Origin of the sequence: Streptomyces sp. NA04227, assembly GCF_013364195.1 — a bacterium.
Lineage (GTDB): Bacteria > Actinomycetota > Actinomycetes > Streptomycetales > Streptomycetaceae > Streptomyces.
In genome coordinates, this window is sequence record NZ_CP054918.1 from 4,884,709 (window position 1) to 4,942,379 (window position 57,671).

The following is a 57,671-nucleotide window of genomic DNA, read 5'->3' on the forward strand; positions in this document are numbered from 1 at the left end:
TCAGTGTCACGACCCCTGCGCCACCGCCCGGAAAAAAAGGCAGGAGCCCCGCTTCCACCGCAGCTGCGGGGATGGGGCTCCTTGGGTACTACTGTCCGTTCCGAATCAATTCCCGAGTGGCCTCGGGAAGCGACTTACATCGGGGTGACGTTCTCCGCCTGCGGACCCTTCGGGCCCTGGGTGACGTCGAAGGACACCGCCTGGTTCTCCTCGAGGGAACGGAAGCCGCTCGCGTTGATCGCGGAGTAGTGGACGAAGACGTCCGGGCCGCCGCCTTCCTGGGCGATGAATCCAAAGCCCTTTTCGGCGTTGAACCACTTAACGGTTCCGGTAGCCATAAGCCCTCCTTGGGCCAAAGGGTTGCCCTGCTCCAGAACCTGCTGTTGAAACAACTGCAAAAGTCTGAAAACGACGAAAGCCTGCGGGTCACATGCTCCGCAGGCTTTGTACTGCAAGGGAAACCAAACTGCAACTTGCGACGAGCCTAGCACGCAGGCAGCCGAAAGCGATAGAGGGCAAGATCACGTCACCCGGATGTTTGACGAGCGCCCCGAGTGTGGTTGACGTACCGGTGTGTGACTTCTTCGTCGAGCGCCCCCGTCGCGTTCGTTCGCGCCGTACCGGACAAGGGATACCGGTTGCGGGACGGGGGGTGCGAGAAGGGTGACGCGCGGACGAAGTCACCCTGGCGTGGGCACCGTATCGCACGCGGGCTAGCCTCGCGATGTGGACAATTCTCCCGCGGACCCGGTTGCGGGTCCCGCCACCGCAGCTCAACCGGTCCCCGCCGCGCGCGAGGCCCGGGCCGCAGGACGGCGCGCCAGGCCGCGCGTCGGCCACATCCAGTTCCTCAACTGCCTTCCCCTCTACTGGGGCCTCGCCCGCACCGGGACCCTGCTCGACATGGAGCTGACCAAGGACACCCCGGAGAAGCTCAGCGAGCGGCTGATCGCGGGGGACCTGGACATCGGCCCGGTCACCCTGGTCGAGTTCCTCAAGGCGGCGGACGACCTGGTCGCGCTGCCGGACATCGCGGTGGGCTGCGACGGGTCCGTGATGTCCTGCGTGATCGTCTCCCAGGGGCCCCTGGAGCAGCTCGACGGCGCACGCGTCGCCCTCGGCTCCACCTCGCGCACCTCGGTCCGCCTCGCCCAGCTGCTGCTCTCCGAGCGCTACGGCGTACGGCCCGACTACTACCGGTGCCCGCCCGACCTCGGCCTGATGATGCAGGAGGCCGACGCCGCCGTACTGATCGGCGACGCCGCCCTGCGCGCCAACCTCCACTACGGCCCGAAGCTCGGGCTCCAGGTCCACGACCTGGGACAGATGTGGAAGGAGTGGACCGGACTGCCCTTCGTCTTCGCGGTCTGGGCCACCCGCCGCGAGTACCTGGAGCGCGAGCCGGACGTCGTCCGCAAGGTGCACCAGGCCTTCCTGGCCTCCCGCGACGTCTCCCTGGAGGAGGTCACCAAGGTCGCCGAGCAGGCCGCCCGCTGGGAGGCCTTCGACGAGGAGGTCCTGGAGCGCTACTTCACCACCCTCGACTTCCGCTTCGGCCCGCACCAGCTCGCCGCGGTGAGAGAGTTCGCCCGCCGCGTGGGGCCGAGCACCGGCTTCCCCGCCGATGTGCGGGTGGACCTTCTGGAGGTCTGAGCCCGTCCGGGCCCGCCCGGCGCGACCGCGAATACCCCGGCCCTCCGGCGCGCCGACTTGGTGCGTGTGAGAGGCACGGATATACGGCGGCCAGGAATCCCGGCGGCGCCCGCGGAGGAATTCGCGGGCCCGGCATCCGTAAGCCGGGTGGAAGGGGACTTCCCGTCGGGTGAGTGGTCCCGGCGGCTTGTCGCGCACGAGTTCGCCACCGTTCCCGGCGGAGAGATTCCGCTACTTGTCAACCGGATTTCAGTGAGGGTCCGCCCGTCCGACTCGGTTCTCGGCCGATCTCCGCCGATCTCTGCCGACGAGGTTCTCGACGGGCGTTCGGGTTCGCCGATTCGCGGGGTGGTCGATTCGCCGGTTCTTCGGATGTTCGGAGGAGCCGATGACTTTCCCGTGCCGGGACGTGCCCGGCGGTTCTCGACCGGGCCTTGACTTCTTCGACCGTGGATGCTGAATTCCGCGTTGATGTTCTTCGGCGCGGCGGTGAACTCTTCCTCTTCTCGTGCGGAGCCCGCACGGATCTCGTACGGATCCCGTACGTTCCGGTTCCTCTCCGGAGGCGGCCAACGGCGCACTCCGCCCGGGTCCCGGTACGGCACCGCCCTGCCCGGCCGACGTGCGGAGGGCCTACGCTGCTCGTGCCCGTAGGGCAAAGCAGACCAGCGGTAGAGAACAGCGGATCAAAGGGGAGAAGGGGAGGCCGTCGCCGTGGGGGACAGCGTCGTGCAACCGCTGAACGTCGACGAACCGACCGTGATCGGCCCCTACCGGCTGCTCGGGCGGCTCGGCTCCGGCGGGATGGGCCGGGTCTACCTGGGACGCAGCGCGGGCGGGCGCACCGTGGCCGTGAAGGTGGTGCATCCGCACTTCGCGCTCGACGAGGAGTTCCGGATCCGTTTCCGGCGCGAGGTCGCGGCGGCGCGCAAGGTCGGCGGCGCCTGGACCGCGCCCGTACTCGACGCCGACCCCGAGGCCACCGTGCCCTGGGTGGCGACCGGTTACGTGGCGGGCCCCTCGCTGACGCAGGCGGTCACCGGACCCCAGGGCGGCCCGCTGCCCGAGGCCGCACTGCGCGTCCTCGGCGCCGGACTGGCCGAGGCCCTGTCCGAGGTGCACGCCCAGGGACTCGTCCACCGGGACGTGAAGCCGTCCAACGTGCTGCTCGCGCTCGACGGCCCCCGGCTCATCGACTTCGGCATCGCCCGCGCGGTCGACGGCACCACCTCGCTCACCTCCACCGGCGCCTCCATCGGCTCGCCGGGCTACATGGCACCGGAACAGATCCTCGGCGAGCCCGTCACCGGCGCCGCGGACGTCTTCTCCCTGGGCGCCGTCCTCGTCTACGCCGCCTCCGGACGGCCCCCGTTCCCCGGCGACACCTCGGCCGCCCTGCTCTACAAGGTCGTTCACTCCGAGCCCCAACTCGGCGAACTCCAAGGTGAGTTGCGCGAACTGGCGGCTCGCTGCCTGAGCAAGAACCCGGCAGCCCGCCCCACCCCGGCGGACCTCGCGACCGCGCTCGCGCCGGGCGGCGTACGGGAGTTGGTACTTACGGGCTGGCTGCCCGCTCACCTCGTCGAACGCGTGAGCCGTACCGCCGTGGGCTTGCTCGACCTGGACGCGGACACCGAACCGGGGACAGGGCAGGGTGCGGGGCCGGGGACACAGCCCGGAACGCCGCCGGGAACCCACCCTGGAACGCACCCTGGAACGCAGCCGGTTGGGCATGAGGGTGCGGACGCGGCGGCCGACTCCCCGGGTTCCGGGGCCTTGCCCCACGCCGACCTGCCGCAGCAGGCGACGGGACAGGTCACGCCGACGCCGACCCCCACTCCAACGCCGACGCCCAGCCCACCACCGACCCCCACACCCGCCCCTCCCCAACTCGCCACCCCCGCAAGGCGTGTTCGGCCCCCCGGACCCCTCCTACGGAGCCGCCCCCACCTGGCCGCCCGCCGCCACGGGACAGCCTTCGTACGCCCTCGGCAACGTCGGGCACGTCGGGCACGTCGGGCACGTTGGGTATCCGGCGGCGGGGAGCGACGGCAACGACGGGCACGACGGGAACGCGACGACCGGCACGGACGCGCGGCCCGGCACCGGCCCCACCCCCGGCCCCGACCGCACCGACCACCCCGCTCCCGGTACCGGCGCTGGCACCGATCCCCGCCCCGCCCCCACCGGAAAGCTCTCGCTGACGGTGGACACCGCATCGACTCCCGTCGGGCCCAACAACCGTGGCCGCAGGCTCAGTTGCACCGTGGCGCTCGCGGTGGCCGGGGCGTTGGCGGCGGTCACGGTGGGCTCGGTCTTCGTGTTCGACCTGGTGGGCGGGTCCTCGGACAACGCGGCCGACGGTGCGTCGCCGAGCGGGAAGCAGTCCAGTACGCCCGGCGACGGGCACTCCACCTCGGTCCCGGCCGGTTACCTCGGCACCTGGGAGGGTCCGGCCCGTGCCCGTACCAACGACTGGCCGATGGGCACCTTCCGGCTCACCGTGAAGAAGGCGGCGCCCGGCGAGAAGTTCGCCGTGATGCGGCAGACCGACCAGCTCGGCGGCGTCTGCGAGGTGGACCTGCGGCTTCAGTCGGTCACCGCGCGGGAGATCGTGGCGAACGCGCAGGGCCGCGCCGACTCGCGGCCCACCTGTACGAAGAACGTGCACAAGGTCCACCTGGTGCTCACCGGCCAGGACCTCTCGTACATCTCGGAGAACGAGCAGTCCGGGAAGCCCAAGGCCCGTATGGAGAAGGTGGATTGAGGAGTCCCGCGCGGGGACTCCCGGGCGCGGATTCCCGCCCGACTGCCTAACCCCGCCGCGCCCGTCGGCAGGACCCGGTGAACACGCGGCCGAGCTGGTCGTCCAGTGCCCCGAGAACGGCCGGCCCGGGTGTGCCGTCCGGGTCGATGTGGGTGTGCAGGGCGAGTCCTTCCGTGAACGCGACGATGCGCAGGGCCAGTTGGGCGGCGTCGGTGCCCTCGGGGACCTCGCCGCATGCCGTGCCGTTGTCGATGGCGCGGGCGACCCGTGAGCGGATGCCCTCCAGGGTCTGCCGCTGAACGGCGGCCAGACGCGCGCTGTGCGCGGCCCGGTCGGCGAAGGCGAGGCGGACCGGGAACTCGGCGCGGCGGACGTCGTCGAGCGGGATCAGCTCGGCAAGCGCCTGCCGCAGCATCTCGGCGATGGTGCGGCCGTCGGCCTCGCCCTGGTTCGCCAACTCCGCGACACGGGCGGTGAATTGGCCGTTCACGCGGGTGAACGTGGCCAACAGCATCTCGTCCTTGGTCTTGAAGTAGTGCTGCACCAGGCCCACGGACACCCCCGCTTCGGCGGCGGTCCGCGCGACGGTCACGGCGGCGAGCCCGTCCCGCACGATCAGACGTTGGACGGCGGCACTGATCTGCCCCTGGCGGGCGTCATGGTCGGCAACTCTCGGCACCCGAGGACCGTATCGCGTGCTATAACCGTATGGCCATACGGTTATTCGGAGGGAATCCTTGATGATGCGGCGACGCGCAACTCACCTGTTAGGCACGGCATTTGGCCCCGCTGTGGCTCTCGCCCTGGTGCTCGGTCTGCTGACGCCGTCTGCCGGTACGGCCGCCGCCGAGCGGCCCCGTGACGGACGCACGGCGGACGGCGGTCCCCGCACGGCGGACGGCGGCCGCGAGGAGGCGAGGCTGCGCGCGCTGGCCGAGCGGGTGGTGGCCGCGCCGAACCCCAACCCGGGTGCCCTGCTGCTCGCCCGCGACGGATCGCACCACAGCCACGGCACGGCGGGTGTCGCCGACCGGGCGGCCGGTACGCCGATGCGGCGGGACCTGAAGTTCCGTGCCGGAAGCGTCACCAAGACCTTCACCGCCACGGTCGTCCTGCAACTCGTCGCCGAGCACCGGCTGCGGCTCGACGACACCGTGCAGCGGCTGCTGCCCGACCAGGTCCTCCCCGGCAACGCCCTGTCCGGTCCGCCCGTCACCGTCCGCCAGCTCCTCAACCACACGAGCGGCCTGTACGACTACATCGACGGGCTGCTGCCCCACTTCCGCACGCTCGACCAGTACTGGCCCCGCGAGCAGCTGATCGGCATCGGCCTCGCCGAGCCCCGGTACTTCCCGGAGCCCGGCACCCGCTTCCGCTACTCCAACACCAACTACCTGCTGCTCGACCTGATCGTGGAACGGCTCACCGACCGCGACCTGCGCACCAACCTCGAACGCCGGATCTTCGCGCCGCTCGGGCTGCGCGACACCTCGTACCCGCTGGCGAAGACCACCATCGACGGCGCTCATGTCCACGGCTACGCGGACGTCACCCCCCTGTTGCCGGACGCGCCGGGTGCCACCCGGTACGACGTCACCGGCTTCAGCCCGTCCGAGGCCGGGGCGTCGGGCGCGCTGGTGACCACCGCGGACGACCTCGCACGCTTCTACCGGGCCCTGCTGCGCGGCCGCCTGCTGCCCGCGCACCTCCTGCACCGCATGCTCACCGACACCGTTCCCACCACCGGCGCCGCCGCCCCGCCCGCCGTCGGGTACGGCCTGGGCATGTACGTCTACGCCACCGACTGCGGTCTCGCGTACGGCCACGGCGGCAGCGCCCCCGGATATCTGACCTATGTCCTCAACAGCCGCGACGGGCGCGAGCAGCTCGTCGCCCACACCAACTGGAACTCGTTCACCGACACGGGGATCGACAAGGACTTCTGGGCCGCCTTCCAGCAGGGCTACTGCGACCCCGGGACCGTCAAGCCGTGACCGTGTGCGCCAGCGGATACACGTAGGCCGGTGGATGGTCGATGGGCAGGTCCGGGCGCCAGGTGGTGAGGACCTGGCCGCTGGGGACGAAGAGCGGGTCGGGCAGGGAGTCGGGGGAGTGCCAGGACCAGTGCGCGACCAGGTGCGGTTCGGCAGCGAAGGGGCGGCCCGTGTGGTGGTGGACGCGGGCCGCCATCGTCACCCGGGTCACCCCGCCGACTCCGTCGAGCAGCATCGCCAGGATCTCGACGTCCTCCGGTACCGCCAACAGGCCGGTCTCCTCGGCGAGTTCACGTACCACGGCCGCCGCCACGGACTCGTTCTCGACCTTGCCGCCGGGCAGTTCGTGTACGCCGGAGCGGTGCCGGCCGAGCAGTATCCGGCCGTCCTCGTCGGTCACGATGATGCCGACACCGAGCGCGGCGTGCGGCACGGGCGGTTCGGGAGGGCGCGGCGCGGTACCGACGCGGACGCCGGACGCGGGGGTCTCGCCGGGGGCCTCAAGGGTCACGGTTCTTCTCCTGGTGGGGAGTTGAGAGAGTTACGTGACCGAGGGTGCCGGGGAATCCTCTGCTTGGGGAGAGGAACTCCGGCCGAGCCGCTGCCGCAGCAACTCGGCCCCGACGAGCAGGGCCGCCCCCAGCACGAAGCCGAGCAGGATCACCGCCCAGGCGTACGGCGCGTGCGCGTGGACCCAGCAGTAGGCACTGAACGAGGAGTCCCCGTCGGAGCACGACCTGCCACGGCGGCTCTTCGGTCGCAGCGTCTGCATGCTGAGGGCGAAGAGCATCACACAGGCTGCCCAGCCGGGCACCGAGGTGGCTGCCAGAACGACCGAACGGGCCCGGCGCAGCTTGAAGTTGGTGCGCGTCAGTGGCCAGATAGCGAGCGTCAGGGCGAGCGGCCAGGCGCCCCCGACGGTGAGCGCGAAGCCGTAGCCCGCACCGGGCCAGTGCGGCGCCACCTCGTGCCACCAGTCGGCCGCGAGCCGGCCGGGACCGAGCACCAACCCCACGAACACGGCCATGCCGCCCGTGATGCACAGCGCCACGAAGCCGCCGTCCTTGAGCTTCTGCCCCCAGGGCTTCCTCGCCTTGTCCGGCTTGTGCCCCGGCCCCGGCGTACGGACCGACCGGCCGGGCCGGTATGCGGCCGCGGCAGCTCTGCGCCGCCCCGGCTTCGCCGATCCGGCCATCCCAACTCCTCTGATTCCTGGCTCTGTTGTTCCGCTGTTCCGTGTGCGGACCTACTGCGGCGTCGTCACCGTGAAGTGCTCGCCGTCGCCGAGGTGCAGCAGGCCCCTGCCCGGGGTGATCTGGCCGCCGACCATGCCGCGGTTGGTGCGGATGCCGATGAGGTCGCCCGCGGAGGTGTCCTGCGGGGAGAGCAGGATGCCGCGGCGGGCCTTCTTCGCGTCCACCTGCCAGCCGGAGAAGCCGCTGCAGACGTCCTCCTCGTCACCGGCGATGATCAGCGCGAGCCCGGTGTCCGCGCCGCGCTGCACGATCCGCTTGAAGTGGCTCTCGGCGTCGCAGTCCTCCAGGATCTCGCCGTCGTCGACGAGCACCACGATCGGCTCCTCCAGTGAGGCCGAGCCGATGACCTCCTCGAAGTCGTCCTCGTCGATGTCGTCCTCGACGAAGACCTTCAACACCTGCTCGTGGCCCTCCAGTTCACGCAGCGGCGACTTGCGCGGCGCCGCGATCACCAGCCGTACGCCCTGGTTCAGGTAGGACCGCGCGAAGTTCATCATCACCGTGGAACGGCCCGACTTGGCCGGTCCCGCCACCACGAACGACGGCACACCCGAGGCGAGGTCCGGGCCGTAGCCCATGAGTTCGTCGCCGCCGATGCCGACCAGACCCCACAGCTTCGAACGCGAGAGCTCCGGGTCGCGCAGCTCCCAGGCCTCGTCGAAGGAGACCCGGCTGGGCAGCGTGTCCACCCTGAACGGCCGCTGCGCACGCGGGACTTCGGCGTCGCGCTCGGTCGCCGCCTCCCCGATCGCGCTCAGCGCCGCCGCCTGACCCTGACCCGTGGAGTCCTCGCTGAGCAGCGCGAACTGTGTCTCCGTACCCGACTCGTTGCGGTAGGCACGGCCGGGCGGGATCTCCTCGGGGACCTTCTTGGCGGGGATGCCGAGCATCGAGAAGTCGGAGCGGTCGGCAAGGCGCAGACCGTACTTGTCCTCGGTGAGCGAGGAGATACGGCCCACCAGGAGCTGACGGTCACCGGTAAGGACCAGGTGGATGCCGACGCTCGCGCCCTCGCGCATCATCGCGGTCAGCTCGTCGGTCAGCGCACCGTGGTCCACCTCGCCGAGGGTGGGCAGCCAGCCCTCCCAGCGGTCGAGCAGCACGACCAGGTGCGGCAGCCGCTGCGCCGCCTCCGAGGCGGCCCGCTGCTCCCCGATGTCCGCGAAGCCGCTTTCGGCCAACAGGTCCTGGCGGCGCGAGAGTTCGTTCTTCAGCCGGTTCACCAGACGAACCACACGCTCGGTCTGGTTACGGCTGACCACCGCACCGCAGTGCGGCAGCCGGGTCAGCGCGTTGAGCGCGCCGTTGCCGCAGTCGATGCCGTACAGATGCACGTCCGCGCACGAGTGGGTACGCGCCAGCGAACCCGCGATCGTCCGCAGCACCTGCGAACGGCCACTGCGCGGCGCACCACCGATCATCAGATGCCCGAAGTGCGCGAAGTCCACCACGACCGGGCGGCGCGCCTGGTCGGCGGGCAGGTCCTCGACACCGTACGGAGCGGGCGCCAGCTTGCCCGCGGCCGCGTTCGCGAGTACCGGCACCTCGATCTCGTCGAGCAACAGGGTCTCGCCGAGCGCGGGCAGCCACGGGCTGTGCTGCGCCGGGATGCCCATCGAGGCGTTGCCCGCCCGGATCGCGTCCACCAGCACCTTGAGGTCGGTGACCTCCTCTTCCTCGCGCTGCTCCGCCTTCGGCTTGGTGAGCGCCTGGCGGCCAAGCTCGTTCCAGTCCAGGGCGCCCACCCACGGCGCGAGCGCCTGCGGATCGGCGGCACCCGGACGGCGGCCACCGACCCGGCCGGACTGGAACGGCACCAGCGAGGCGTGCCCGAGGCGTACGTACGCGCGGCCCGGCGTGGACTTGGAGATGTGACCGGCCTCCGGCGCGTCGATGACGTCCGAGGACTCACCGGCGTCCGTCACGCGCAGCGCGATACGCAGGTTGGTGTTGGCGCGGATCTCGGGCGAGACCACACCACTGGGGCGCTGCGTCGCGAGCAGCAGGTGGATGCCGAGCGAACGGCCTCGCTGCGCGATGTTGACCAGACCCGTCACGAAGTCCGGCAGGTCACGCACCATCGAGGCGAACTCGTCGATCACGATGAGCAGTCGGGGCAGCGGGGCGTGCGAGGGGTCGCGGCGTACCAGGTCCTGGTAGTCCTCGATGTCCTTGGCGTCCGCCGCCGCCAGAATGTGCTCGCGGCGCTTGAGCTCGGCGCCCAGCGACTCCAGGGCACGCTCCACCAGGTGCGCGTCGAGGTCGGTGACCATACCGACGGTGTGCGGCAGCTTCACACAGTCCTTGAACGCCGAGCCGCCCTTGTAGTCGACGAGGACGAACGTCATGTTCTCGGGGGTGTTGGCCACCGCGAGGGCCGCCACGATCGTCTGCAGCAGCTCCGACTTACCCGAACCCGTGGTACCGGCGATCAGACCGTGCGGCCCGTCCTTGCGCATGTCGATACCGAACGCGCCGTCGTAGGACTCACCGATCATCGCCAGCGTCGACTGGCCGCCCATCCGCCAGCGCGCCGTGATCGCCTCCGGCGTCGGCGGCTCCAGCTGGAGCACGTCGAGCAGCCGGCTGGAACCGGGCAGCGCCGAGTCCTCGGTCTCGCCGCTGATGTCGCGCAGCGCGGACAGCGACCGCGCGAGCCGGCCGCACCAGGCGGGCGAGACGAACTCGGGCCGCACACTCAGGATCCGGTCCGAGCCCGACTGCTCCACCCGCAGCCGCAGTTCCTCCGCCTGCTCGCGGTCCGGCTGCTCCTGGGTGGGGTGCCAGGCCTGGAAGGAGGGGAAACCGCCTTGGCCCTGGGGGGAGTTGGCGGCAGCGGCGGGCGGCGCGTACTGGTCGACGCCCGCCCTCGGCGCCCGCTCGTCCGGCTTCGGCTCGGCCACCACGACCGCCTGGCACTCGCCCGGCAGGAACCGCTCCTCGGTGTCCAGGCACACCGAGTACATCGACACACTCGGTCCCTCGCGCAGCAGCTTCACCACACCCGGCAGCGAACGCAGCCTGCGCGAGCCGTCCCAGAACACCACGATGTCCGGCTCGGAGAACGACTTGATCTGCGTGTTCGCCTGCTTGGCCTTCTGCCGCGCGTCCAGGACCTGGGTCAGCTCACCGATCCGCGCACCGACCGTCTCGGCGTCCATGCCCAGCAGGATGTTGATGTCCTGCCCACCCCCGGGCCGGGAGTGCGGAAGCCAGCGCACCCACTCCCAACTCTGTTGCGCGGTGGCCTCGGTGAGCACATAGAACTGCACGTCCATCGGACTGTGCAGCACCGCCGTCTGCGCCAGCGCCCAGCGGCCCATCCCGCGCGAGGACTCCCCGGGGCCCGCCATACCGATGACCCCGAGCTGCTGAAGGCCCAGCGACACCGGCGCGTCCTCGATCTGCCAGGTCACCTGCCGCCGGTGCTCGTCCTTCTCCGGGTCGTCGAGCACGACCTCGGACGGCATCTTCGCGGTACCGACCCGCAGTACGAGATGGTCGTGGTCGCTGCGCCGCCGCTCCCACAGCCGGGTACGCGGACCCGTACTGAGGGAGAGGACCAAGGCCGGGTCGGGGACGGCGAGGCGGCGGTCGAGCCGTTCGGCGACCAGCGCGTCCTGTGCGTCCTTCTCGATCCGCTCCTTGGTCTCGTTGTACTCCTTGACCTGCTTCGCATGGGACTTGCGCCCGTGCTTCTTGTCCATGAAGTAGTTGCCGAAGAGCATGATCGGGCTCAGACCCGCCATGATCAGGTAGTACCAGCGGCCGAAGATGACCACCGCCACGATCGCGCCCACCAGCGGGAACAGCGCCATCAGCCAGGGCAGCGGCCGGGCCTCGTAGTCGCCGGGCGGCGACGGCAGGCGGAACTTGGTCGGGCGGTTCGGCGGCCGCAGCCGGGGCGGCCGGTTGTAGTCGAGGCCGATGCCGTCCTCGGACCACTTCAGGGCCGCGTTCGGCGGTGTGTAGCGGATCAGCTCGAAGAGGGTGTTCCCGACGGCGATCTGACGGCCGAGCGGCCACTCGCCCTTGACGAAGTCCCGTGCGGGCGGCACCGGTTCGGGCCCGTCGCCCTCCCCTTCGTCCCGCCGCCTGCCCCGCCTGCGCCTGGTCCGGGCGTTGCCGTCGCCGTTGTTGGCGCCGCCGTCCCGGTCCTTCTTCCTGCCCTTCCCCTTACCCGTGCCGTCGTCGATCTCGGAGTACTTCTCGCCGTCGAGGGTGACCTTCTTCTCGTCGGTGTGCACCGCGACGCGGCAGGTTCCGTCGGTGGTCACGCTGAGGGTCAGCGCCCGTGCGTCCAGTTCGGGATCGTCGACCCGGATGTGCGCCGCCGGACCGCTGCCGATGTCGTACCGCCCGACCCCGAGCCGGTGCACGGCACCGGCCAACGGCCCGCCCACCACCCGGAGTTCGACCAGGCCGGAGGGTTCGCCGGGTATGCACGCCGACGGGTCGTTCAGGCTGACCACCACACCGTCGCGCAACGGGGAGCCCACCACGGTGGCCGACGGGTCGACGGCGTAACCGTCCACGTACACCACCGGCCCGCCGCCCTCGGCGGCCAGTTGGTGCTGCCCGAGCGGAATGATCTGCGCACCGCCCTGGCCGACCTGCTGGGCGAGCTGCCGCCCGATGTCTCCCACGGTCGACTCGGGATCCGCGTCGACGACGACATCGGCAGCACTGCCGCTGAACGGATCGACGACGGTCAGATTCAGGCGCACTTCGGCCCCCCTCATGGACGCTGCGGTCGCTTCCGGAACGCGACGACAGTGAACGTGACGATATCTTCCCGCGCCCCGACCCGGACGTGGCCCCCGAACCGTCCCCGAATCCTCCCCGGACCTTCCTTCCGGCCACCTCCGCGCAGGCCGGTCCCGGGCCTTGCCGAACCCACCCCGATGTCCGTTTTCTTCCCGGTTGCAACCCCCTCTGCAACAGCTCATCAACGCTTTCGAACCGGGAATGCGAGTGCGCTGACCGCCGCCGTAGTGTGACCTTCACATGTGCGGTCGTCACGCCGTCGAGGCGCAGTACGAACGCGTTAAGGGGAGCCACGGGGGTTGGCCCTGCGGCGAGTTGACTAGGAGCGGCTTCATGGCCAAAGACCTTGACATCACATATCAGGACATGCGCGATGCGGCCAAGCATGTCGTGAAGGAGAAGGAAAAGCTCAACGAAAAGCTCGACGGCCTGCGCAAGTACATCGCCAACCTGGTCGAGTCCGGCTATGTGACCAAGAGCTCCTCGAAGACCTTCGACAACAACTTCGAGGAATTCACCAAGGGTGCCAAGGACACCGTCGACGGCCTCGACGGCATGGGCGACTACCTCACCATGGCCGCCGACAAGTTCGAGCAGATCGACGAGGAACTGGCGAAGCAGGCCAAGGGCTGATCAAGGGCCAAGGACCGATCCGCGGTCCTTTGACGGTTGGTGCCCGGCCCGGGGGCCGGGCACCGGACGTCACCGTGTACGCGGTGGTGGGCGTGCACGGATCACGTCGTCGGGAGAGCGGCGTTACTTCTCACACCCACCGCAACGAGTAGGCGATCGCCTCGCACAACTCCCCCATGGGGCTTTCCACGCCGCTCACCGGAACATTGAAGCCGAGCGCCAAGTAGCCGACCCGGCCCGGCATTTCGACGTAGTAGTCGAGGCTCGACTTCGTCGTGATGCGGACCGCCTTTCCCGCGGGAAGTTCGTCCGTGGTGCCGATTTCGCCCCGACGTGTCTTCCGTAGTTCCTCGGCCCAGTCCTCGGCGCCGACCCACAGGTCGCCGGGGAGCGGGAGCAGCGAGATCAGCAGAGTCGCGGGAGTGGTGCTGTGGCCGATTCCGTCCGCTTTGAGGAAGAACTCCAGGGCGCCGTGCGAGACGCCCGCTTCGGCGGTGTTCCGCAGGGATACCCACAAGCTGCGCTGTGCCTCGGCGGACAGCCGTTTCCGCGTTGCCTGCCGGTTCACGAATTTCTTGAGACCGCCCCGCCAGCGCTCCTCGGTGAGGTCGACCCGGAACCAGTCCCGGGGCACCAGAAGCCGGTAGTCCTCGGGTGGCTCGGTGCGCGACCGAGCCGCCGCCGGGGCCGCCTCTTCGGCCGCCCCGGCGGGACTCGACGCTTCCACCTCGTTCATCCGGTCATCCCGTTCATCCCGGCATCGCCACCCGTCGCTCCGACACGTCGTAGAGCTGGACGCTCTTCACGATCCCGGCGAACATCTGGGAGAAGACGTCCCAGCCCTCCGGTGTCGGGGTGCTCATCTCCATGACGAGGGCCGTGCCGTTCGCCAGGGGGATCTGTACCTGGATGAAGGAGGTCCAGAAGGGCTCGTCCTGCCCCGACGGGGTGATCGCCTTGTCGACGACCGCCTGCCGGGTACCCACGCAGGAGACCGCCGGTCCGCAGGGGAGGCGGAATTCGGTGACCTCGCCGATGTCCAGGGTGCGCAGCGCCAACGCGATGGACCCCACCGGGTTGCCCAGCACTCCCTCGTCGAGGTCGATCAGGGAGACGTTGACATGGGCGGTGCAGCGCGTCTCGTCGACCTCGGTCATCACGAAGCCCGAGTACTGCACGCCGGTTTCGTAGAGCAGGTCGTAGCTGGCCATGCACATGATGGCCCACTCGAACTGCATCTCCTCGCTGGCCTTGGGCAGCACGCGCTGGGACAGCGCGATCATCTGCTCGACCAGGTCGTCGATGCCGTCCGCTTCCATGGGCAGGTCGAAGAACCCGTCCGGCATCACCCAGCGCACGTGGATGAGTTCGTCCTCGGACTCTCCGGCCTTCAGGACGGTCACGGCGCCCGCGTCGATGTCGGTCTGCCCGGGTGCGTCTGCGGCCACGGCGCCGGGCGCCGTGCCGCCTTCGGGGATGGTCGCGCTCACCGGCGCTCCTTGCTCGTGTGGGGGGTCACGGGGCCGCCAGCGCCGTGTGGAAGGCCCGCGGGGTGGGCGAGGGACGGGAGGGAGCAGTGGGTGTGGGGGAAGGGCGCGGAGTGGGCGTCGGCGTGGGGCCCGTGTAGCTGTCGCCCGGGTCGCCGGTCCGTTGCCCGTTCTGCCCGTTGAAGATCTTGTGCATGGCGCTGCCGAAACCGGCGCCCTTGATCGCCGCCGTGATCTTCTCGCCCGCGATCGCGGGCCTGCCCATCTTGCCGAGGAGGCCGTTGATCCCGCTCACGGCGATACCGTTGAAGAACTTGTGGCTCACGCCCTTGAGCGCGCCCGAGCCGAACGCGCGGAACTTGGCGAGCCCCTTGACGCCCTTCAAGGCACCGAATCCCTTGATCACGCCGAGTCCCGGGAAAACGCCAAGGACATCCAGGCCCAGTTTGAGCAGATTCAGCTTGCCGCCGCGCGCGATCATGTCGTAGGCGTGGCCCGCCAGCGCCGCGGCGCTCGAAATGACGGACAGTGCGGCGAAGACCGGTGCCAGTACCTGCAAGGGTGGTACGAACGCGCAGATGACCGCGAGCGTGGCGAAGATGGCGGACATATTGGCGAAGGTGTCCGCCCAGTCCGCCAGCCAGTTCATAAAGCCGCCCGGGTCCCGGACGCCGTCGTGATGAATGATGTTCTTGATCTTCTTGGCCGCCGCCTTGGCTGCGTCATCACGAATGTCCTTGGCGCGCTCGATCTTGTTGGTACATTCCCGCATCTGGGAGAGCGCCTGGTTCTTCTGGCCCTCGATCTTCGTGCGGTCGACCGCGTCCCCGGTCTCCTTCTTGCCGCTCTCGTACGGGGCGAGCTCCTTGACGGCCTTCTTGTAGTCCGGCTCCAGTTCGCGGTACTCGCGCAGAGCCGCGTCGGCCATCCGCTGGGCGCGGTTCAGCTCACTGGCGTACTCGCTCGACTCACTGTCGCTCTCGCTCACCTTGGTGCCGATGGCCAGCGCGGCTTCGTCGTACCTGTCGTAGGCGCGCTTGAGGCGGGAGGAGGTGTTCCCGGCTATCTCGTGGAAGGCGCGGCCCGCGTCGCTGTCCCAACCCTCCACCGAGGCAAGGGCCTTGATGTTGCGGGACTGCTTGTCGATCTCGTCGGCCATGGCGCGCAGCTTCTTGCCGAGCCGCGCCACCTCGTACGGGTCCCCGGGTATCGGGTCACCTTCGTGCAGCGGTTCCCAGTCCCTTGGCCGACTCACTTCTTCTTCTCCTTGCCCTGCTTCTTCACGTCCCGCAGCGCGTCCGCCAGCTTCTTGTCGACCTCGTCGTACGTGTCGGCGGCGCCCTTGGTGAACTTGGCGAGCTTGTCGATGTCCTTCATCAGCTTTTTGCGCGTCTTCTTCCAGGTTCCGGAGAAGTCGTCGAAGATGTCGCGGAGTTTGTCGCTCCCCAACTCCTCGCTGTATCCGTCCGCCGGATTCCCGTGCTCCTTGAACTCGTCGTGGAGACGGCGCAGAGCATCGGAACAATCCCTGATCATGTCCAGATCTGCTCGTGTTCTGTCACTCACGTATTCCCCCGTGATGATGCAGTGATGGTGCCGTGATTGGTGATTCTTTGTGCGGCGATGATGATTCTTTTGTGCGGCAAGAATCTCGCGGAAACTGCGCGACACAGCCGACTGATGGTGCTGTTCTGGTGCTCGCTCGCCCCGGCCTTGATCGTCGGCGGCTCGGGGAGGGCGGGGCGTGGGTACCGATACGGCCCCACGGTCCATGGGAAGCGGGCCGCGCCCGCGGCCCCGACTGTCGCGGGTGCGACAGGCCGCCTCAGCGTCTCTTCTCTGCCTCGTCCTCGTCCAGCAACTTCTGCAGTTCCGGGGACAGTTGGGGAACCCGGACGCCCGCCTGCTGCGCGGCCGACACGGCGCGCGCGTACGACAGCGCGGCCTCGCGGAGTTCCTGCTTCGCGCTGTTGGCCCGGTCGGCGACGACCGCGATCACGGCCGCGATGACCAGGAGTGCGGCGGATCCGGCGTAGCCGACCGGCTCCCCTTCGCTGCTCGCCCAGACCGCGGGAAGGATCGCCGAGAGCAGGACCAGGCACCCGAGTTGCCCCTGCCAGCCACCGCTGTCAGCGGTCTGTTCGTACTCACGCACCGCCGACGACTTCTCCGGTACGGAAACCGGCGGTGCGGCGGCGGCACTTCCGGACTGCGGGGCGGACGCGGCGGCGTCTGCCGACAGGGGCCGCACATCCGGCAGCGTGGGTACGGGTGCGATCTCGGTCCTGTCCTGACTCGTCCGGCCCACCAGCCAGTCGGGCACCGTCGACACCGGCAGACCGTGGGCCCGCGCGACGGCCAGGACCTCGCGGTAGCCCACCAGCACCGGGTCCCGGAGTTCGCGCCGCCACAAGCCGCGTGCCGTGACGATGAGAGCGATTCCCAGGACCGTGAGCGCGGCACCGGGTGCGACGAGCGGAACGAAGTCGGATTTCGGGGCGCCCTCTTCAAGGGGCTTGGCCATCGGCAGCCCGGCCAGAAGCAGCACTCCGGCGATGGTCGTCAGACCGGCGGTCCACATGAACCAGCCGCGTTCCTTCGACCGCACTGCCGCTCTGCGCCGCGCGAGATGCGCCCGCGTGGCCTCGTCGTCGGTGAAGTCGACCCCGCAGCGCTCCCCGATGCGTGCCACTTCCGCGGCGACCCGGGAATCGGAGATCAGGACCGCACGACTGACGGGCAACTCGCCGACTGCGTCAGTGTTTCCACTCATTTCGCTCGGTTCCTCTTCCGTCACCGTCGATGTCGCCCCGAGGGACGCCTGCGTGGTCCGGCGAGGGTACCGAAGGAATATGAGCGGTCGAAGATGGGGTTCGAGGGCCCGCGAATCCGCCCTCCGGCACGACGGCCAACGGCCCCACCACCTCCTCGTACGGAACCGCCTCCCCACCCCCGTCCGCCGGAAGCAACAGATGCTGCTCGGGCAGGAGTTGAGGCGCCGCCAGGGCGAAGTTCTCGCAGAACTCGCAGACGGGAACCCAACGGCGTTGTCCCGTACGGGCGTTGAAGCGGACGTCACGGCGGACACGGGAAGGGCCGTGCAGGGGGTTGATGGCGCAGGCGTCGGTGACGGGGACGCCGGTGAGCGCGGCGCGGCCCAGTCGGGCGAGGGAGATCGCGGCCGCGGACTGGGAGGGGGTCACGGTGCGGGCGACGGTGAGGCGATGCGCGTGGGCCGGCGGGGTGTCCGGGTGGCCTAGGTGGCGCAGGGCCGCCCGCAGGTGCAATCCGGCGGCCTCCGTCGCTGCCCGTAGGGCCTGCTCCCGAGTCTCCGCCTCCGTCTCCGGGGCCACTTCCGGGTACGGGTCCAGGTCCGGGGCGAAGTCCGGTCCCCGATACGTCAACATGCCTGCCAGCAGCCTGACTTCGCGCTCGGCCATCCCGCGCAGCCACGCTGCGGACGGGTGCCGCGGCGCGTCGAAGTAGCGCAGACCCGCCGACAACCGCGGTGGCCCGCTGCGGCGTTGGCGGATCCGCACCACACCCAGCACAGCCGCGAGCAGACCGAGCAGAAACGCGGAGCCGAAGGCGCCGATGAAGAGGCCGGGCACGAAATCCCCGGAGAACAGGGGCCGTAGCTTCTTGCCCTCGGCGGGGTCCGAGGCTTCGGAGTCGTACGGCCCCGTATCGCCGTACTCGCTCTTCGGGAGGTCGTCCAGGTAGGTCAGCGCCTTGTCGAGGCGCTCGGCGAGGTCGCCTCCGGGGCGGTCGTCGGCGTCGTCGGCCGGGTAGACCAGGGACTCCGGAATGCCGTACACCTCGTCGCCCTGCTCCAGGTCCAGTTCCAAGCCCTGGTTCTCCGCGCCGATATCGCCGGTGAGGGGGTCGGCGACGAGGAACAACGCCTTCTCGACTCCGAGGCGTTGGCGCAACGCGGCGGAGAACGTGCCGCCGAATCCCTCCGACTCGTCCTCAAGCACCTGAGGCACCAGCGTGATGTAGACCTCGCCGTGCTTCCGCTTGAACTCACCGAGATGCCGCACCAGTTGGGCTCGCTGCTCGGTGCTGAGTACCTGCGGGCTCTCCGGGTCCGTGTACACCGGACTCTGCTTCAGCCCTGCGGTGACGCGGTCCAGGCGCGCCGTCATGTCGGCGGGGCGCGGGTTCGGGGCCGCGGACGTCAGCTTCTCGTCGAAGAGAAGGAGCGCGCCGCCCGCGAGAGCACCCGTGACCACGATCGCGGCGAACGCTTCGAGCGGCTTGGGGAACAGCCGGCACCGCTGGAAACGGCGCGGGTTGGCCGGACGGTTGTGCCACCACCTGCGTACGTACGGGCTGCCGAACAGGATCGCCACGGCGACGGCCGACAGCGCGATGCCGGTGGCGAAGGACTGGTTGTCGCGGTCCGAGGGGCCGATGTACATGCCGTCGGGCGGGTCCGTCTCGTACGTCCGCTCCGCCGCTTCCTCGGCGCGCTCCTCTCCTGAGGCCAAGACCTCGACGAACCGGGCGAACCCGTGCACCGGGCCCGCGTCCACCGGCATGTCGTACAGCGCCACCGTCGCCGCGTCCTCGGCGGGCACCTTCACCCCGTAGGCCTTGGCGGCCACCACCCCCGACTCGTCGACGAGTACGTACACGCCGTCGCGGCGCAGGTGCTCGTGCACCGCCTTGAGGAGCTCGTCCGGGTCCCGCTGTCCGGGAAGGACGAGGACGTAGGTGGGGACGCCGGTGGTGCGGGCCAGGCGCGTGAACTCCTCGGCGGTGAAGCGCGGTACCGAGCGGGGGAGTTGGTCGGTTACGTGGACCGGGTTTTTGCGGAGGAGGGTGGCGAGGTGGGCGGCTTGGGTGTTGAGGGGTGGGGCGGGGGAGGTGGCGGCCGGGGCCGTTGGAGCCGCCACTGCCGTCGCGGATGAGCCCAGACACAGCAGAGCGAGTACGACGAAGACCAACACCTGCCAGTGCGCCCGTTCTCTGGGGCTGATCAGCACTGGTATATGGGTTCCTCGGGGCTGCTTGGCGGCCAAGGGGCCTTTCCTCTCGCTCCGCTCAGTCAGCGGTTGATGGACTGGATTTCCTTGACGGCGACGTTCTGCTCGAACGTGGACACACCTTGCGGAAGCTCAGGTGCCTGAGGGGCGCCGTCGGGGTCAGCGGAGTCCGTCCACGTCACCTTCCACTTGACCTGAGCCTGCAAGGGGAACTCGCCGTCCCTTGAGGATCGCCGGTAGGTCACGTTGCACCCTGAGTCGCGGGTGTTCACCTGGAAGCCTGTCTTGGACTTCGCCAGATCGTAGGTACAGGAACGCGGGTCGGCGGCGTCCGTCCCCGCATCGATCTGCAATGAGACCGGCGTGGCGACCGTAGTCGCTGCGATGTTGACGTCGAAGTGGTTGAAGGTCGCCGTCACCCAGACGCGTGGGAGTGGAGCGTCGAACTTCACCTTCGTAGGGAGGTTCACGACCTGTTTGTCCGGCGTGGGGCTCAGTTCCACGCCTGGAGCCGGAAGCTTCGTCTCCGCGAAGGCGAGTCCGGCAAGGGCGAGCGGGGAGATCATGTCCGGCGGAGGGTCACCGGCTTTTCGCCACTGGACATTGGGGATCGTGGTGCACTTCTTGAGATCCTGAAACTCGATCTTCCCTGACTTCAACTGATCGACCGCGTAGGTGTTGAACCACCAAGCGCCGTCGTCGCCCTCATGGAATTCGGTTCCTTTGTCCCAGCCGGGGAGGACCTTTCCGGTCGAGGGGTCGATCGGGGCTGTCTTCTTCTTGTACTCCTTGTACTCGTCGGGGGTGAACTTCGGCTGGGCCCAGCACAGCGGTGGCTTCCAGGGACCCGAGCTCGTGTCCATTTGACTGGCGCCGGGCCCGCCGGTGAAGTTCGTCTGGTACTCAACCTGTGCCCCGATGGAGCCGTTTCCTGACGAGCCGCCGCCGCCCGTTCCCGGTGGCGGCGGTGGGGGGAAGCCGTCCTTTGCCCCGGCCGCGGTGGCCGGATACAAGAGGACCAGTGACACGAGGCCGAGGGATACGACAGTGCGGGTACCGCGCAGGAGGGTCGTCACTGGCACTCCTGGGCAGGGGTCTTTCCGGTAAGGGACTGAACGACCCACGTGCTGTTGGGAGTCTTTGTCAGGACGGCGGTATTCAGGGTGAAGTCTTCCGGGCTCGGCTCGGTCTTCTGTGCCTTGCCGGTCTTGACGTCCTTGGAGTACGCCTTCGTTTGATCCTCGCAGTACGTGACGACAGCCCGGTCCTTCGTGTTCTGGGTGATCTTCCTGTCGTAATAGCGATATGTGCCAGTGATGGTCATGCCCTCGGCTTTCGCCTTCTTGATCAAGGTGATGTAGAAGTCGCGTGCTTCACCTTCGTAGTACCGGTTCAGATAGCCGGAGTTGACGTCACGATCGACCAGGATGCGTTGCCTGGCCATCAGGCTCTCGGCCTGCTCCCGCAGGATCTGGTCCTTCAATTCGTTGCCGGTCTCCACCGGCTCGATCTCAACCTTGATGTCCTTCGGGAGCTTGAAGTCGGGAAGGTTCTGCGAGCCGCTTTCCTTGGAGGGGCTCGGGCTGCTTCCCGCAGCCGGGCTTTGCTTGTCAGCGCCGACGATCTCGTCACTGTCCTTGGAGTCGTCGCCGCCTCCGCACGCTGTCAGCGTCAGCGCTGCGCTGATGGTGAGGACAATGGCAGCTGGCAGGTTTCGGCGAATCACGGTGGTCTCCCGGTGGTGGCGAAGGTCTGGGCGGGGTCGAGTGTCGAAGGTGCTCGGTGCTGGCCTCACAGCGCAAAGACGCTAGCCCGACCCCGTCACGTTCCGCCACTGACTGTGTCGTTCCGCGCACTTGTCGCACACGTCGGGGTGGTTCTCCGTGGCCTCTGACCGTGGACGTTGCCCCCAACCTGAGGGGTTGTCCGGAGTTCCGATGTCATTTCCGCAACGCTTCGCAGCCGGTTCGCAGCCGCGTATCCGTGGCCTCGGTGCTCGCGTTCCGGAGCCGTTCCGTCGCCGTGGAACCAACTGCCCCGTAAACAGCGTGCACATGGATGGGCGCAAGGCGTTCAGGTGTGGGTTCGGGGAGGATTCGAGGGGGCTCGGATGCCTCCGTGGCCGCGCCTTGAGGGGCCTATGGGCTGCTGATACGGTGCGGAGGCTTGACGCTCGACGGGGGTTGCCCCCAAGGACCGGACGGGTCACGAGAGTTCGGAACGTCGCCGGTGTGCCGAGTGTCGCGGAGAGTGTGTTTCTCGTACGAGGTGTGCGAGTTGCACGAGTTGACCGAATTCGTCTTGGGTGTGCGGGGAGCTTTGCGTGAAGATCCAGGAGCGCGCGGGGGCGGGTAACCACCGCTCCAACGCACCGGCTCAGCCGACCATGGGGGAGCGGCTTCCCACCGCGCCTCGCGAGCGCAAACCGGCGCTTGCCGCACTCGCCGTGCTGCTCATCCTCGTCGGCGCGCTCGGCGCGACGGTGCTCGTGCTGCAGGCCGGTGACCGGGTCGAGGTCGTCAAGATCACCCAGCCTGTCGAGGCGGGGGAGTCGGTCACCGACGACAAGGTGACCTCGGTGATGGTCGCCAAGGACGACAGCATCCACTACGTGAAGTGGTCGCAGCTCAGCAGCCTGAAGAAGCTGAAGGCCCGGCACTCCATTCCGGAGGGAGTGCTGGCCGTGGGTGAGCTGTTCGGTGAGGAGAGCGGGCTGCCCGCCGGGAAGTCCTCCGTCGGTCTCGCCTTGGACGAGGGCCAGTATCCGGCCGGGCTGAAGTCGGGGGATGTCGTGGCCGCCTACCAGGTCACCAAGAACCCGAGCAGCGGCAACACCGACGACAAGGACGACGCCGCGCCCGGCGCGGGGGGCTCCCCGATCGTGCCCGACGCCCGGGTGGAGTCGCTGGCCCAGAAGGACAGCGGCCAGATCTCCAGCGGCAAGCTCACCCTGAACCTCATCGTCAACTCCGACGACGCGGCAGCCCTGGCCTCCGCCGCGTCCGCGGGCGAGGTCGCGCTGGTGCGCGTCCCGAACAGCTGAGGCGCGGGTCACACACATGGCGCTCATCGCTCTTGCCGCCGACAAGGGTTCGCCCGGCGTCACCACCGCGGCCGTCGCCCTCGCCGCCGTCTGGCCGCGGCGGGTGCTGCTCGCCGAGACGGACCCGGCGGGCGGCGACCTGGTCTACCGCAGCGCGGCCGCGCACGGCGGGCCGCTGAACCCCAACACCGGGATGCTGTCCATAGCGGCGACCGCGCGCAGGGGCCTCGTACCGGATCAACTCTGGGACCACACACAGCCGTTGAGCGGTGGACTGGAAGTGCTCGTCGGGCTCGGGATCGCCGAGCAGGCGGCCGGGCTCGCCGGTCTGTGGCCGACGCTCGGGCGGGCCTTCGCCTCGCTCGCCGACTCGCCGCACGCGCCCGCGGACGTCATCGCGGACTGCGGACGTATCAGCGGGGACACCCCGGTGATGGAGATGTTCCCGCAGGCGGCGCTGCTGCTCCTGGTGGCGCGGGCCGAGCCGGAGTCGCTGGCGCGGGTGCGGGACCGGGCGGCCGCGCTGTCCGCGAAGCTGCACGGCGGGCCGCGGGGCGCCGCCTCGCTCGCGACGCCGCTGATCGGGGTCGTCCTGATCTGCGACACCGGTGACGCGCCCAAGATGGTGCACCAGGTCAACGAGATGCTCATGGCCGCGCAGACCGGCGCCCGCGTCTTCGGCACGCTGGCCCACGACCCGTCCGGCGCCGAGCAGTTGGCCGGGCGCAAGCGCGGACGGCTCGACAAGTCGCTGCTGATCCGCTCGGCGCGCAAGGTGACCGTGGACCTCTACCAGCAGTACGGCACCGCCTGGCAGACGCCGGCCGCGGGAGCCGGGCGATGAGTTCCGTCGACCATCAACTGGTGAAGCGGTTCCGGCAGGACGCCGGTGACCGTATCGCCGAGCAGCGCCGCCTGGACCAGGTGTCCGGTGTCACGCCGATGTCCGGCGAGGACGAACGGCAGTACGCGCGGGCGGTGATCGCGCAGATCCTGGAGGAGTACGCGCGCGCCGAGATCAGCGCGGGCCGTACGCCGCTGGACGCGGAGACCGAGGAGCAGTACGCGGCCGCCGTGCACGCGGCGCTGTTCGGGGTGGGCCGCCTTCAGCCGCTGCTCGACGACGCCGAGGTCGAGAACATCGACATCAACGGGTGCGACCAGGTCTTCGTCGGCTACGCGGACGGCCGTGAGGTCACGGGCGAGCCGGTCGCCGAGTCCGACGAGGAGCTCATCGAGCTGATCCAGATCCTCGGTGCGTACTCGGGTCTGTCCTCGCGTCCCTTCGACTCCGCGAACCCGCAGCTCGACCTGCGGCTGCCGGACGGTTCGCGACTGTCCGCCGTGATGGACGTGACGCGCAGGCCCGCGCTGTCGATCCGGCGTGCCCGGATGGGCAAGGTCTTCATGTCCGACCTGGTGGGCAACGGCACGCTCACCCCGGAGGTCGCGCACTTCCTGGCCTGCGCGGTACGGGCCCGTAAGAACATCATGATCGCCGGGGCCACCAACGCCGGAAAGACCACCCTGCTGCGGGCGCTCGCCAACGAGATCCCGCCGCACGAGCGTCTGATCACCGTCGAACGCGCCCTGGAGCTCGGCCTCGACACCTTCACCGATCTGCACCCGAACGTCGTCGCGTTCGAGGAACGGCTGCCCAACTCCGAGGGGCAGGGCACCATTTCGATGGCGGAGCTGGTGCGGCGGTCACTGCGTATGAACCCCTCGCGGGTCATCGTCGGTGAGGTGCTCGGCGACGAGATCGTCACCATGCTGAACGCCATGTCGCAGGGCAACGACGGCTCGCTGTCGACGATCCACGCGAACAGCTCCAGCGAGGTGTTCAACCGTATTTCCACCTACGCGCTCCAGGCCACCGAGCGGCTGCCCATCGAGGCGAGCCAGATGCTGGTGGCGGGCGCGGTGAACTTCGTCGTGTTCATCCAGCGGCGCAACAACTACCAGAGCGGCGGGCGTCTTCAGCGCATGGTGACCTCGGTCCGCGAGGTCAACGGCGTCGACGGCCGGGTGCTGTCCAGCGAGGTCTTCGCCGAGGCGCCGGGCGGGCAGATCGTCCCGCACGCGCCCATATCCTGCCTGGAGGAACTCGCTGCCTTCGGCTACCGGCCCACCGGGAACTGGGGGTGAGCACGATGACGGACACGAGTGGCGTCCCGGGTACCGCGGCCGGGAGCCTCGACTCGCTGGGCTCCATGGGGGGACTGTTCTCCACCACGGTCCTGTACTCGCTGGGCTGCGGTGTCGCGGTCGGCGGCGGGCTCGCGCTGCTGCTGATCGCGGTGCGCGGACTGCCCGCGAAGCCCGCGCACGAGAAGGCGAAGTCCGGTGAACGGGCCGGTGAGCTCCTGCGGTTCGCCGGTCAGCGCGGCTCGATGGCCGGTGGTGCGGGCCTGGTGGTACTGCTGCTCACCCGCTGGGCGGTCGCCGGTATCGCGGCCGGAGTGCTGGTCTTCTTCTGGGACAAGCTGTTCGGCGGCGCCGCCGAGGAGCGCGCCGCGATGCGCCGGGTCGAGGCGCTGGCCGCCTGGACCGAGTCGCTGCGCGACACCATCGCCGGAGCCGTCGGCCTGGAACAGGCCATCCCCGCCTCCGCCCGCGCCGCCGCGCCGGTGCTGCGCCCGCACCTGGACGCCCTGGTGGACCGGCTGCGTGCCCGTACGCCGCTGCCCGACGCGCTCCAGACCCTCGCCGACGAGATCGACGACGCCTCCGCCGACATCATCGTCGCCGCCCTGATCCTCAACGCCAAGCTGCGCGGCCCCGGTCTGCGACAGGTCCTCGGCGCGCTCGCCAAGTCGGCGCGCGAGGAGGTCGACATGCGCCAGCGCGTGATGGCCCAGCGTGCCTCCACCCGGCGCTCGGTGCAGATCGTCGTCGCCGTCTCGATCGCCTTCGTGCTCGGCCTGTCCATCTTCAACCGGGAGTTCGTCTCGCCGTACGGCACGGCGGTCGGGCAGCTCGTACTCGCCTGCGTCTGCGGCCTGTTCGCGCTCGGCTTCTGGTGGCTGCGCAAGCTGTCGACCATCGACACCCCGGAGCGCTTCCTGGTGCACGACGAGCCCGGCGTGCAGTTCGTACGGCCGCGAGCGGGCGCGCCGGCCGGTCCGCCGCCGCAGCAGGGCCAGGCCCAGACTCTGCCCAGCCATGACGAGGGGGCCCGCCGATGAACCTGACCATGCCGGTGATCGTCGGTGCCGTGCTCGGCCTCGGCATCTTCGCCCTCGTACGGGCGTTGATGCCGTCCAAGCGCAGTGCGGTGGCGACCGTCGCACGGATCGACGCGATGCGGGCGCGCGGCGCCTCGCTGGAGTCCTCGCGCGGCCGGGAGCAGGAGTCCGGGCGGCTTGCCGGGGTGCGTTCCAGTGTCGGGCAGCGGGTCGCGGAGTTCTACCTCCAGCAGGGCTGGGAGCAGCGCTCGCTCCGCGCCGACCTGGCCGTACTCGACCGTGGCTGGGAGAAGTTCCTGGCCACGAAGGTGCTGCTGGCGGCGGCCGGTGTGTTCTTCGGGCCGTTCATGTTCGCCGTCGTGTGGACCCTCGGCTTCGGCAGCAGCCCGATCATCCCGGTCTGGCTGGCGCTGATGTTCGCCGCGCTCTTCTTCTTCCTGCCGGACCTGGAGGTACGCCGCGACGCCGCCGACAAGCGCCGCGACCTGCGCCGGGTCATCGGCGCCTATCTCGACCTGGTCTCGATGAGCCTGGCCGGCGGGCGCGGTCTGCCCGAGGCGCTGATGGCGGCGGCGGAGATCTCCGACGGCTGGGCCACCCAGCGCATCCGCAACGCGCTCGCCGACGCCCGGATCACCGGCATCAGCCAGTGGCAGGCGCTCGGCCAGCTCGGTGAGGAACTGGGCGTGGAGGAGCTGAAGGACCTCTCCGCCTCGCTCGCCCTGGTCGCCGACGACGGCGCCAAGGTCCGCGAGTCGCTCGCCTCCCGCGCGGAGACGATGCGGCACCGCGAACTCGCCGAGATCGAGGGCAGCGCGGGCGAGAAGTCGCAGTCCATGCTCGTCGCGCAGCTGCTGCTGTGCGCGGGCTTCCTTGTCTTCCTGATCTTCCCGGCGGCGATGCGTGTGTTCCAGGTCTGATACGGCAGCCGGCGGCCGCAACCGCGTGGCGCACCATGGGTGTGGTACCCGAGGAGCGACAAACAGCGGCAACAGCGCGGCAGAACAGCACAAGTAGCGGCATGCACCGACAAGTACCGGCGGAAACCGCCAAGTTCGGGCAACTGAACCACAGAGCACTGAGAGGAACGAGTAAGCCATGAACGGACCGCGATTCAGCCACCCCGCTGTGGACTTCCTGATCACCTTCCTGAAGACCCGTGTCGAGCGGGCGCGTTCGGGCGAGCTCGACCGTGGTGCCTCCGCCGTCGAGTGGGTGATCATCTCGGCCGTCGTCGTCGCCATCGTCGGCGTCGTCGCCGCGATCATCAACGAAGCCCTCAAGGGCGGCGCGGACAAGGTCGGCGACTGCATCGAGGGCGCGGACGCCAGCAAGACCTGCTGACCGGCCGCGAGAACGGTACGGGGCCGAAGCGGTACCGGGCCGGGACGCTACGAAGCCGAGGCGGTACCGAGGCGGTACGAAGCCGAGGCGGTACCGAGGCGGTACGAAGCCGAAGCGGTACGGAGCGGAAGCAGGAGGACCGGGCCGGTGAACGCCGGGCCGAAGGACGAGAGCGAGTAACGGGTGTCGCGCGTGCGCAGATGGGTTCGTCGGAGGGTGGAGGCTGCCTCCACCCACGGCGACTCCGGTATGAGCGCGATCGAGTTCGTGCTGCTCACGCCGATCCTGTTCTTCATGATCTTCGCGACGGTCCAGTTCGCGCTGTATCTGTTCGCCGACCACATCGCCCAGGCCGCCGCCCAGGCGGGCGCCCGCAAGGCACGCGCCACGGCCGACGCGGAGCCCGGCGCCTGGCGCGGCAAGGCCCGCGAGGTGGTCGACGACTACATCGAGCAGCTCGGCCCGAAGCTCGTCCTCGGCCCGGACGTCGACATGCTCCAGCCGGAGCAGAACACCGTCGGCGTCGAGATCACCGCCAAGATCCCCTCCGTGTTCCCCGGTCTCGACCTCACCGTGCACGCCCAGTCGAGCGGCCCGGTGGAGCGGTTCGTGGAGGACAACTGATGGCGGGGGTACGGGAGTTCGGCAGTGCCCGGGCGGGTGGTGCGGCGCTGCGCGTGTCCTTCGGGGCGCGACGGCGCGCGCTGGCGCGGCGGGCGCGCGGCGGCGACGCGGGCCTGTCCACCGTCGAGGTCGTCATCCTCGCCCCGGTGATGATCCTGTTCATCCTCGTACTCGTCGCCTTCGGCCAACTCGTCGACGGCCGGGGCGCCTTGGACGGTGCCGCCCGTGACGCGGCACGCGCGGGCTCCATCCAGAAGGACCACGCCACCGCGCTCGCCGAGGCACGCAAAGCGGCCAAGGCCGATCTGGAGGACGTCTGTTCGGGCCCGGTGACGGTACGGCAGACCAGCGTCGGCTTCGAGAACGACACCCTGTTCACCGTCGAAGTGAGCTGTGAAGTAAGAGGACTTGGGATGCTCGGCCTGAATGTCCCCACCACCCTGAAGGCCAGCTTCAGCTCGCCGCTCGACCCCTTCAAGAGGGTCGAGTGAACGGCGGCGGGCCGGGGCGCCCGGCGGCAGAGGGAGCGGCACATACGGCCGGACGTACGTCCCGCCGCTCGGCTCCGCGTACGGTCCGGTCCGTCGTACGCGGCTGGCTGGCCGCGCGTACGGACCGGCTGGACGACCGGGGCAGCGGCGCCGGAGCCGTCATCATCTTCGCCCTCGTCTTCCTGACCCTGGCCGCGTTCGTCATCGACGGCGGCCTGTCCATCTCCAAGCGCGAACGCGCCGCCGACATCGCCGAACAGGCCGCCCGTTACGCCGCCCAGGACATCGACCGCGAGTGCCTCTACCAGAACTGCGGGGGCAACGAGGCACCCATCAACTACCAGAACTGCGGCGCCCGGGTGAAGGCCTTCGGCCGCGAGATGGGCATGACCGCCGCCGACATCGCCGCGAGCCACTGCGTCACGGCCAATGCCGACCAGGTCGAGGTCGAGGTCCAGCTCACCTACGACCCGGTGTTCACCGGTCTGTTCTACGGCGGCGCGATCACCGTGAAGGGCCGGGCCGTGGCGGAGAACCAGGTCGGTTAGGGCCTCCAGCGAGAGGCCCCAGGCACTAGGCATGCCCGGCGGATCGGGTGACCGTGCGTATCAGCCGGACAGGGTCTGGGCAGGCCCGGCGGAACTTACGGTTTGTGGGTTACCCAGAGCAGTTCCGCCGGCCAGCGGTGTGCCCAGTCGGGTGGGTCGGTTTCGTTGTAGCCGTTGGGTGTTCCGAGTTCGGGCCGCGGTTCGATGAGGTCGTCGATGAGGAGACCCGCGCCGCGCAGGACCTTGACCCAGTCGCCGTAGGTGAGCTGATAGCTGGTCGCGCCGTTGCCTTCGGCGATGGTGTTCAGGCCGAAGTAGTCCTGCTGCAGCGTCGTGGTCACGCGGTCGGCGGCTTCGTCGTAGCACGCTTCGAACCATGGGCTGGCGACGTTGAACACCAGGCGCCCGCCTCGGGCCAGGACGCGTGCGGCCTGCGGGACGGCCAGGTGCGGGGGCGCCCAGCTGAGCCCACCGAAGTCGCAGAACACCAGGTCGAAGCTGTCGGCGGCGAAGGGGAGTTGTTCGGCGGCACCTTGCACCAGCGGGTAGCGGGCCGCTCCCATCGCGCGGGCCGCTGCGGCGAGTTGGGCTTCGGACAGGTCGAGCCCGACCACGGTGGCGCCCTCGGCGGCGAGCGCCCTGGACCACTGGCCGGCGCCGCAGCCGAGTTCGAGGACGCGCTTGCCGGTGACATCGCCCAGGGCGTGCAGGTGCGCGTCGGGGAGGGAGTACATGCCCCACAGCCGGGGTGCGGCGCCGATCTGCGGGTCGTGCTCGTGCTGGTAGGCGCTGCTGATCCGGTTCCAGAGCCGCCGGTTGGCGGGGATGCTCTCCATGTGCCGACTCCAGCACTGCCTGCCGGGGCGGTCAACACGATTAGGGGTACTGGCCGGCCCTCGCCTCGGTCCGGCCCCGACTCGGCCGTGATCGGCCGGACGAGCCCCGGTCCCGACGAGGGCACCGGCGGCGGCCTCCACCGTCAACACGGCTGCGGGTAGCGCCGATTGGCCGGAACCCGAGCCGCTCCGGGCGCCGGGGACCGGGTTTCCGGTACCCAGGAGTCCCGTGCGGATTCCGGCGCCCCGGTCGACGACCGTCAGCGCCGCACGGACCCACTCTGGGAAGGAGCGCGCAATGCTCGGCAGTCAGGGCGAGGAGCCGCCCGTCGCCCCGGTCCACTGGCAGTCCCTGACCTACTTCACGGTCACGGACCTCGAACGGGGCGCGGGCCCCGGCAGCAAACCGGTCAAGGGCCGCCTCGCGGTACGCCGGCCCAAGGAGCAGGGCGCGCGCAGTACCTTCGCCCCCGGCGTCTTCGTCGTACCCGCCGAGGACGGCAGCCGCGCCTACCGCCTCCACGAGGCCGACGGCGAGGGCGAGTTGCTGTGCCGGGTCACCCCGGTACCGGGCACGGGCGGCGAACGCTTCCGGGTCAACGACGAACTCGGCACCGAACTGGGCACCGTCCACCGCACCCCCGCCGCCCGGCGCACGGTCCAGCACGGCTGGTGGCTGACCCAGCCCGGGTACGGGGAGGTCGTGGCGCGCTACCACTGGGTGAAGGGCAGCGTGGAGGAGACGACCGGCGAGCCGGCGGGCGCGTTCCTCGGCGGCATGTTCGGCGCGCTGTCCGGCCTCGGCGCGGAGGACGGCGACCAGCCCACCGCCTCGCGCAAACCCGTCACCTGGGTCGCCGACGGCAAGGTGGCCATGACCTCGCAGGCCCGCGGGGGTTACCGCGCCTACCTGGTGCGCGCACCGTGGCTGGACCAGCGGCTCGCGTTCGCGCTGGCGGTGTTGCGGGAGGTCTGAGGAGCAACGGGGCGGCCGGGACCGGGCGTTGGCGGCCGACCCTTGCCGTAGGAACGAGACTCGCGACGACGGCGAGGGTGCCGAATGAGCCGCTACGGGGAGACGCCCACGGTGGAGCGTGGCGGGTTCCGGATCAGAGGGTGGTGCGCGGCGGGTTCCGGATCAGAGCCGCGACCCTCCACTCGCGTCCACGACCTGGCCCGTTACCCACCGCGACGCGTCGGACGCCAGGAACGCGATGACGTCGGCCACGTCGCCGGGCTGTCCGACGCGGCCGAGGGCCGACATATCCGCCGCCATCCGCGCGCCCGCGGGGTCGCCGTGCAGCATGCCCGCGGTCATGTCGGTGTCGGTGATCCCCGGGGACACGGCGTTCACGGTGATGCCGCGGCTGCCGACGGCCTGCGCGAGAGTGCGGGTGAGGATCTCCACGGCGCCCTTGGTCATGCTGTACGCGAGGGCGTCGGGCACCGCGATACGTGCCGTACCGGACGAGACGTTGATGATCCGGCCGCCGTCGCGCAGTCGCTTCAGGCCCTGCTGGGTGAGGAAGAACGGGGCACGGACGTTGACCGCGAAGACCTCGTCGAACACCTCCCGCGTGGTCTCCTCGATGCTTGCGCGCGGGGCCACACCGGCGTTGTTGACCAGAATGTCGAGCCCGGCGGCGGCGCCGTGGTCGAGTGCCTGCCGGTCGAACTCCGACCAGAGGGTCTCCGCGTCCCCGTGCACTCCAAGCTCGGCCTTCACCGCGAAGGCCGCCCCGCCTTCGGCACGTATGGCCTTCACCACCTCCTCGGCGGCGGCCTCGTTCCGCCCGTAGTGCACGGCGACCAACGCGCCCTCCTTCGCCAGCCGTTCGGCCGCCGCCCGTCCGATGCCCCTGCTGCCGCCGGTCACCAGCGCGGTCTTTCCCGTCAACGAGCCCATGCCCATCCCTTCTTCTCTTCGGGTCTTCCTCGTGTACTTCGGCCTGCTTGGTCCGCCGTGCTCGGTCCGCGCTGCTCGGTCCCTCTTGTGCAGCGGCTTGCTCGACGCGGCAACGGCCTGCTCCGACAGGTCGGTTGATCTTCAGGATCCGGTACGGGCGTGCCGCGCCGAAGGCCGATACGAACACGGGGCCGAATGAGGACCATGGAGAGGGTCATGGAGGGGAGGAATGGCCGGTGTGGGTGGGTGAGGGCGGCCTGGGGCTCCAACTGGTCGTGACGGTGCGGGAGTTGGTCGCTGGCCCCGATGTGGAGCGCCCTGGGTGGGTGAGGGGCGCTTGGGCGCGGGCCCGACGGGCGAGGTCAAAGTGCCTGTCGTCCGAAGCTCCGGCCGGTCTAAGCTCTCCGGATGACCTTGGAATGGGAACAAGTAATCGTTCACTCGGCGGACCCGGTGGCCTTGGGAACTTGGTGGGCGGAGGCTCTCGGCTGGGTTGTCGTCCACGCCGATGACGAGGAGTTCGAGATCCGCCCGGCGCCGGATCGTACGCCGGGGCTGGACTTCGTCAAGATCGACGAGGTCAAGAAGGCCAAGAGCCGTCTGCATCTCGACTTCAGGCCCGACGACCAGGACGCCGAGGTGGCTCGTCTGGTGGCCCACGGCGCGAAGCGTGTCGACATCGGCCAGGGTGATCAGTCGTGGGTCGTTCTGGCAGACCCCGAGGGGAACGAGTTCTGCATTCTTGGTCAGCGGAGTCAGTAGGGCTCACGGCTGAGTCCGTCGACGGTGAAGCCGAGTCCGTTGAGGGAAAGCCGAGTCCGGCGACTCTGAATCCGAAGTAGTCGCTGGTGGAACGTTCGGGGCGGGCGGCGTGGAGGATGCGCCGCCCGCTCGCGCCGCAGGGTCCTGGAGGGTGACCGCAGGCGTTACCTCCTTTGTCCCCGCCGCCCCTTCTCGCGGGTGTCCTCAATTCGTCGTCGCCTCTCCTGGCCCCTCCCGGCCCCGCCCGGCCCCTGGCAAATCGTCGCCAAGTCGGTTCACCTGGTGAAAAAGGCGGTATTCGCGGCAGCTCGCGGCAAGCCGAACCAAGTTATCCACAGGCCGTGACCGGGCTTCGACACCGTCCGTACGATCTCAGTAGTCTCAAACGAGTTCGACGGATCAGTACCGCCACCATCCACGACCATCACCGTGGTCCTCGCCCCTGGCAGGGCCGCGCACACCGGATTCAGCACACACCACACACGGGGACTTCCGCCATGGCGCGCTCCACCTCACGATCGGCAGGCTCGAGCAGTCGGTCGAACCAGCCGCGTACGCAGTCGCTGCCGCGCAGCCGTACGTTCTTGGACTTCGTGCGGGCGTTCTTCGCGTTCGTCGCACTCGTGGTGCTGCTGGTCGCCGTGCCGGGCGCGCTGGTGATCGCGGTGGGCTGGCCGCTGCCGAGCGGGACGCCGTCGATGGACTGGCTCCAGCAGGAGATCACGGTCAACACCTTCATCGGGGTGCTCACCGTGGCCGTCTGGCTGGCCTGGGCCCAGTTCACCGCCTGTGTACTGGTGGAGATCAAGGCGGCCGTCTCCGGTGTCGGCGTACCGGGGCGGGTGCCGGGTGCCGGGCCGAGCCAGCTGCTGGCGCGGCAGTTGGTGGCCGCGATCCTGCTGCTCGGGGCGACGGCGGCGAGCTTCGCGCCCGGGCTGTCGCAATTCGGGCAGCAGTTGACGGAACCGGACAAGGCGCCGGTCGCCTCGGCGCAGCAGACCCCGGGTCTGTTCGGGCAGGAGCGGCAGACCGCGGCACAGACCGCGAGCGCGGTGGCCGAGCAGGCGCAGAACGCCGCGGGCCAGGCGAACGAGGGCGGCAGCACGGCCAAGGACGACACGAAGTTCTACCGGATCCAGCCGCCCGAGGGCCGTCACCACGACTCGCTGTGGGAGATAGCGGAGCGCCACCTCGGCGACGGCCGCAGGTACCACGAGATCTACGAACTCAACAAGGACCGTACGCAGCCCGACGGTTCGAAGCTCAGCCAGGCGAGCCTGATCCGGCCGGGCTGGATCATGGAGATGCCGGGTGACGCCCGCGGCGGCGAACTCGTGGAGATGCCGCAGCAGGCGCCCGAGATCTCGCCCGAGCTCGAGCAGCAGATCAGCGACTACTCCAAGACCGGCGACCACGGTCAGGGCGGCGGACAGCAGGGCGGCGGCAGCGGTGCCGTCGACCAGGACACCACCGACATCACGCTGCCCACCCAGCGCCCTTCCGGCGACGCGGGCTTCGAGCACGCGGACCTGCCGAGCGCCCCGCAGACCAGCGCCTCCTCGTCCGAGGACAGCGGCTTCTCCTTCGGGCTGCCGGAGGCACTGATCGGCGCCCCGCTGCTCGCGGCCGGACTCCTCGGCGCGCTCGGTGTCCGGCGCAGGCACGCGCTGTGGCAGTCGGCGATGGGCGCGGTGCGCGGCCGCGGCATGGAGCCGCCGACGCCCACCGGGGACGCGGCCGACGCCCAGGACGCGCTCCTCGTCGGCGCCGACCCGCGGTCGGTGCGACTGCTCGACCACTCGCTGCGCGGCCTCGCCGCCGCGCTCGCCACCGAGTCCCGCCCGCTGCCCACGGTCTACGCGGCCTGGCTGAGCAACGGCGACCTGCACCTCCAGCTCGCCCAGCCCGCGGGTGAACCGCCCGCGCCCTGGCAGCTCGGCCAGGACCAGACCTTCTGGATGCTGGCGAGGTCCGACGCCGAACAGTACGAAGAGGCCGAGACCGCCGCCCCGTACCCCGGTCTGGTCAGCCTCGGCACCATGGACGACTCGCGGCTGCTGCTCAACCTGGAGGCCGTGCCCGGCATCGTCTCGCTGAGCGGCAGCGCCGAGGACCGGGCCGCCGTCTTCGCCTCCGTGGCGGCCGAACTCGCCACCAACGGCTGGTCGGACCGGATGACCATCACCCTCGTCGGCTTCGGCCAGGACCTCACGCCGCTCGCGCCGAACCGGCTGCGGCACCTGGAGGACATCGAGGCCCTCATCGAGACGATGGAGGCCGAGACCCGGCAGCGGCGCGGCGCGCTCGGCGCCGCCGGTCACGACTCGGTGCTCACCGGCCGCACCGGCCCGGCCCAGCACACGCGTTGGGCTCCGCACCTGGTGCTGCTCGCCGCCGAGCCGGACGCCGAGGACGCGGTCAAGCTCGCCGAACTCGCCGCCGACGCGAGCAGGCTCGGCATCGGCTACCTCGTGGGCACCGAGTCCGGTGATCTGCCGGGCGCCGCCTGGGAGATGGAGATCACCGCCGAGGGACGGCTGCTCGCGCCGCTGCTCGGTCTCGAACTCGACGCGCAACTGCTGCCCCAGGCACAGCAGCGCGCCGTGGTGGACCTCTTCCTCGGCGCGGACCCCGAGGCGGCGGAGGCCGGCTCCGGCAACACCGCCGAACGCCCGCCGTTCCTGGTCGACGTCACCGAGCAGGGCAGGCCCGCGGTCTACGCCCGCCTGGTCGGACCGTACGAGATCATGGGCCTGGACAGCCCCGACGACGAGCGCAGCGCGCAGTTGCACGAGGCGCTCGCACTGCTTCTGCTGCACCGCGAGGGTGTGCACCCGCGGGTGCTGGCCTCCGCGCTCTGGCCGCGCGGCGTCACCGAGGACGTGCGCGACGCGCTGATCGGGCGGCTGCGCGACTGGCTCGGCGCCGACCCGGACGGCAGGCCGCGGCTGGGCACCGACGGCACCGGGCGGCTCACACTCGCCAAGTCGGTGGTCTCCGACCTGGACGTACTGCGCTCGCTGTACCACGAGGCGACGCAGGGCAGGGGTGTCGGCAACCGTGCCGTCAGGGGCCGTCTGCTCACCGACGCGCTGGTACTGGTCCGCGGGCCGTTGCTGCCGGACCGTCCGCGTGGCCGGTACGGCTGGCTCACGCACGAGATCATCGACGCGCAACTGCCGCTCCTGGTCGCCGACACCGGGCTGGCGCTCGCCGAGTTCCACCTGGAGAAGGACCGGGCCGAGCGCGCCATCGAGGCACTGAACGCCGCCCTCAACTCGGCCCCCTCCGACGAGCGCCTGTGGCACGAACTGCTCCGCGCCACACACTCCCTCGGCGACACCGAACGCCTGCGTGCGCTCGCCACCGACCTGATCACCAGGAGCGGCGCCCGCGGTCTGCCGCCACGCACCGAGGCCCTCCTCGACGAGTTGTTCCCGGCCTGGCGGGGCGACGCCTCGGCGTCCGCGGGATGAGCGGGCGCACGGGGCGGCGGGCGGCGGTGGGTCGGACTGGGGCAGGACGGGCTGTGGCGGGTCGGACTGCGGCAGCCCCGGCCACGGCGGGCCGACCATGACCACCGCCCTCTGGCTGGTCCCCGCCGCCGCGCTGTGGGGCGCCGCCGCCGGAGTTCTGCTGCCGAGGCCCGCGTACCGGCTCGCGGTGCCCTCCGGCGAGGACTGGCACGAACGGACCCCGCGGGGGCGGCGGTTCACCGGTCCGGGGCGCGGCTGGCTGGGACCTGCCCGGGACGGCGGTGCGTACGGGCCCTCCACCCCGCTGACCTCGTTGGCGACCGCGCTGGTGTGCGGGGCGCTGGCTCACGCCACCGGTGCCCGGCCCGAGCTCGGCGCCTGGCTGCTCCTCGCGCCCGTCTTCGTCCTGCTCGCGATGGTCGACTTCCGCGTACAGCGGCTGCCGGACGCGCTGACGCTGCCGCTCGCGGGCGGATCGCTGCTCCTCCTGGGCGGGGCGGCGTTGCTACCGGACCACGGTGGCCGCTTCCTCGGCTCGGTGTACGGAGTGCTCGGGCTGGGCCTCCTCTTCTTCGTCCTGTTCCTGATCAGCCCGCGCGGTATGGGCTTCGGCGATGTGAAGCTCGCGCTCGGGCTCGGCGCGGTCCTCGGCTGGTACGGCTGGGGCGCCCTGGTGACGGGCGTCTTCGTCGGCTTCCTGCTCGGAGCGCTGTACGGGGTGGGCCTGGTCGCACTGCGCAAGGCGGGCCGCAAGTCCTCGATCCCGTTCGGCCCCTTCCTCATCGCGGGCGCGTTCCTCGGCGTACTGCTCGGGGGGTACGCGGCCTGACCCCGGACGACGGACGCGGCTTGAGCCGGCGGCGGCGTACGGGGACGAGCGGGCGGTCATCGGTCCCGGGGCTGCAGGTCCTGGGGCTGCAGGTCCTGGGACTGCCGATTCTGGGACCGGCGAACCCGGGACTGCCGATCCAAGGACTGCCGACCCAAGGACTGCCGACCCAAGGACTGCCGACCCAAGGACTGCCTAGCCGCGGACCACCGCCCCAGGACCACCGGGCGCCGAACCCCACGAACCCCTGGCGTACGCTGGAGCGGTCCGTCACGCCATGAACGTTTCCGACCACCCCGGCAGTGCGCGGCATCGGCACCGTCGGCAGCTCCGGCGCCACCGACCGTGCGACGGGGGCAGGGGACACACATGGTGAACCTGTCGAAAGGGACCCCGGTGACCGAGCAGGCCGACCTCGCTTCTGTGGACGTCCAAGCCGTACTCGACCGTGCCGCCGAGGGTGGGCGGATCAGCGCCGAGGAGGCGCTCGCGGTGTACCGCGACGCCCCGCTGCACGCACTCGGCTCGGCCGCCGACGCCGTACGCCGCCGCCGGTACGCGGGCACCGAGCACATCGCCACGTACATCATCGAGCGGAACATCAACTACACCAACGTGTGTGTCACGGCGTGCAAGTTCTGCGCCTTCTTCGCGGCGCCGAAGGACACCGCGAAGGGCTGGACCCGTGATCTCGACGACATCCTGCGCCGCTGCGCGGAGACCGTCGAACTCGGCGGCACCCAGATCATGTTCCAGGGCGGGCACCACCCGGACTACGGCGTCGAGTACTACGAGAAGCACTTCGCGGCGATCAAGAAGGACTTCCCCCAGCTGGTGATCCACTCCCTCGGCGCCTCCGAGGTCGAGCACATGGCGCGGATCTCCAAGGTGAGCGTGGAGGAGGCCATCACCCGTATCCACGCGGCGGGCCTCGACTCCTTCGCGGGCGCGGGCGCCGAACTGCTGCCCGCGCGCCCGCGCAAGGCGATCGCCCCGCTCAAGGAGTCCGGCGAACGCTGGCTGGAGATCATGGAGATCGCCCACAAGCTCGGCGTCGAGTCGACGTCCACGATGCTGATGGGCACCGGCGAGACCAACGCCGAACGCATCGAGCACCTGCGGATGATCCGTGACGTGCAGGACCGCACCGGCGGCTTCCGCGCCTTCATCCCGTACACGTACCAGCCGGAGAACAACCACTTGAAGGGCCGCACCCAGGCCACCATCTTCGAGTACCTGCGGCTGCTCTCGGTGGCGCGACTCTTCCTGGACAACGTCGCGCACATCCAGGGTTCCTGGCTGACCACCGGCAAGGAGATCGGCCAGCTCTCGCTGCACTACGGCGCCGACGACCTCGGTTCGATCATGCTGGAGGAGAACGTCGTCTCCTCGGCCGGTGCCAAGCACCGCTCCAACCGCCTGGAGATCATCGACCTGATCCGCCGCGCGGGCCGCGTACCGGCCCAGCGGACCACGACGTACGAGCACATCGTGGTGCACGACGACCCGGCGAACGACCCGGTCGACGACCGCGTGGCCTCGCACATCTCCTCCACCGCCATCGAGGGCGGCACCGCCCACCCCGAGCTGAAGCTGCTCGCCTCCAACTGAGGGACGGCAGAAACGGCGGGCGGGGTGCGGAACCGAGGGGCGGGCATGCGGTGTTGACCCTTCACCTCGCCGAGGCCTCGCAGCTCGCGGTGCTGGTCGAGGGGCAGTACGTGGCGGCTGTCGGCTCCGGCGAGGAGACGGCCGCCGCCCGCCCCGGAGTACGGGTACGCCGCTGGCCCGGCATCCTGCTCCCCGGCCTGGTCAACCCGCACGGCCCCGAACTGCTGGAGCGGACCTACCACCCCGACCCCCGCGAGGCTGACACCCTCGGCACCGCCCCGCTCACCGGCGACCGCGCGGCCGCCCTCCTCACCGACCCGTCCCACCGCGCCGCCACCGCCCGCCGAGGCGTCCAGCGCATGCTCGCCCACGGCACGGTCGCCGTCGCGGGCACCTTGCGGGGCCCGGCACTCGACGCGGTACGCCGGGCCGGGCTCGCACAATTGCCCCGAACCGGCACCCCTGGGGGTACGCCCGCGCTCGACCCGTACGCGAGCGGGGTGCCGTTGCCGGTGCTGCCACCGCTCGCGGTGGGGGACGTCGCGCGGTTCGCGGTCTTCGACGTGGCGGACGAGGCGGAGCTTGCGGTACGGGGCGCGGGGACGTGTGTGGCCACGGTGGTGGCGGGGCGCTTGGTCTACCGAAGGCGGTGACCCGTGAGGACCGGGGGTGGTGACCCGTCAGGACCGGAGGCGGTGACCCGTGAGGGCCCCCGCGCGACCACGGACGACGAACCCTCCCGCCCGGCGCCCGGGCCCCGGGGCCGTGCTGCCACAATGAGAGCGTGACCCGCGCATCCCTGGACAAGCAGCCGCACGAAGTCGCCTCGATGTTCGACGACGTGGCGGACCGGTACGACCTCACGAACGACGTGCTGTCGCTGGGCCAGGCCCGGCTGTGGCGGCGCGAAGTCGCTCGCGCCGTGGACGCGCGACCGGCACAGAAGGTGCTCGACCTGGCGGCGGGTACGGCGACGTCCTCGCTGCCCTTCGCGCGGACCGGCGCCTACGTCGTGCCCTGTGACTTCTCCCAGGGCATGCTCCAGGTCGGCAAGCGCCGCCACCCCTGGCTGCCGCTGACCGCCGGTGACGCCACGAAGCTGCCGTTCAAGGACGACACCTTCGACACCGTGACGATCTCCTTCGGTCTGCGCAACGTCCAGGCCACCGAGTCCGCGCTGCGCGAGCTGTACCGGGTGACGCGCCCCGGCGGCAAGGTCGTCATCTGCGAGTTCTCGCAGCCGACCTGGGCGCCCTTCCGCACCGTGTACACGGAGTACTTGATGCGCGCCCTCCCGCCGGTCGCCCGCGCGGTCTCCTCCAACCCCGAGGCCTACGTCTACCTCGCCGAGTCCATCCGCGCCTGGCCCGACCAGCCCGCGCTGGCCGCCCTGCTCCAGAAGGCCGGATGGTCCAAGGTCGCCTGGCGGAACCTGAGCGGCGGCATCGTCGCGCTGCACCGGGGCTTCAAGCCGAGCTGACGGAGTGGAGGAGAGGGCAGGTGTAGGCCGGGGGCGGGGGCAGGGGCGACTCTCAGCCACTCGCCGTACGGGGAGTTTCGGGGGTTTTGACGCGCCGCGCCCCGTATCGCACCCCCGCCCGCACCGGCTGGTTCGGACGCGTCTTCGACCTTTCTCCGATTGCCCCCTGCACAAAGGGAGTTGACGGGAACCGGGCGTCGTGAAAGATGTGTCCCCTCATTCACGAACCAGTGGACCGAGACCCGCGCCGACCGCTGGGTGCGGGGATCGGGCTCGCCCAACTCCCCGTTCTCGGAGCGTCCCCATGCCGTCCTGCCCGCATTGCGGTGCCCAGGCTCCCGACGAGGCCCGCTACTGCATGCAGTGCGGGCGCGAGTGCAGACCCGCACCGGCCCCCACCGACGCCGAGCCGTCCGCCGTAACTCCCGCCGATATCAACCTCGTTGCCGCATCTCCGGTCACTCCGGACGACGCCGAGCCCGTTGCCGAAGCTCCGGCTGATGACGCGCCGCCCGCAGACGCCGAGTCGCCGGCCGACGCCGAGTCGCCCGCAGACGCCGAGTCGTCAGCCGACGCCGAGTCGTCAGCCGACGCCGAGCCATCCACTGCACCTCCCGCAGCGTCCGCAGCTTCCGCAACTCCCACTGATGGCAAGCCTGTTGAGCTAACTCCTGCCGACGCCAAGCCTGCCGGCGAAGCGCCCCCCGCCGAACCCCCGACCCCCACCCAGCCTCCGACCCCGGCGGCACCCCCACTCCCGCCCCCACCGCAGCCCGCAGCCGCACCCCACCCGGCGACCGTGATCAACCCGGCGCCTCCCACGTCCCAACCAGCCCCGCCCGCAGCCCAGTTCCCCGCCTCGCCTCCGCCCTCGCCGACGACGCCGCCCCCACCTCCAACTCCCGCTCAACCCACCGCCGTTGGCCAGTTCTTCGGCCGTGTCTTCCGGGGTGACTGGGCGGGATCGCTGGTGGCCGCGTTGTTGCCGCTCGGGCTGATTCTCGCCGGGGCGCTCGCGTTGGCGGTGCCTTCGTACGGGCAGGGGGACGACCCGGTCGTCGACTACTCGGACCGGACGCGGATCGCTCTCGGGCTGCTGCTGAAATCGGTCGGCGGCGGGTTCTCGGCCGAGGTCGAGGTGGACCGGCCCTCCGACTTCGACTCAGACTCCGACGACGACGGCTACGGTTCGGACGACGACGGCTACGGGTCCGACGACGGCTACGGATCGGACGACGGCGGCTACGGATCGGACGACGACAGCGGCTACGGCTCCGACGAGGACTACGGTTCCGACGGCTCCGGAGGCCTGTTCGGCGGCTCCGACAACTTGGGATGGTCCGAGAACGGCTCCGGCTCCGACTCCAACGTCGACTATGGATCCGGGTCCGAGTCCGAGCCCGCCGGCTTCTCCAGCTCCGACGGCGTGGCCGACTCCCTGTTCGGCAGCATCTCCCTGTCGCTCGTACCGCTCGCCGTAACGCTGCTGTGGATCGGTGCCCTGCTCATCGGGACGCGACTGGTCCGTACGCGACTGGACCGCGCGGCCCAACTGCACGCCTCACAGGCAAGCGCACCGCAAGCGAACGCACCGTACCCGGCCGCCTCGCGAGCGAACCCGTGGCAGCACTCAGCCACCGGGCAACCCGGCGGCTTCGGTGGCGGCGGACTCGTACCGGGCCCAACTTCCGGTCTGGAAGCGGCAGTTCGGATCGCGCTGCTGCTCGGTCTCGGCACCCTCGTACTCGCTTTGGTGGCACAGCCCTCGGTGGAGGAAGTGGACTTCCGGTCCTCGCCCGCGTTGTCCGTGCTCGGGGCGATGGTGCTGGCGCTGGTGGTCTCGGGCGGGCTGTTGAACCGGGCCGCGATCGCCCGGTGGCTCGTGACACGTCCGGGGCTGGCCTTCGCGGGGCGGGCCGGCGCCACCGCCCTCCGGGCGCTCGGCTGGGCGCTGGCGATCAGCGCCGTGGCCACCCTCGTCGCGCTCACCCAGGTCGAAGACCTCGACGAGATCGTCGGGCTCGCGGAGACCGGGATCTCACCGTTCCTGGTGGCCTTCCTGGTACTGCCCAACCTCGCGGCCGCGGGGCTCGGTCTCGCCTGGGGCGCGCCCGCCGAGGCCTCGGCCTCGCGCGACAGCGGGCTCGGCGAGGACTACGGCGACGGCTCGGATTCGGCGGCGTTCGGGCTCTCCCAGCTCGGTGACGTCGGGAGCACCGGGTGGGTGGTGGGCGCGCTCGTCGTCGGCGCCGTCTGCGCGCTGACCCTCGGGATCGTCTCGGCCCGCAGGTCGGCCACCCGCGGTGAGCACTTCACCGCCATGGCGCTCACCTACGTCGTGTTCGTCCTGCTCATCGCCTTCGGCGGTATCGGGGTCGAGGGCGATGGCGGCTCGACGGGCTCCGGTTCACTTCATGCCGGTACCGAACTGCCCGAAGCCCTGCTGTTCGGCCTGCTCTGGATCGGGGGCAGCGCCTTGCTCTCGCCGTATCTGCTGTACATGGTCGGTCTGCGCACCGGGTCCGCGGCACCGGGTGCCGCTGGGGGCGGTGCGCACATGGTGGGGGCGCCCGCGCCGGGTGCTCCGTCTCCGGCTCCCGCCCTGGGCGAACCGTACGCGGTTCCCGCTCCCGTGCCCGGGGTCGAGGCCCAGCCGACGGCCACCGCCACCCCGCACGCGTACGGACCGGACGCGTACCACCCGGGCGCTCCGGAGAGCGGACAGCCGGGGCACCCCGTCCCGGCGGCCGAGCCCGCTCGCGAAGGACGCCGCCGAAGCACCCTCATCTGGAGCCTCACCCTCGTCGGCGCCCTCCTCATCGGCGGCGGCGTGGCGGCCGGAGTGGTGCTGTGGGACAAGCACCGCGACGAGAAGAACACCCACGACAACCGGCAGGGCGAGGACGGGAAGCAGGGCGCGGACGGCAATCAGGGCGGCGCGGACGGGCACGGTGGCGGTGATCCGGTCACCGACGCCCCGGAGGCCGAGCCCAGCGACCCGGTGACCGAGGAGCCCGGCGACGCGGTGACCGAGGAGCCCACCGACCCCGTGGTCGAGGAGCCGACCGGCGCCGCCTCGGTGCCGGCCGGCTATCACGAGGTGTCGAGTCCGATGGGCTACTCCTTCGCGGCGCCCGAGAACTGGGAGGAGCGGAAGGTCGAACGGGGCACCCAGACCACGTTCTCCGGTCCGACCGGGGTGGAGTGCTTCGTCGTCGGAGTGATCGCCGACGCCGGGTACACCTCGTACGACAACTTCCTGAACATGGAGCGGATCGCCAAGGAGAAGCGGGACGGCTACCAGCGGATCAAGCTGGAGGCGAACATCTTCCAGGGGCGTTCGGGCGCGCTGTGGGAGTACACGTACACCGACGAGGCGGGGCGCACCATCCACGCCAAGGACCAGGGGTACGTGGACACCGACGGCACCGAGTACGCGATCCAGCTCAGCGGACGCGAGGAGGCCTGGCCGGACACCCTCGCCGACGACTTCGACACGGCGCTGGCCACGTGGCGCCTGATCGACATGGAGTGAGGCGCCGCCCGGCGGCCCGGGCACAGCCGTAATCGCCACCGGGCCGGAGGGAATCCCCTCCGGCCCGGTGGCGTGTGTGGCGCCGGTTCGCGGGCTTTGCCCCGCTCCTACAACACCAGCCGGAAGCACAGCCCTTGGCGGCTGCTGGCCGGAGACGTGAACGTCTCGACGTGTTCCATCCCGAGGCGGCGGGTGACCGCGACGGAGCGTTCGTTGCGGGAGTCGACCATCGCGACGACGGTGCGTATGCCCGCCGCGCGGACGCGGTCCAGGGTGGCGTGCGCGGCGGCCGTGGCGTAGCCGAGGCCCCAGTGGGCGCGGCCCAGGCGCCAGCCGATCTCGATCTCCCCGGCCGGGCCCCACGCGTGCGGCCAGGGCTGGGCGCCGGTGAAGCCGATGACCTCGCCGTGGGAGTCGAGCATGGTCCACAGACAGAATCCGAGTTCGGCGTCGTGCCGCCGCTGGCGGGCGGTGAGTTCCTGGTAGACGGAGACCTCGGCGGACCGGCCGCCGTGGAACTCCATGACGTCGGGGTGGTCGAAGGCTCGGTGCCAGGCGTAGGCGTCCTCGTCGGTGGGAACCCGCAGTTCGACGGCAGGCAGCGGCCGGTCCTGCGCCACGGCTGTGTGCGGCGTGACCGGAGTCGTCGGATCTGTCACAAGCGGCCCTTCGGCTGGGTGATCAGTGACGCTGAATAGACTGCACGTGTCATGTGCCCCTCGGCACGCGGAATTGCGAAACCCGGATCGGTCCACATGCACCCGAACCCGTCCAGGACCAGCGCAACTCCTGATCCGCCAAGACACCACGACAGTGGGGAGAACCCGCCGTGACCGAGCTCGTTGCCGACAACACCGCCGATGTCATCGTGGTGGGCGCCGGACCCGCCGGTTCGACCACCGCGTACCACCTCGCCAAGGCCGGACTCGATGTACTGCTCCTCGAGAAGACCGCCTTCCCGCGCGAGAAGGTCTGCGGTGACGGTCTGACGCCGCGCGCCGTGAAGCAGTTGGTCGCCATGGGGATCGACATCTCCGAAGAGGCGGGCTGGCTGCGCAACAAGGGTCTGCGCATCATCAGCGGCGGCGTCCGCCTGGAGCTCGACTGGCCCGAGCTGGCCTCCTTCCCGGACTACGGCCTGGTCCGCAAGCGCGACGACTTCGACGAGCAACTGGCCCACCAGGCGCAGAAGGCCGGGGCCAAGCTCTACGAGCGCTGCAACGTCGGCGAGCCGATCGTCGACGCGCGCACCGGGCACATCACCGGTGTGCACGCCAAGCTCGGCGAGGACAAGCGCGAGGTCACCTTCCACGCGCCGCTCGTGGTCGCCGCCGACGGCAACTCCTCGCGGCTCTCCCTGCACATGGGTCTGCACCGGCGCGAGGACCGGCCGATGGGTGTCGCGGTGCGTACGTACTTCGACTCGCCCCGGCACGACGACGACTACCTGGAGGCCTGGCTGGAGCTCTGGGACCGCCGCGACGGCCAGGAGCGGCTGCTGCCCGGCTACGGCTGGATCTTCGGCATGGGCGACGGCACCTGCAACGTCGGCCTCGGCGTGCTGAACACCACCGGCGCGTTCAAGGAGCTGGACTGGCGCGAGGTCCTCAAGGCCTGGTGCGCGTCGATGCCCGAGGAGTGGGGCTACACCGACGAGCACCAGAAGGGCCCGATCCGCGGCGCCGCGCTGCCGATGGCCTTCAACCGCCAGCCGCACTACACCAAGGGCCTGCTGCTCGTCGGCGACTCGGGCGGCATGGTCAACCCGTTCAACGGCGAGGGCATCGCGTACGCGATGGAGTCCGGCCAGATCGCGGCGGAGGTCATCGCGCAAGCGCAGGCGCGCGCCACTCCCGCACAGCGCGAACTGGCCCTGCAGAACTACCCGAAGGTCCTCAAGCAGACCTACGGCGGCTACTACACGCTCGGCCGCGTCTTCGTGAAGCTGATCGGCAACCCGAAGATCATGCGGATCGCCGCCGAGAAGGGCCTGACCCACCCGCTCCTGATGAAGTTCACCGTGAAGATGCTCGCCAACCTCACCGACCCGACCGGCGGCGACGCCATGGACCGGATCGTCAACGGCCTCAGCAAGGTGGCACCGCGGGCCTGACGCCCACGCCCGAGCGCGTACGGAACGCGGGCCGCCCCCGGCAGAAGGGGCGGCCCGCGTTTCTGTGTCCGCAGGGCCGAAAGCCGCGTGCGGGGGAGGGCCTGAGTCGCGTCCGGGGGAGGCGGGGAGCCGTCGTAACTGCCGTCGCGTGCGCCATGAAGGCCGTCGCGTACGTCATGTGGGCAGCTGCGGACGCCAGAAGGCCGTCACGGACGCCAAGAAGGCCGCCGACCCCGGGACATGGGGGACGGCGGCCTTCTCGCGTGTATCGCGCGTGTATGCGGTGCGCGGGGCGTGTACGACGCCCGCTGCCGCTGTGGAGACCGGGGCTCCGGGATCAGAGGACGCGCACGGCTCCGTCGGCCGGGTAGCCGGAGAGGTCCTGGATCACGACGCCCTTGGAGGGGTTCGCGGCGTCCAGGTACTGGCCGTTGCCGAGGTAGACACCCACGTGGTGGGCGCTGCCCGCGCCGCCCCAGTAGAGGATGTCGCCGACCTGGGCGCTGGAGACGGGGATCTGGGTGCCCACCGTCGACTGGTCCTGCGAGACGCGCGGGAGGTCGACGCCGACCTGCCGGAACGCGGCCTGGACCAGGCTGGAGCAGTCCCAGGCGCTGGGGCCTGTGGCGCCCATGACGTAGGGCTTGCCCAGCTGGGACTTGAGGAAGGAGATGACGGTGGCGACGCTGCCGGTGCCGGGTGAGGTCACGGGGGCGAGCGGGGTGCGGGCGGAGGAGCGGCTGGCGCGCTCCGCGGCCGCCTCACGGGCCGCCTTCTCCTCGGCGGCCTTCTTCTTGGCCGCCTCGGCCTTGCGCTCGGCTTCGGCCTGGTCCTTCTTGGCCTGCTTCACGGCGCGTTCGGTCGCGGTCTCCCGCGTGGCCTGGAGTTCGTAGCCGTCGGCCGCCTGCTGGGTGAGGGCCGCGGACTGTGCGGTCTGGGTGCCCAGACCGTCGGTGATCGTGGGCAGTTCGATGGTCTCGGTCACCGGCTCCGACGCATCCGCGGGACCCGATGCCCCGGCCACTGCCAGGGTGCTGAGGAAGCCACCGGCAACTCCGGCGCGCAGTGCCATTTTCGACTGACTGCGGCGGGGTTTCCGGTGGCTGCGTATGTGAGAGCTGTGGGACATGGCTTAACCGCTATCAGGGCTCCACCGTTACCTTCAAGAAACGTGGGCTGCGCCACAGTTACCGATTTGTCCGGTCCAACAGCCGCCTCGCGGGCCTTTATTGACGCCGTAACGGGCAATGCGGACACCATCTGAGACCCCGCTGTGCATGGCCTATTCGCGATACGCCCGAATTGCCCGCTGCCTACCACCTGTTGAGCGGAATGGCCAAGCCTCGCTTTTTTGGGCGGTACGCGAATGTGGCGCAGGTCACGGAACGATCACACGGTGGGGCGCGTCCGCTCGTGAATCCGTGCACGCGTGCGGAAGGCGTCCACGACCGTCACCGGATCTCCTTCTGTCGAGTGAATCGCCGCGCATTATCAAGAAGGTGCGTCCAGCACCAATTTTGCTTCCAGGGTTGACTCTTGATAAAGGAGACAGTCTCCGGATCGCCTCTGACGGGCGCAGATGTCACTTCTCGTGATCACTCGGGTGTCCCCGGTGTGAACGCCCCGCGACACCCGGTGCCAAGATCCACTCGCTCGTGGTGCAGATCACAAAGATCGTTCCGTACCCCGTGTCGCAGATCACAGACGGGCGGGCATAGGATGCACGGCAGTTGGGCTTGTGACCTGCTTCACATGCGCGCGATCTTCGTGGAATCCGCGGACAGGCGGACCTTCGCGAGGGGCGGGCGCACCGCAAGGGACGCGGATCGGAGCGGGCCCCGGCCCGGCGTCGCCGAAGCAGTCAGTGCCGACTGAGAGGAGCGAGGAGCGGTGAACGCGTATGCGCCCATCCTCGTACTGGGAGCCCTAGCGGCCGCCTTTGCGATCTTCTCCGTGGTCGCGGCCACGCTGATCGGGCCAAAGCGGTACAACAGGGCCAAAGTTGAAGCCTACGAGTGCGGTATCGAGCCGACCCCGACTCCGGCCGGCGGCGGGCGATTCCCCATCAAGTACTACCTGACGGCGATGCTCTTCATCGTCTTCGACATCGAGATCGTCTTCCTCTATCCGTGGGCCGTCACCTTCGACGCTCTGGGCCTGTTCGGCCTCGTCGAAATGCTCCTGTTCGTGCTCACCGTCTTCGTTGCCTATGCCTATGTCTGGCGCCGGGGCGGCCTGGAGTGGGACTGAACACCGCGAAAGACGTACAACTGTCTTGAAGGGGTCATAAGGGGCAAGTAATGGGAATCGAAGAGAAACTCCCGAGCGGTTTTCTGCTGACCACCGTCGAACAGGCCGCGGGCTGGGTGCGCAAGTCATCCGTCTTTCCCGCCACCTTCGGCCTGGCCTGCTGTGCCATCGAGATGATGACGACCGGGGCGGGCCGGTACGACCTGGCGCGCTTCGGCATGGAGGTCTTCCGCGGCTCACCGCGCCAGGCCGACCTGATGATCGTGGCCGGGCGGGTGAGCCAGAAGATGGCGCCTGTCCTGAGGCAGGTCTACGACCAGATGCCCAACCCGAAGTGGGTGATCTCCATGGGCGTCTGCGCTTCCTCCGGCGGCATGTTCAACAACTACGCGATCGTCCAGGGCGTCGACCACGTCGTCCCCGTCGACATCTATCTGCCGGGCTGTCCGCCGCGGCCCGAGATGCTGCTGGACGCGATCCTCAAGCTGCACACCAAGATTCAGGGCTCCAAGCTCGGTGTGAACCGCGAGGAGGCCGCCCGCGAGGCCGAGCAGGCCGCACTCAACGCACTGCCCACCATCGAGATGAAGGGGCTGCTGCGATGAACGCGAACAACAGTGACAACAACGGCAACAAGAGCAACAAGAGCAACGACAGCAACAAGAGCAACAGCAGTAACAACGGCACCAACGGCACCAACGGCACCACTGGCAACAGTGGTCCCGACACAGGCGTGAACCCCGAGGCCGACCTCAACGCGCAGAACCTGCCGGGCCAGCGCGGCGAGGGCGGCGAGGAGATCCGCGTCCAGCGCGGCATGTTCGGCGCCAACAACGGCGGCGACACCTCCGGCTACGGCGGCCTGGTCCGCTCCGTACGGCTGCCGGGCCCCACGGCCCGCCCGTACGGCGGGTGGTTCGACGAGGTCGCCGACGAGCTGGAGGGCGCGCTCGAAGAACAGGGTCTGGTGCCCGAGAACGCCATCGACAAGACGGTCGTGGACCGCGGCGAACTGACCTTCCACATCGAGCGGGAACACCTCGTACGCGTGGCGCGCACGCTGCGTGACGACCCGGCGCTGCGCTTCGAACTGTGCACCGGCGTGAGCGGCGTGCACTACCCGCACGACAAGGGCCGTGAGCTGCACGCCGTCTACCACCTGCGCTCGATCACCCACAACAGGCTGATCCGCCTGGAGGTCAGCGCGCCGGACGCGGCACCGCACATCCCCTCGCTGGTCGAGGTGTACCCGACCAACGACTGGCACGAGCGCGAGGCCTACGACTTCTTCGGCCTCGTCTTCGACGGCCACCCCGCGCTGACGCGGATCATGATGCCGGACGACTGGCAGGGCTTCCCGCAGCGCAAGGACTATCCCCTCGGCGGCATCCCCGTCGAGTACAAGGGCGCCCAGATCCCGGCTCCGGACCAGCGGAGGTCGTACTCGTGAACACGGACTTCTCCTCCCCGGCCGCCTCGTCCTCCTCGGACCCCTTCGGCGAGTCCGGCGCGCGCGAGACCACCGAGGGGACCGTCTACACGGTCACCGGCGGCGACTGGGACGAGGTCGCCCGGTCCGCCGCCCAGGCCGACGACGAGCGCATCGTCGTCAACATGGGCCCGCAGCACCCGTCCACGCACGGCGTGCTCCGGCTCATCCTGGAGATCGACGGCGAGACCGTCACCGAGGCCCGCTGCGGAATCGGCTACCTGCACACCGGAATCGAGAAGAACCTCGAATTCCGCACCTGGACGCAGGGCACCACCTTCGTGACGCGCATGGACTACCTCACGCCCTTCTACAACGAGGCCGCCTACTGCCTCGCGGTGGAAAAGCTCCTCGGTATCGAGGGCGAGATCCCCGACCGCGCGACCGTCATCCGCGTCCTGCTGATGGAGCTGAACCGGCTCTCCTCGCACCTGGTGGCCATCGCCACCGGCGGCATGGAACTCGGCGCGACCACGATCATGATCTACGGCTTCCGCGATCGTGAACTGATTCTCGACATCTACGAGACCATCACCGGCCTGCGCATGAACCACGCGTTCATCCGCCCCGGCGGCCTCGCCCAGGACCTGCCGCCCGGCGCGATCGAGCAGATCCGCGCCTTCCTGAAGACCATGAAGACCAACCTTCCCGAGTACGACAAGCTCGCCACCGGGAACCCGATCTTCAAGGCCCGTATGCAGGACATCGGCTACCTGGACCTGGCCGGCTGCATGGCCACCGGCGCCACCGGGCCCATCCTGCGCTCCGCGGGACTCCCGCACGACCTGCGCAAGTCCAGCCCGTACTGCGGATACGAGACCTACGACTTCGAGGTGCCGACCACCGACACCTGCGACTCCTACGGACGCTTCCTCATCCGTATCGAGGAGATGCGCCAGTCCCTGCGCATCGTCGAGCAGTGCCTGGAGCGGCTCGAACCGGGTCCGGTCATGGTCGGCGACAAGAAGATCGCCTGGCCCGCGCAGCTCGCGCTGGGGCCGGACGGCCTCGGCAACTCCCTGGACCACATCAGGAAGATCATGGGCACCTCGATGGAGTCCCTGATTCACCACTTCAAGCTGGTGACCGAGGGCTTCAGGGTCCCGCCCGGCCAGGTCTACACGGCGGTCGAGTCGCCCAAGGGCGAGCTCGGCGTCCACGCGGTGTCCGACGGCGGCACCCGCCCGTTCCGGGTCCACTACCGCGACCCGTCGTTCACCAATCTGCAGGCCATGGCGGCGATGTGCGAGGGCGGCCAGGTCGCCGACGTCATCGTCGCCGTCGCGTCCATCGACCCCGTGATGGGAGGCGTCGACCGGTGACATCCACACCAGCCGGACACGAGGTGGCGCTGGGCATGCCCCAGCCCCCCGCCCCGCCGTACCCGGCCGAGGTGCACGCCCGACTCGAGGCGGACGCACGGGAGGTCATCTCCCGCTATCCCGACTCGCGTTCGGCGCTGCTTCCGCTGCTGCACCTGGTGCAGGCCGAGGAGGGTCACGTCACGCGGACCGGCATGCGGTTCTGCGCGGAGATCCTCGACCTGACCACCGCCGAGGTCACCGCGGTCGCCACCTTCTACTCGATGTACCGGCGCCGCCCCAGCGGTGACTACCAGGTCGGCGTGTGCACCAACACGCTGTGCGCGGTGATGGGCGGCGACGCCATCTTCGACGGGCTCAAGGAGCACCTCGGCGTCGGCAACGGCGAGACCACCGAGGACGGCAAGGTCACCCTCGAACACATCGAGTGCAACGCGGCCTGCGACTTCGCGCCGGTGGTGATGGTCAACTGGGAGTTCTTTGACAACCAGAACGTCGAGTCCGCCAAGCGCCTGGTCGACGAACTGCGCGCGGGCGCCACCGTGGAGCCCACCCGCGGCGCCCCCCTGTGCACCTTCAAGGAGACCGCCCGCATCCTCGCCGGGTTCCCCGACGAGCGCGCGGGCGCGGTCGAGGCGACCGGCGGCGCGGGCCCCGCCTCGCTCGTCGGCCTCAGGCTCGCCAAGGGCCAGTCCCCGTACGCACAGGTCGTGGCCCCGCGCGCGGAACGCATCCGTGAGCAACCGCCGCACGAGCCGTCCCCCACCGAGCACTTGAGCTCCCACGACGCGCCGCAGGAGACCTCCGCGTCGGACCCCGACCACCCTGCGGGCCCCACCCCCGGCTCCCGCCCCGCCGACGAGGAGGGGAAGTGATGAGCGTGGCCACCGAGAACGGCGATCCGGCCCGCCCCGAGCCGGAGTTCAGCCCCGAGAAGCTGCTCGCGCCCGTCCTGTCCGCGTTCTGGGACGAGGAGAACTCCTGGACGCTGGACGTCTACCGGCGCCACGAGGGATACGAGGGACTGCGCAAGGCCCTCGCCATGTCGCCGGACGATCTGATCGCCTATGTGAAGGACTCCGGTCTGCGCGGACGCGGCGGCGCCGGCTTCCCCACCGGAATGAAGTGGCAGTTCATTCCGCAGGGCGACGGCAAACCGCACTACCTCGTCGTCAACGCCGACGAGTCGGAGCCGGGAACCTGCAAGGACATCCCCCTTCTCTTCGCCAATCCGCACTCCCTCATCGAGGGCATCGCGATCGCCTGCTACGCGATCCGCTCCTCGCACGCCTTCATCTATCTGCGCGGCGAGGTCGTCCCCGTACTGCGTCGCCTGCACGAGGCCGTACGCGAGGCCTACGCCGCGGGCTACCTCGGCAAGGACGCCCTCGGCCCCGGGCTCGACCTCGAACTGACCGTGCACGCGGGCGCCGGTGCGTACATCTGCGGTGAGGAGACCGCCCTCCTCGACTCGCTCGAAGGCCGCCGCGGCCAGCCCCGGCTGCGGCCGCCCTTCCCGGCCGTCGCCGGTCTGTACGCCTGCCCCACTGTGGTGAACAACGTCGAGTCCATCGCCTCGGTTCCCGCGATCCTGAACAAGGGCAAGGAGTGGTTCCGTTCGATGGGCAGCGAGAAGTCCGCGGGCTTCACGCTGTACTCGCTGAGCGGACACGTCGCCAACCCCGGCCAGTTCGAGGCGCCGCTCGGTATCACGCTGCGCCAGCTGCTCGACATGAGCGGCGGCATGCGGCCCGGCCACCGCCTCAAGTTCTGGACGCCCGGCGGCTCTTCGACGCCGCTGCTCACCGACGAGCACCTGGACGTCCCCCTCGACTACGAGGGTGTCGGCGCCGCCGGTTCCATGCTCGGCACCAAGGCGCTCCAGTGCTTCGACGAGACCACCTGTGTGGTCCGCGCGGTCACCCGCTGGACCGAGTTCTACGCCCATGAGTCCTGCGGAAAGTGCACGCCCTGCCGTGAAGGCACGTACTGGCTCGTGCAGTTGCTGCGAGACCTGGAGGACGGAAAGGGCGTCCACAGCGATCTCGACAAGCTGAACGACATCGCCGACAACATCAACGGCAAGTCCTTCTGCGCCCTCGGCGACGGCGCCGCCTCGCCGATCTTCTCCTCGCTGAAGTACTTCCGCGCGGAGTACGAGCAGCACATCGACGAAAAGGGCTGCCCCTTCGATCCGGCCAGGTCGACCGCCTGGGCCGACCACCCCACGGAGGTGAACGCATGACGGTCACCACGGGCGCTCCCTCCTCGGGAGCGTCGGCCGGAAAGCCGCCCAAGGCCGCCGAAGATCTTCTTACGGTGACCATCGACGGCGTCGAGGTCAGCGTGCCCAAGGGCACGCTGGTCATCAGGGCCGCCGAACTGCTCGGCATCGAGATCCCGCGCTTTTGCGACCACCCGCTGCTCGAACCGGCGGGCGCCTGCCGCCAGTGCATCGTCGAGGTGGAGGGCCAGCGCAAGCCGGTGGCCTCCTGCACCATCACCTGCACCGACGGCATGGTCGTCAAGACGCAGGTGACCAGCCCGGTCGCCGAGAAGGCCCAGCGCGGTGTGATGGAGCTGCTGCTCATCAACCACCCGCTGGACTGCCCGGTCTGCGACAAGGGCGGCGAGTGCCCGCTGCAGAACCAGGCCATGTCGGTGGGCGACACCGACTCCCGTTTCGAGGGCAGGAAGCGGACCTTCGAGAAGCCGGTGCCCGTCTCCACGCAGGTGCTGCTCGACCGGGAACGCTGCGTCCTGTGCGCGCGCTGCACCCGCTTCTCCAACCAGATCGCCGGCGACCCGATGATCGAACTCCTCGAACGCGGGGCCCTCCAGCAGGTCGGCACCGGCGAGGGCGACCCCTTCGAGTCGTACTTCTCCGGCAACACCATCCAGATCTGTCCGGTCGGCGCGCTGACCTCGGCGGCGTACCGCTTCCGTTCGCGCCCCTTCGACCTGGTCTCCTCGCCGAGCGTGTGCGAACACTGCGCGGGCGGCTGCGCCACCCGTACCGACCACCGCCGCGGCAAGGTCATGCGCCGGATGGCCGCCGACGACCCCGAGGTCAACGAGGAGTGGATCTGCGACAAGGGCCGCTTCGCGTTCCGCTACGCCCAGCAGCGCGACCGGCTGACCACCCCGCTGGTGCGGGACGCGGCCTCCGGTGAACTGCGCCCGGCCAGCTGGCCCGAGGCCCTGGAGGCGGCCGCCTCCGGACTCGCCGCCGCACGCGGCAGGACCGCCGTCCTGACCGGCGGCCGCCTCACCGTCGAGGACTCCTACGCGTACGCCAAGTTCGCGCGGGTCGCCCTCGGCACCAACGACATCGACTTCCGGGCGCGTGCGCACAGCACCGAGGAGGCCGACTTCCTCGCCGCCTGGGTCGCCGGGCGCGGGAAGGACCTGGACGGTACGGGAGTCACGTACACGCTCCTGGAGCAGGCGCCCGCCGTACTGCTCGCCGGGATCGAGGCGGAGGAGGAGGCGCCCGGCGTCTTCCTCCGGCTCCGCAAGGCCTGGCGCAAGGGCGGTCAGCGCACCTTCGCCCTGGCCACCCACACCACCCGCGGCCTGAAGAAGGCGGGCGGCACCCTGCTGCCCGCCGCGCCCGGCACCGAGACCGAGTGGCTGGACGCCCTCGCCACCGGCACCGGACTCGACGAGGACGGGGCCCGCGCGGCCGAGGCGCTGCGCGCCGAGGGCGCCGTACTGGTCGTCGGCGAACGCCTGGCGGGAGTGCCCGGCGCCCTGACCGCCGCGGCCCGCACCGCCTCCGCCACGGGGGCGCGCCTGGTGTGGATCCCGCGCCGGGCGGGTGAGCGCGGCGCCGTCGAGACCGGCGCGCTGCCCACCCTGCTGCCGGGCGGCAGGCCCGCCACCGACCCGCGCGCCCGCGAGGAGGTCGCCGCCGCCTGGGGCACCTCCGGGCTCCCGGAACGCCACGGCCGCGACACCGGCCAGATCGTCGAGGCGGCCGCCACCGGCGAACTCGGCGCCCTGCTCATCGGCGGCGTCGAGATCGACGACCTGCCCGAACCGGCCCGCGCCCGCACCGCTCTGAAGGAGACCGGATTCGTGGTCTCCCTGGAGCTGCGGCCCAGCGAGGTCACCGCCCGGGCCGATGTGGTCCTGCCGGTGGCCGCGGTCGCCGAGAAGGCGGGCACCTTCCTCAACTGGGAAGGCAGGGCACGGATGTTCCAGTCCGCGCTCAAGCCGGACCAGATGACCCGCACGCTCGCCCCGAGCGACGCCCGGGTGCTGCACATGCTCGCCGACGCCATGGACGTCCACCTGGGCCTGCCCGACCTGCGCACCACCCGCGCCGAACTCGACCGGCTCGGCGCCTGGAACGGCCCGCTCGCCACCGGGCCGAGCGCGAGCGGCGTCCCGCTGCCGCGACCGGCCCACGGCGAGGCGGTACTCGCCGGGCACCGGCTGCTGCTCGACCGGGGTCTGCTCCAGGAGGGCGACGAGGCGCTGGCCGGAACCCGGCACCCCGCCGTCGCCCGGCTCTCCGCCGCCACCGCCGCCGAGACCGGCGTGAGCGACGGCCGGCCGCTGCGGGTCACCGGGCCCGAGGGCAGCGTCGAACTGCCGCTGCTCATCACCGAGATGCCCGACCGCGTGGTGTGGCTGCCGCTCAACTCCGTCCGTCCGGTCGCCGGCGCCACCGGCGCGCTGCCCGGACACCTCGTCCGTCTCGCCCCCGGCACCGAAGGGGCCACCGTCACCCCGGAGGTGAACCGATGACGATGACGCCCCTCGCGCAGGAGGACCTGTCGGTGTTCGGCACCGATGTGTGGTGGCTCGTCCTCCTCAAGACGGTCTTCTGCTTCGCCTTCGTCCTGCTGCTCGTGCTCCTGTCCATCGTGTGGGAGCGCAAGGTCGTCGCGTGGATGCAGCGGCGTATCGGCCCCAACCGGCACGGGCCCTGGGGCATGCTCCAGTCCCTGGCCGACGGCATCAAGCTGATGCTGAAGGAGGACGTCAACGTCAAACGCGCCGACCTGGCGGTCTACGTCATGGCGCCGATCGTCGCCGTCGTCCCCGCCTTCATGGCGATCGCGGTGATCCCCTTCGGCCCCGCGGGCAACGAGGTCTCGATCTTCGGCGAGCGCACCACCATGCAGCTCACCGACCTGCCGATCGCGATGCTCTACATCCTCGCGGTCGCCTCCGTCGGCATCTACGGCATCGTCCTCGCGGGCTGGTCCTCCGGCTCCACGTACCCGCTGCTCGGCGGACTGCGCTCGTGCGCGCAGATGATCTCCTACGAGATCGCCATGGGCGCCGCGTTCGCCTCGGTGTTCCTCTACTCGGGCTCGATGTCGACCTCGGCGATCGTGGAGAGCCAGCAGGACCGCTGGTACATCCTGCTGCTGCCGGTCTCGTTCGTCATCTACATCGTCACCATGATCGGCGAGACCAACCGCGCACCCTTCGACATGCCCGAGTCCGAGGGCGACCTGGTGGGCGGCTTCAACACCGAGTACTCGTCCATCAAGTTCGCGCTGTTCATGCTCGCCGAGTACGCGAACATGATCACGGTCTCGGCGGTCGCCACCACCCTCTTCCTCGGCGGCTGGCGCGCGCCCGCCCCGATCAGCACCTTCTGGGAGGGCGCGAACCACGGCTGGTGGCCGATGCTCTGGTTCTTCGTCAAACTCCAGCTCCTCCTCTTCATGTTCATCTGGCTGCGCGGCACCCTGCCCCGGGTCCGCTACGACCAGCTCATGAAGCTCGGCTGGAAGGTCCTCATCCCGGTCTCCGTGGTCTGGCTGATGATGGTCGCGACCGTACGGGCGCTGAAGAACGAGGACTACGACTTCGCGGAGATCGCCTTGTACGTGGGCGGCGGGGTGATCGCCCTGCTGCTGATCTCCTTCGTGGTCGACATGCTGCGCGACAACCGCGAGAAACAGGACGCCGTACGGGAGGCCGAGGCCCCCGCCGAGCCGGTCGCCTTCGACCCGATGGCCGGTGGATTCCCCGTACCACCGCTGCCCGGACAGACCCTGCCGCCGGTGCCGCGCAGGCCCTCGCGCCATCAGCGGGACCTCGTTGTCAGTGGTGGACCCAATACTGAGAGTGACGGAAAGGAGGCGTCCGATGGCTGAGCAGTCCTCAGTGCCCGACCGGCCCACGGGCGGCGAACCCGCGCCGGGCCACAGTGCCCCCGCGGAAGGCCAGGCAGGCCGGTCCGCCGAACCGGCCGGGTTCCAGAACCCGGTGGCGGGCTTCGGCGTGACCTTCAAGGCCATGTTCAAGAAGCGGCTGACCGAACAGTACCCGGAGCAGCAGAAGACCACCGCTCCGCGGTTCCACGGCCGCCACCAGCTCAACCGTCATCCGGACGGTCTGGAGAAGTGCGTCGGCTGCGAGCTGTGCGCCTGGGCCTGTCCCGCCGACGCCATCTACGTCGAGGGCGCGGACAACACCGACGAGGAACGCTACTCGCCCGGTGAGCGCTACGGCCGCGTCTACCAGATCAACTACGCCCGCTGCATCTTCTGCGGACTGTGCATCGAGGCGTGCCCCACCCGCGCGCTGACCATGACCAACGAGTTCGAACTCGCCGACTCCAGCCGCGAGAACCTCATCTTCACCAAGGACCAGCTCCTGGCCGGTCTGGAGAACGGCATGGTCGACGCCCCGCACGAGATGTATCCGGGCACCGACGAAGGGGACTACTACCGCGGCGAGGTGACGCGGGCCGCCGAGGGCACCGAGCGGCAGGTCGCGCGGTCCAAGGGCGAGAAGCCCGAGTCGGAGGAGGTGGACGTATGAGCGAGCTCGCCGCCTACTCCACGTCCACCGGCGAGGCCGTGCAGTTCTGGATCCTCGGCACCGTCGCCGTGATCGGCGCCCTGGCCACGATCCTGCTACGCAGGGCCGTGCACAGCGCGCTGTCCCTCGCCGGGACCATGATCATCCTGGCCGTGTTCTACCTGGCCAACGGCGCCTACTTCCTGGGCATCGTGCAGATCGTCGTCTACACCGGCGCCATCATGATGCTGTTCCTCTTCGTGGTGATGCTGGTCGGCGTCACCGCGGCGGACTCCCTCAAGGAGACCATCAAGGGACAGCGCTGGCTGGCCGCCGCCTGCGGACTCGGCTTCGGCATCCTGCTGAGCGCCGGTATCGGCAACGCCTCGCTGAACGACTTCAACGGTCTCGGCGAGGCCAACTCGGCAGGAAACGTCGAGGGCTTGGCCGCCCTCATCTTCACCAAGTACGTGTTCGCCTTCGAGATCACCGGCGCCCTGCTCAT

General features: G+C 70.0%; 50 protein-coding genes and 2 pseudogenes (1 of these 52 running past the window's edge). 34 read left to right on the plus strand and 18 right to left on the minus strand.

Going from position 1 to position 57,671, the window contains the following annotated elements:
- Positions 1-134 precede the first annotated feature (134 nt).
- A complete protein-coding gene (locus HUT18_RS20880; protein WP_067282429.1) occupies positions 135-338 on the minus strand; it encodes a cold-shock protein in 204 nt (67 codons plus the stop codon).
- Positions 339-840: 502 nt separating this feature from the next.
- Between HUT18_RS20880 and HUT18_RS20885 the strand changes: the two genes are divergently transcribed.
- The 3 genes and pseudogenes from HUT18_RS20885 to HUT18_RS33310 all read left to right on the plus strand — a co-directional run bounded on the left by HUT18_RS20885 (position 841) and on the right by HUT18_RS33310 (position 4,420).
- Positions 841-1,653, plus strand: a complete 813-nt coding sequence (locus HUT18_RS20885) for a menaquinone biosynthetic enzyme MqnA/MqnD family protein (protein ID WP_254879061.1) — start codon at positions 841-843, stop codon at positions 1,651-1,653.
- A 729-nt stretch (positions 1,654-2,382) separates the two neighbouring features.
- A pseudogene (locus HUT18_RS33305) lies at positions 2,383-3,282 on the plus strand (serine/threonine-protein kinase); the annotation flags it as partial.
- Between the two features lie 280 nt (positions 3,283-3,562).
- On the plus strand, positions 3,563-4,420 hold the full coding sequence (locus HUT18_RS33310; RefSeq protein WP_217710590.1) for a hypothetical protein: 858 nt from the start codon (positions 3,563-3,565) through the stop codon (positions 4,418-4,420).
- Positions 4,421-4,466: 46 nt separating this feature from the next.
- Here HUT18_RS33310 and HUT18_RS20895 read toward each other — a convergent pair whose 3' ends face one another.
- Positions 4,467-5,099, minus strand: a complete 633-nt coding sequence (locus HUT18_RS20895; RefSeq protein WP_176102117.1) for a TetR/AcrR family transcriptional regulator — start codon at positions 5,097-5,099, stop codon at positions 4,467-4,469.
- A gap of 112 nt (positions 5,100-5,211) precedes the next feature.
- Here HUT18_RS20895 and HUT18_RS20900 point away from each other — a divergent pair, with 112 nt between their 5' ends.
- A complete protein-coding gene (locus HUT18_RS20900) occupies positions 5,212-6,414 on the plus strand; it encodes a serine hydrolase (RefSeq protein WP_254878730.1) in 1,203 nt (400 codons plus the stop codon).
- Here the strand turns inward: HUT18_RS20900 and HUT18_RS20905 are convergent.
- The 3 genes from HUT18_RS20905 to HUT18_RS20915 are packed head-to-tail and all read right to left on the minus strand — an operon-like array spanning position 6,404 to position 12,397.
- Positions 6,404-6,925 carry an NUDIX hydrolase gene (locus HUT18_RS20905; RefSeq protein WP_254878731.1) on the minus strand — a complete coding sequence of 174 codons (522 nt, stop codon included), beginning with the start codon at positions 6,923-6,925 and terminating at the stop codon, positions 6,404-6,406. The two genes, HUT18_RS20900 and HUT18_RS20905, sit on opposite strands and share 11 nt — an antisense overlap.
- A 30-nt stretch (positions 6,926-6,955) precedes the next feature.
- Complete coding sequence (locus HUT18_RS20910) at positions 6,956-7,609, minus strand: hypothetical protein (protein ID WP_176102118.1); 654 nt, start codon at positions 7,607-7,609, stop codon at positions 6,956-6,958.
- Positions 7,610-7,660: 51 nt separating this feature from the next.
- Complete coding sequence (locus HUT18_RS20915; RefSeq protein WP_176102119.1) at positions 7,661-12,397, minus strand: FtsK/SpoIIIE domain-containing protein; 4,737 nt, start codon at positions 12,395-12,397, stop codon at positions 7,661-7,663.
- Between the two features lie 373 nt (positions 12,398-12,770).
- Between HUT18_RS20915 and HUT18_RS20920 the strand changes: the two genes are divergently transcribed.
- Positions 12,771-13,070 (plus strand): WXG100 family type VII secretion target, encoded by a 300-nt coding sequence (locus HUT18_RS20920; RefSeq protein ID WP_176102120.1) that lies wholly within the window; start codon positions 12,771-12,773, stop codon positions 13,068-13,070.
- Between the two features lie 130 nt (positions 13,071-13,200).
- Here the strand turns inward: HUT18_RS20920 and HUT18_RS20925 are convergent, their stop codons facing one another.
- From HUT18_RS20925 to HUT18_RS20960, 8 genes are all read right to left on the minus strand, one after another.
- On the minus strand, positions 13,201-13,806 hold the full coding sequence (locus HUT18_RS20925) for a hypothetical protein (RefSeq protein ID WP_254878732.1): 606 nt from the start codon (positions 13,804-13,806) through the stop codon (positions 13,201-13,203).
- A gap of 13 nt (positions 13,807-13,819) precedes the next feature.
- Positions 13,820-14,560, minus strand: a complete 741-nt coding sequence (locus HUT18_RS20930) for a hypothetical protein (protein ID WP_254878733.1) — start codon at positions 14,558-14,560, stop codon at positions 13,820-13,822.
- A gap of 25 nt (positions 14,561-14,585) precedes the next feature.
- On the minus strand, positions 14,586-15,812 hold the full coding sequence (locus HUT18_RS20935; RefSeq protein WP_176102121.1) for a putative T7SS-secreted protein: 1,227 nt from the start codon (positions 15,810-15,812) through the stop codon (positions 14,586-14,588).
- Positions 15,809-16,123, minus strand: a complete 315-nt coding sequence (locus HUT18_RS20940; protein ID WP_176102122.1) for a hypothetical protein — start codon at positions 16,121-16,123, stop codon at positions 15,809-15,811. The genes HUT18_RS20935 and HUT18_RS20940 overlap by 4 nt, the downstream gene beginning before the upstream one ends.
- Positions 16,124-16,382: 259 nt before the next feature.
- Positions 16,383-17,330, minus strand: coding sequence for a hypothetical protein (locus HUT18_RS20945; protein WP_176102123.1), 948 nt, complete (start codon positions 17,328-17,330; stop codon positions 16,383-16,385).
- Positions 17,314-19,548 (minus strand): hypothetical protein, encoded by a 2,235-nt coding sequence (locus HUT18_RS20950; RefSeq protein WP_176102124.1) that lies wholly within the window; start codon positions 19,546-19,548, stop codon positions 17,314-17,316. The genes HUT18_RS20945 and HUT18_RS20950 overlap by 17 nt, the downstream gene beginning before the upstream one ends.
- A 62-nt stretch (positions 19,549-19,610) precedes the next feature.
- A complete protein-coding gene (locus tag HUT18_RS20955; RefSeq protein ID WP_176102125.1) occupies positions 19,611-20,624 on the minus strand; it encodes a hypothetical protein in 1,014 nt (337 codons plus the stop codon).
- Complete coding sequence (locus tag HUT18_RS20960; protein WP_176102126.1) at positions 20,621-21,274, minus strand: hypothetical protein; 654 nt, start codon at positions 21,272-21,274, stop codon at positions 20,621-20,623. The genes HUT18_RS20955 and HUT18_RS20960 overlap by 4 nt, the downstream gene beginning before the upstream one ends.
- 597 nt (positions 21,275-21,871) lie before the next feature.
- On the opposite strand from HUT18_RS20960, the gene HUT18_RS20965 reads away from it, so the two are divergent.
- The 6 genes from HUT18_RS20965 to HUT18_RS20990 all read left to right on the plus strand — a co-directional run bounded on the left by HUT18_RS20965 (position 21,872) and on the right by HUT18_RS20990 (position 27,123).
- A complete protein-coding gene (locus HUT18_RS20965) occupies positions 21,872-22,591 on the plus strand; it encodes a hypothetical protein (protein WP_176102127.1) in 720 nt (239 codons plus the stop codon).
- Positions 22,592-22,607: 16 nt separating this feature from the next.
- Entirely contained in the window at positions 22,608-23,435 is an 828-nt protein-coding gene (locus HUT18_RS20970; RefSeq protein WP_176102128.1) for a hypothetical protein, read from the plus strand.
- Complete coding sequence (locus tag HUT18_RS20975) at positions 23,432-24,739, plus strand: CpaF family protein (RefSeq protein WP_176102129.1); 1,308 nt, start codon at positions 23,432-23,434, stop codon at positions 24,737-24,739. Before HUT18_RS20970 ends, HUT18_RS20975 begins: the two co-directional genes overlap by 4 nt.
- Positions 24,740-24,744: 5 nt before the next feature.
- The gene (locus HUT18_RS20980) at positions 24,745-25,779 is read left to right on the plus strand and encodes a type II secretion system F family protein (protein WP_254878734.1); all 1,035 of its coding nucleotides are present in this window, start codon (positions 24,745-24,747) and stop codon (positions 25,777-25,779) included.
- Positions 25,776-26,699, plus strand: a complete 924-nt coding sequence (locus HUT18_RS20985) for a type II secretion system F family protein (protein ID WP_176102130.1) — start codon at positions 25,776-25,778, stop codon at positions 26,697-26,699. Before HUT18_RS20980 ends, HUT18_RS20985 begins: the two co-directional genes overlap by 4 nt.
- 178 nt (positions 26,700-26,877) lie before the next feature.
- Positions 26,878-27,123, plus strand: a complete 246-nt coding sequence (locus HUT18_RS20990; RefSeq protein ID WP_176102131.1) for a hypothetical protein — start codon at positions 26,878-26,880, stop codon at positions 27,121-27,123.
- A 47-nt stretch (positions 27,124-27,170) separates the two neighbouring features.
- On the opposite strand, the gene HUT18_RS20995 is transcribed toward HUT18_RS20990, so the two are convergent.
- Positions 27,171-27,401 (minus strand): hypothetical protein, encoded by a 231-nt coding sequence (locus tag HUT18_RS20995; protein WP_176102132.1) that lies wholly within the window; start codon positions 27,399-27,401, stop codon positions 27,171-27,173.
- On the opposite strand from HUT18_RS20995, the gene HUT18_RS21000 reads away from it, so the two are divergent.
- The 3 genes from HUT18_RS21000 (at position 27,373) to HUT18_RS21010 (ending at position 28,786) form a co-directional block, all read left to right on the plus strand.
- The gene (locus HUT18_RS21000; protein WP_176102133.1) at positions 27,373-27,747 is read left to right on the plus strand and encodes a TadE family protein; all 375 of its coding nucleotides are present in this window, start codon (positions 27,373-27,375) and stop codon (positions 27,745-27,747) included. The two genes, HUT18_RS20995 and HUT18_RS21000, sit on opposite strands and share 29 nt — an antisense overlap.
- Positions 27,747-28,238: a TadE/TadG family type IV pilus assembly protein gene (locus tag HUT18_RS21005; RefSeq protein ID WP_176102134.1), complete on the plus strand. Its 492-nt coding sequence runs from the start codon at positions 27,747-27,749 to the stop codon at positions 28,236-28,238. Before HUT18_RS21000 ends, HUT18_RS21005 begins: the two co-directional genes overlap by 1 nt.
- A 107-nt stretch (positions 28,239-28,345) precedes the next feature.
- Positions 28,346-28,786, plus strand: coding sequence for a Tad domain-containing protein (locus HUT18_RS21010; protein WP_176104700.1), 441 nt, complete (start codon positions 28,346-28,348; stop codon positions 28,784-28,786).
- Positions 28,787-28,881: 95 nt separating this feature from the next.
- Here HUT18_RS21010 and HUT18_RS21015 read toward each other — a convergent pair whose 3' ends face one another.
- A complete protein-coding gene (locus HUT18_RS21015; RefSeq protein WP_176102135.1) occupies positions 28,882-29,622 on the minus strand; it encodes a class I SAM-dependent methyltransferase in 741 nt (246 codons plus the stop codon).
- Between the two features lie 298 nt (positions 29,623-29,920).
- On the opposite strand from HUT18_RS21015, the gene HUT18_RS21020 reads away from it, so the two are divergent.
- Positions 29,921-30,598 carry a hypothetical protein gene (locus tag HUT18_RS21020; protein ID WP_176102136.1) on the plus strand — a complete coding sequence of 226 codons (678 nt, stop codon included), beginning with the start codon at positions 29,921-29,923 and terminating at the stop codon, positions 30,596-30,598.
- Positions 30,599-30,760: 162 nt separating this feature from the next.
- Here the strand turns inward: HUT18_RS21020 and HUT18_RS21025 are convergent, their stop codons facing one another.
- Positions 30,761-31,534 (minus strand): SDR family oxidoreductase, encoded by a 774-nt coding sequence (locus HUT18_RS21025; protein WP_176102137.1) that lies wholly within the window; start codon positions 31,532-31,534, stop codon positions 30,761-30,763.
- A gap of 402 nt (positions 31,535-31,936) precedes the next feature.
- On the opposite strand from HUT18_RS21025, the gene HUT18_RS21030 reads away from it, so the two are divergent.
- The 8 genes and pseudogenes from HUT18_RS21030 to HUT18_RS21070 all read left to right on the plus strand — a co-directional run bounded on the left by HUT18_RS21030 (position 31,937) and on the right by HUT18_RS21070 (position 43,221).
- Positions 31,937-32,290, plus strand: coding sequence for a VOC family protein (locus HUT18_RS21030; protein ID WP_176102138.1), 354 nt, complete (start codon positions 31,937-31,939; stop codon positions 32,288-32,290).
- 497 nt (positions 32,291-32,787) lie between these two features.
- The gene (locus tag HUT18_RS21035; RefSeq protein WP_176102139.1) at positions 32,788-35,766 is read left to right on the plus strand and encodes a BTAD domain-containing putative transcriptional regulator; all 2,979 of its coding nucleotides are present in this window, start codon (positions 32,788-32,790) and stop codon (positions 35,764-35,766) included.
- Between the two features lie 97 nt (positions 35,767-35,863).
- On the plus strand, positions 35,864-36,595 hold the full coding sequence (locus HUT18_RS21040; protein WP_176102140.1) for an A24 family peptidase: 732 nt from the start codon (positions 35,864-35,866) through the stop codon (positions 36,593-36,595).
- A gap of 396 nt (positions 36,596-36,991) precedes the next feature.
- A complete protein-coding gene (gene mqnC, locus HUT18_RS21050) occupies positions 36,992-38,206 on the plus strand; it encodes a cyclic dehypoxanthinyl futalosine synthase (protein WP_176102141.1) in 1,215 nt (404 codons plus the stop codon).
- A 50-nt stretch (positions 38,207-38,256) separates the two neighbouring features.
- Positions 38,257-38,859 carry a hypothetical protein gene (locus HUT18_RS21055; protein WP_176102142.1) on the plus strand — a complete coding sequence of 201 codons (603 nt, stop codon included), beginning with the start codon at positions 38,257-38,259 and terminating at the stop codon, positions 38,857-38,859.
- Positions 38,860-38,990: 131 nt separating this feature from the next.
- A complete protein-coding gene (locus HUT18_RS21060; protein WP_176102143.1) occupies positions 38,991-39,686 on the plus strand; it encodes a demethylmenaquinone methyltransferase in 696 nt (231 codons plus the stop codon).
- 304 nt (positions 39,687-39,990) lie between these two features.
- A pseudogene (locus tag HUT18_RS34225) lies at positions 39,991-40,056 on the plus strand (zinc-ribbon domain-containing protein); the annotation flags it as partial.
- A 600-nt stretch (positions 40,057-40,656) separates the two neighbouring features.
- On the plus strand, positions 40,657-43,221 hold the full coding sequence (locus tag HUT18_RS21070; protein WP_176096590.1) for a hypothetical protein: 2,565 nt from the start codon (positions 40,657-40,659) through the stop codon (positions 43,219-43,221).
- A 107-nt stretch (positions 43,222-43,328) separates the two neighbouring features.
- Here the strand turns inward: HUT18_RS21070 and HUT18_RS21075 are convergent, their stop codons facing one another.
- Entirely contained in the window at positions 43,329-43,880 is a 552-nt protein-coding gene (locus HUT18_RS21075; protein WP_254878735.1) for a GNAT family N-acetyltransferase, read from the minus strand.
- A gap of 170 nt (positions 43,881-44,050) precedes the next feature.
- Between HUT18_RS21075 and HUT18_RS21080 the strand changes: the two genes are divergently transcribed.
- Positions 44,051-45,334 (plus strand): geranylgeranyl reductase family protein, encoded by a 1,284-nt coding sequence (locus HUT18_RS21080; protein WP_176102144.1) that lies wholly within the window; start codon positions 44,051-44,053, stop codon positions 45,332-45,334.
- A gap of 337 nt (positions 45,335-45,671) precedes the next feature.
- On the opposite strand, the gene HUT18_RS21085 is transcribed toward HUT18_RS21080, so the two are convergent.
- On the minus strand, positions 45,672-46,463 hold the full coding sequence (locus HUT18_RS21085; RefSeq protein ID WP_176102145.1) for a C40 family peptidase: 792 nt from the start codon (positions 46,461-46,463) through the stop codon (positions 45,672-45,674).
- 761 nt (positions 46,464-47,224) lie between these two features.
- On the opposite strand from HUT18_RS21085, the gene HUT18_RS21095 reads away from it, so the two are divergent.
- The 10 genes in view from HUT18_RS21095 to HUT18_RS21140 are tightly spaced (at most 50 nt apart) and all read left to right on the plus strand, a layout consistent with a single transcriptional unit that may run on beyond the window.
- The gene (locus tag HUT18_RS21095) at positions 47,225-47,584 is read left to right on the plus strand and encodes an NADH-quinone oxidoreductase subunit A (RefSeq protein ID WP_176102146.1); all 360 of its coding nucleotides are present in this window, start codon (positions 47,225-47,227) and stop codon (positions 47,582-47,584) included.
- Between the two features lie 50 nt (positions 47,585-47,634).
- On the plus strand, positions 47,635-48,189 hold the full coding sequence (locus HUT18_RS21100; protein WP_176102147.1) for an NADH-quinone oxidoreductase subunit B family protein: 555 nt from the start codon (positions 47,635-47,637) through the stop codon (positions 48,187-48,189).
- Positions 48,186-49,034, plus strand: a complete 849-nt coding sequence (locus HUT18_RS21105; RefSeq protein WP_254878736.1) for an NADH-quinone oxidoreductase subunit C — start codon at positions 48,186-48,188, stop codon at positions 49,032-49,034. Before HUT18_RS21100 ends, HUT18_RS21105 begins: the two co-directional genes overlap by 4 nt.
- Entirely contained in the window at positions 49,031-50,395 is a 1,365-nt protein-coding gene (locus tag HUT18_RS21110) for an NADH-quinone oxidoreductase subunit D (protein WP_176102148.1), read from the plus strand. The genes HUT18_RS21105 and HUT18_RS21110 overlap by 4 nt, the downstream gene beginning before the upstream one ends.
- A complete protein-coding gene (gene nuoE, locus HUT18_RS21115; RefSeq protein WP_176102149.1) occupies positions 50,392-51,270 on the plus strand; it encodes an NADH-quinone oxidoreductase subunit NuoE in 879 nt (292 codons plus the stop codon). Before HUT18_RS21110 ends, nuoE begins: the two co-directional genes overlap by 4 nt.
- A complete protein-coding gene (nuoF, locus tag HUT18_RS21120) occupies positions 51,270-52,640 on the plus strand; it encodes an NADH-quinone oxidoreductase subunit NuoF (protein WP_176102150.1) in 1,371 nt (456 codons plus the stop codon). Before nuoE ends, nuoF begins: the two co-directional genes overlap by 1 nt.
- A complete protein-coding gene (locus HUT18_RS21125; RefSeq protein WP_176102151.1) occupies positions 52,637-55,150 on the plus strand; it encodes an NADH-quinone oxidoreductase subunit G in 2,514 nt (837 codons plus the stop codon). The genes nuoF and HUT18_RS21125 overlap by 4 nt, the downstream gene beginning before the upstream one ends.
- A 2-nt stretch (positions 55,151-55,152) precedes the next feature.
- Complete coding sequence (gene nuoH / locus HUT18_RS21130) at positions 55,153-56,517, plus strand: NADH-quinone oxidoreductase subunit NuoH (RefSeq protein WP_176104704.1); 1,365 nt, start codon at positions 55,153-55,155, stop codon at positions 56,515-56,517.
- Positions 56,510-57,187, plus strand: coding sequence for an NADH-quinone oxidoreductase subunit NuoI (gene nuoI / locus HUT18_RS21135; protein WP_176102152.1), 678 nt, complete (start codon positions 56,510-56,512; stop codon positions 57,185-57,187). The genes nuoH and nuoI overlap by 8 nt, the downstream gene beginning before the upstream one ends.
- Positions 57,184-57,671 carry the 5' portion of an NADH-quinone oxidoreductase subunit J gene (locus HUT18_RS21140; RefSeq protein ID WP_176102153.1) on the plus strand. The gene runs 325 nt beyond the window's last position, so 488 of the gene's 813 nt are visible here — the first part of the coding sequence; its start codon is at positions 57,184-57,186; its stop codon lies off the right edge, out of view. The genes nuoI and HUT18_RS21140 overlap by 4 nt, the downstream gene beginning before the upstream one ends.

Coding starts and splice junctions, on each gene's coding strand:
- HUT18_RS20880 (WP_067282429.1), bottom strand. CDS start 338: ATGGCTACCGGAACCGTTAAGTGGTTCAACGCCGAAAAGGGCTTTGGA.
- HUT18_RS20910 (WP_176102118.1), bottom strand. CDS start 7,609: ATGGCCGGATCGGCGAAGCCGGGGCGGCGCAGAGCTGCCGCGGCCGCA.
- HUT18_RS20920 (WP_176102120.1), top strand. CDS start 12,771: ATGGCCAAAGACCTTGACATCACATATCAGGACATGCGCGATGCGGCC.
- HUT18_RS20925 (WP_254878732.1), bottom strand. CDS start 13,806: ATGAACGAGGTGGAAGCGTCGAGTCCCGCCGGGGCGGCCGAAGAGGCG.
- HUT18_RS20945 (WP_176102123.1), bottom strand. CDS start 17,330: ATGAGTGGAAACACTGACGCAGTCGGCGAGTTGCCCGTCAGTCGTGCG.
- HUT18_RS20970 (WP_176102128.1), top strand. CDS start 22,608: ATGGCGCTCATCGCTCTTGCCGCCGACAAGGGTTCGCCCGGCGTCACC.
- HUT18_RS20975 (WP_176102129.1), top strand. CDS start 23,432: ATGAGTTCCGTCGACCATCAACTGGTGAAGCGGTTCCGGCAGGACGCC.
- HUT18_RS20980 (WP_254878734.1), top strand. CDS start 24,745: ATGACGGACACGAGTGGCGTCCCGGGTACCGCGGCCGGGAGCCTCGAC.
- HUT18_RS20985 (WP_176102130.1), top strand. CDS start 25,776: ATGAACCTGACCATGCCGGTGATCGTCGGTGCCGTGCTCGGCCTCGGC.
- HUT18_RS20990 (WP_176102131.1), top strand. CDS start 26,878: ATGAACGGACCGCGATTCAGCCACCCCGCTGTGGACTTCCTGATCACC.
- HUT18_RS21000 (WP_176102133.1), top strand. CDS start 27,373: ATGAGCGCGATCGAGTTCGTGCTGCTCACGCCGATCCTGTTCTTCATG.
- HUT18_RS21005 (WP_176102134.1), top strand. CDS start 27,747: ATGGCGGGGGTACGGGAGTTCGGCAGTGCCCGGGCGGGTGGTGCGGCG.
- HUT18_RS21015 (WP_176102135.1), bottom strand. CDS start 29,622: ATGGAGAGCATCCCCGCCAACCGGCGGCTCTGGAACCGGATCAGCAGC.
- HUT18_RS21020 (WP_176102136.1), top strand. CDS start 29,921: ATGCTCGGCAGTCAGGGCGAGGAGCCGCCCGTCGCCCCGGTCCACTGG.
- HUT18_RS21025 (WP_176102137.1), bottom strand. CDS start 31,534: ATGGGCATGGGCTCGTTGACGGGAAAGACCGCGCTGGTGACCGGCGGC.
- HUT18_RS21030 (WP_176102138.1), top strand. CDS start 31,937: ATGACCTTGGAATGGGAACAAGTAATCGTTCACTCGGCGGACCCGGTG.
- HUT18_RS21035 (WP_176102139.1), top strand. CDS start 32,788: ATGGCGCGCTCCACCTCACGATCGGCAGGCTCGAGCAGTCGGTCGAAC.
- HUT18_RS21040 (WP_176102140.1), top strand. CDS start 35,864: ATGACCACCGCCCTCTGGCTGGTCCCCGCCGCCGCGCTGTGGGGCGCC.
- HUT18_RS21085 (WP_176102145.1), bottom strand. CDS start 46,463: ATGTCCCACAGCTCTCACATACGCAGCCACCGGAAACCCCGCCGCAGT.
- HUT18_RS21100 (WP_176102147.1), top strand. CDS start 47,635: ATGGGAATCGAAGAGAAACTCCCGAGCGGTTTTCTGCTGACCACCGTC.
- HUT18_RS21105 (WP_254878736.1), top strand. CDS start 48,186: ATGAACGCGAACAACAGTGACAACAACGGCAACAAGAGCAACAAGAGC.
- nuoF (WP_176102150.1), top strand. CDS start 51,270: ATGAGCGTGGCCACCGAGAACGGCGATCCGGCCCGCCCCGAGCCGGAG.
- HUT18_RS21125 (WP_176102151.1), top strand. CDS start 52,637: ATGACGGTCACCACGGGCGCTCCCTCCTCGGGAGCGTCGGCCGGAAAG.
- nuoH (WP_176104704.1), top strand. CDS start 55,153: ATGACGCCCCTCGCGCAGGAGGACCTGTCGGTGTTCGGCACCGATGTG.
- nuoI (WP_176102152.1), top strand. CDS start 56,510: ATGGCTGAGCAGTCCTCAGTGCCCGACCGGCCCACGGGCGGCGAACCC.